At 69.9% G+C, this 56201-nt stretch carries 53 protein-coding genes (2 of these 53 cut by a window edge); 31 read left to right on the top strand and 22 right to left on the bottom strand.

Annotated features, from left to right (window positions below; translation table 11 throughout):
• Nucleotides 1–1022 carry the 3' portion of an MFS transporter gene (locus ACW174_RS07160; protein ID WP_492016959.1) on the top strand. Its footprint begins 637 nt before the window's first position, so the window shows 1022 of its 1659 coding nt (coding positions 638–1659); its start codon lies off the left edge, out of view; it ends in the stop codon at nt 1020–1022.
• A 39-nt stretch (nt 1023–1061) separates the two neighbouring features.
• Nucleotides 1062–2513: an NAD-dependent succinate-semialdehyde dehydrogenase gene (locus tag ACW174_RS07155; protein WP_492016958.1), complete on the top strand. Its 1452-nt coding sequence runs from the start codon at nt 1062–1064 to the stop codon at nt 2511–2513.
• 163 nt (nt 2514–2676) lie between these two features.
• Here ACW174_RS07155 and ACW174_RS07150 read toward each other — a convergent pair whose 3' ends face one another.
• Both ACW174_RS07150 and ACW174_RS07145 read right to left on the bottom strand, forming a co-directional pair.
• A complete protein-coding gene (locus tag ACW174_RS07150; RefSeq protein WP_492016957.1) occupies nt 2677–3084 on the bottom strand; it encodes a hypothetical protein in 408 nt (135 codons plus the stop codon).
• A gap of 168 nt (nt 3085–3252) precedes the next feature.
• Nucleotides 3253–3729, bottom strand: a complete 477-nt coding sequence (locus tag ACW174_RS07145; RefSeq protein ID WP_492016956.1) for an Lrp/AsnC family transcriptional regulator — start codon at nt 3727–3729, stop codon at nt 3253–3255.
• A 146-nt stretch (nt 3730–3875) separates the two neighbouring features.
• Here ACW174_RS07145 and ald point away from each other — a divergent pair, with 146 nt between their 5' ends.
• Complete coding sequence (gene ald / locus ACW174_RS07140; RefSeq protein WP_492016955.1) at nt 3876–4991, top strand: alanine dehydrogenase; 1116 nt, start codon at nt 3876–3878, stop codon at nt 4989–4991.
• Between the two features lie 161 nt (nt 4992–5152).
• Nucleotides 5153–6172, top strand: a complete 1020-nt coding sequence (locus ACW174_RS07135; RefSeq protein ID WP_492016954.1) for an alpha/beta hydrolase — start codon at nt 5153–5155, stop codon at nt 6170–6172.
• A gap of 12 nt (nt 6173–6184) precedes the next feature.
• On the opposite strand, the gene ACW174_RS07130 is transcribed toward ACW174_RS07135, so the two are convergent.
• The gene (locus tag ACW174_RS07130; RefSeq protein ID WP_492016953.1) at nt 6185–6934 is read right to left on the bottom strand and encodes a hypothetical protein; all 750 of its coding nucleotides are present in this window, start codon (nt 6932–6934) and stop codon (nt 6185–6187) included.
• A 357-nt stretch (nt 6935–7291) separates the two neighbouring features.
• Between ACW174_RS07130 and obgE the strand changes: the two genes are divergently transcribed.
• The 10 genes from obgE (at nt 7292) to ACW174_RS07080 (ending at nt 16067) form a co-directional block, all read left to right on the top strand.
• Nucleotides 7292–8353: a GTPase ObgE gene (obgE, locus tag ACW174_RS07125; RefSeq protein WP_492016952.1), complete on the top strand. Its 1062-nt coding sequence runs from the start codon at nt 7292–7294 to the stop codon at nt 8351–8353.
• Between the two features lie 61 nt (nt 8354–8414).
• Nucleotides 8415–9410, top strand: coding sequence for a DUF6624 domain-containing protein (locus tag ACW174_RS07120; RefSeq protein WP_492016951.1), 996 nt, complete (start codon nt 8415–8417; stop codon nt 9408–9410).
• A gap of 50 nt (nt 9411–9460) precedes the next feature.
• Nucleotides 9461–9646 carry a hypothetical protein gene (locus ACW174_RS07115; protein ID WP_492016950.1) on the top strand — a complete coding sequence of 62 codons (186 nt, stop codon included), beginning with the start codon at nt 9461–9463 and terminating at the stop codon, nt 9644–9646.
• Between the two features lie 149 nt (nt 9647–9795).
• The gene (locus ACW174_RS07110) at nt 9796–10383 is read left to right on the top strand and encodes a nicotinate-nucleotide adenylyltransferase (protein WP_492017249.1); all 588 of its coding nucleotides are present in this window, start codon (nt 9796–9798) and stop codon (nt 10381–10383) included.
• A gap of 117 nt (nt 10384–10500) precedes the next feature.
• Entirely contained in the window at nt 10501–10905 is a 405-nt protein-coding gene (gene rsfS, locus ACW174_RS07105) for a ribosome silencing factor (protein WP_492016949.1), read from the top strand.
• A gap of 15 nt (nt 10906–10920) precedes the next feature.
• Nucleotides 10921–11385, top strand: a complete 465-nt coding sequence (gene rlmH / locus ACW174_RS07100) for a 23S rRNA (pseudouridine(1915)-N(3))-methyltransferase RlmH (protein WP_492016948.1) — start codon at nt 10921–10923, stop codon at nt 11383–11385.
• Nucleotides 11386–12459 carry a murein hydrolase activator EnvC family protein gene (locus ACW174_RS07095; RefSeq protein WP_492016947.1) on the top strand — a complete coding sequence of 358 codons (1074 nt, stop codon included), beginning with the start codon at nt 11386–11388 and terminating at the stop codon, nt 12457–12459.
• A 361-nt stretch (nt 12460–12820) separates the two neighbouring features.
• A complete protein-coding gene (locus tag ACW174_RS07090) occupies nt 12821–14191 on the top strand; it encodes a S41 family peptidase (protein ID WP_492016946.1) in 1371 nt (456 codons plus the stop codon).
• Between the two features lie 111 nt (nt 14192–14302).
• The gene (locus ACW174_RS07085) at nt 14303–15490 is read left to right on the top strand and encodes a divergent polysaccharide deacetylase family protein (RefSeq protein ID WP_492016945.1); all 1188 of its coding nucleotides are present in this window, start codon (nt 14303–14305) and stop codon (nt 15488–15490) included.
• A gap of 103 nt (nt 15491–15593) precedes the next feature.
• Nucleotides 15594–16067 carry an RNA pyrophosphohydrolase gene (locus ACW174_RS07080; protein WP_492016944.1) on the top strand — a complete coding sequence of 158 codons (474 nt, stop codon included), beginning with the start codon at nt 15594–15596 and terminating at the stop codon, nt 16065–16067.
• A 177-nt stretch (nt 16068–16244) separates the two neighbouring features.
• Here the strand turns inward: ACW174_RS07080 and ACW174_RS07075 are convergent, their stop codons facing one another.
• The 6 genes from ACW174_RS07075 to ACW174_RS07050 form a co-directional block, all read right to left on the bottom strand.
• Nucleotides 16245–16574 (bottom strand): DMT family transporter, encoded by a 330-nt coding sequence (locus ACW174_RS07075; RefSeq protein WP_492016943.1) that lies wholly within the window; start codon nt 16572–16574, stop codon nt 16245–16247.
• Between the two features lie 358 nt (nt 16575–16932).
• Nucleotides 16933–17202: an ATP synthase F1 subunit epsilon gene (locus tag ACW174_RS07070; RefSeq protein WP_492016942.1), complete on the bottom strand. Its 270-nt coding sequence runs from the start codon at nt 17200–17202 to the stop codon at nt 16933–16935.
• A 2-nt stretch (nt 17203–17204) separates the two neighbouring features.
• The gene (gene atpD, locus ACW174_RS07065) at nt 17205–18758 is read right to left on the bottom strand and encodes a F0F1 ATP synthase subunit beta (protein WP_492016941.1); all 1554 of its coding nucleotides are present in this window, start codon (nt 18756–18758) and stop codon (nt 17205–17207) included.
• Between the two features lie 43 nt (nt 18759–18801).
• Nucleotides 18802–19680, bottom strand: a complete 879-nt coding sequence (locus tag ACW174_RS07060) for a F0F1 ATP synthase subunit gamma (RefSeq protein WP_492016940.1) — start codon at nt 19678–19680, stop codon at nt 18802–18804.
• Between the two features lie 34 nt (nt 19681–19714).
• Nucleotides 19715–21247: a F0F1 ATP synthase subunit alpha gene (gene atpA, locus ACW174_RS07055; RefSeq protein WP_492016939.1), complete on the bottom strand. Its 1533-nt coding sequence runs from the start codon at nt 21245–21247 to the stop codon at nt 19715–19717.
• 72 nt (nt 21248–21319) lie between these two features.
• Nucleotides 21320–21874 (bottom strand): F0F1 ATP synthase subunit delta, encoded by a 555-nt coding sequence (locus ACW174_RS07050; protein ID WP_492016937.1) that lies wholly within the window; start codon nt 21872–21874, stop codon nt 21320–21322.
• Between the two features lie 259 nt (nt 21875–22133).
• On the opposite strand from ACW174_RS07050, the gene ACW174_RS07045 reads away from it, so the two are divergent.
• Nucleotides 22134–22979, top strand: a complete 846-nt coding sequence (locus tag ACW174_RS07045; RefSeq protein WP_492016936.1) for a TerC family protein — start codon at nt 22134–22136, stop codon at nt 22977–22979.
• Between the two features lie 2 nt (nt 22980–22981).
• Nucleotides 22982–23788, top strand: coding sequence for a glutaminyl-peptide cyclotransferase (locus tag ACW174_RS07040; RefSeq protein WP_492016935.1), 807 nt, complete (start codon nt 22982–22984; stop codon nt 23786–23788).
• Nucleotides 23789–23953: 165 nt separating this feature from the next.
• Here ACW174_RS07040 and ACW174_RS07035 read toward each other — a convergent pair whose 3' ends face one another.
• Nucleotides 23954–26116 (bottom strand): primosomal protein N', encoded by a 2163-nt coding sequence (locus ACW174_RS07035; RefSeq protein ID WP_492016934.1) that lies wholly within the window; start codon nt 26114–26116, stop codon nt 23954–23956.
• 30 nt (nt 26117–26146) lie between these two features.
• On the opposite strand from ACW174_RS07035, the gene fsa reads away from it, so the two are divergent.
• The 4 genes from fsa to ACW174_RS07015 all read left to right on the top strand — a co-directional run bounded on the left by fsa (nt 26147) and on the right by ACW174_RS07015 (nt 29551).
• Nucleotides 26147–26800 carry a fructose-6-phosphate aldolase gene (fsa, locus tag ACW174_RS07030; RefSeq protein ID WP_492016933.1) on the top strand — a complete coding sequence of 218 codons (654 nt, stop codon included), beginning with the start codon at nt 26147–26149 and terminating at the stop codon, nt 26798–26800.
• 55 nt (nt 26801–26855) lie between these two features.
• Nucleotides 26856–27557 carry a DUF484 family protein gene (locus ACW174_RS07025; protein ID WP_492016932.1) on the top strand — a complete coding sequence of 234 codons (702 nt, stop codon included), beginning with the start codon at nt 26856–26858 and terminating at the stop codon, nt 27555–27557.
• On the top strand, nt 27539–28468 hold the full coding sequence (locus ACW174_RS07020; RefSeq protein ID WP_492016931.1) for a tyrosine recombinase XerC: 930 nt from the start codon (nt 27539–27541) through the stop codon (nt 28466–28468). The genes ACW174_RS07025 and ACW174_RS07020 overlap by 19 nt, the downstream gene beginning before the upstream one ends.
• Nucleotides 28469–28540: 72 nt before the next feature.
• Nucleotides 28541–29551 (top strand): retropepsin-like aspartic protease, encoded by a 1011-nt coding sequence (locus ACW174_RS07015; RefSeq protein WP_492016930.1) that lies wholly within the window; start codon nt 28541–28543, stop codon nt 29549–29551.
• Between the two features lies 1 nt (nt 29552).
• On the opposite strand, the gene lpdA is transcribed toward ACW174_RS07015, so the two are convergent.
• The 4 genes from lpdA to ACW174_RS06995 form a co-directional block, all read right to left on the bottom strand.
• Nucleotides 29553–30974: a dihydrolipoyl dehydrogenase gene (gene lpdA, locus ACW174_RS07010; protein WP_492016929.1), complete on the bottom strand. Its 1422-nt coding sequence runs from the start codon at nt 30972–30974 to the stop codon at nt 29553–29555.
• 103 nt (nt 30975–31077) lie between these two features.
• The gene (locus tag ACW174_RS07005) at nt 31078–31548 is read right to left on the bottom strand and encodes a hypothetical protein (protein WP_492016928.1); all 471 of its coding nucleotides are present in this window, start codon (nt 31546–31548) and stop codon (nt 31078–31080) included.
• A gap of 67 nt (nt 31549–31615) precedes the next feature.
• Nucleotides 31616–33478, bottom strand: a complete 1863-nt coding sequence (locus tag ACW174_RS07000) for a PAS domain-containing sensor histidine kinase (RefSeq protein WP_492016927.1) — start codon at nt 33476–33478, stop codon at nt 31616–31618.
• 208 nt (nt 33479–33686) lie between these two features.
• Nucleotides 33687–35936: a TonB-dependent receptor plug domain-containing protein gene (locus tag ACW174_RS06995; RefSeq protein ID WP_492016926.1), complete on the bottom strand. Its 2250-nt coding sequence runs from the start codon at nt 35934–35936 to the stop codon at nt 33687–33689.
• Between the two features lie 253 nt (nt 35937–36189).
• On the opposite strand from ACW174_RS06995, the gene ACW174_RS06990 reads away from it, so the two are divergent.
• On the top strand, nt 36190–37287 hold the full coding sequence (locus ACW174_RS06990) for a phytase (protein ID WP_492016925.1): 1098 nt from the start codon (nt 36190–36192) through the stop codon (nt 37285–37287).
• 22 nt (nt 37288–37309) lie between these two features.
• Here ACW174_RS06990 and ACW174_RS06985 read toward each other — a convergent pair whose 3' ends face one another.
• Nucleotides 37310–38008: a MarC family protein gene (locus tag ACW174_RS06985; RefSeq protein ID WP_492016924.1), complete on the bottom strand. Its 699-nt coding sequence runs from the start codon at nt 38006–38008 to the stop codon at nt 37310–37312.
• An 88-nt stretch (nt 38009–38096) separates the two neighbouring features.
• Between ACW174_RS06985 and pyrF the strand changes: the two genes are divergently transcribed.
• Nucleotides 38097–38822, top strand: a complete 726-nt coding sequence (pyrF, locus tag ACW174_RS06980; protein WP_492016923.1) for an orotidine-5'-phosphate decarboxylase — start codon at nt 38097–38099, stop codon at nt 38820–38822.
• 3 nt (nt 38823–38825) lie between these two features.
• On the opposite strand, the gene ACW174_RS06975 is transcribed toward pyrF, so the two are convergent.
• From ACW174_RS06975 to ACW174_RS06965, 3 genes are all read right to left on the bottom strand, one after another.
• Nucleotides 38826–39674 (bottom strand): hypothetical protein, encoded by an 849-nt coding sequence (locus ACW174_RS06975; RefSeq protein WP_492016922.1) that lies wholly within the window; start codon nt 39672–39674, stop codon nt 38826–38828.
• Between the two features lie 123 nt (nt 39675–39797).
• The gene (locus ACW174_RS06970; protein ID WP_492016921.1) at nt 39798–40220 is read right to left on the bottom strand and encodes a hypothetical protein; all 423 of its coding nucleotides are present in this window, start codon (nt 40218–40220) and stop codon (nt 39798–39800) included.
• 54 nt (nt 40221–40274) lie between these two features.
• Complete coding sequence (locus tag ACW174_RS06965) at nt 40275–40511, bottom strand: DUF1674 domain-containing protein (protein ID WP_492016920.1); 237 nt, start codon at nt 40509–40511, stop codon at nt 40275–40277.
• Nucleotides 40512–40598: 87 nt separating this feature from the next.
• Here ACW174_RS06965 and htpX point away from each other — a divergent pair, with 87 nt between their 5' ends.
• Nucleotides 40599–41576 carry a zinc metalloprotease HtpX gene (gene htpX, locus ACW174_RS06960; RefSeq protein ID WP_492016919.1) on the top strand — a complete coding sequence of 326 codons (978 nt, stop codon included), beginning with the start codon at nt 40599–40601 and terminating at the stop codon, nt 41574–41576.
• Here htpX and recQ read toward each other — a convergent pair.
• Complete coding sequence (gene recQ, locus ACW174_RS06955) at nt 41573–43429, bottom strand: DNA helicase RecQ (protein WP_492016918.1); 1857 nt, start codon at nt 43427–43429, stop codon at nt 41573–41575. The genes htpX and recQ overlap by 4 nt on opposite strands.
• A gap of 64 nt (nt 43430–43493) precedes the next feature.
• On the opposite strand from recQ, the gene ACW174_RS06950 reads away from it, so the two are divergent.
• The 8 genes from ACW174_RS06950 (at nt 43494) to ACW174_RS06915 (ending at nt 50620) form a co-directional block, all read left to right on the top strand.
• Nucleotides 43494–44393, top strand: coding sequence for a class I SAM-dependent methyltransferase (locus ACW174_RS06950; protein ID WP_492016917.1), 900 nt, complete (start codon nt 43494–43496; stop codon nt 44391–44393).
• Nucleotides 44393–45130, top strand: a complete 738-nt coding sequence (locus ACW174_RS06945; RefSeq protein ID WP_492016916.1) for a pseudouridine synthase — start codon at nt 44393–44395, stop codon at nt 45128–45130. The genes ACW174_RS06950 and ACW174_RS06945 overlap by 1 nt, the downstream gene beginning before the upstream one ends.
• Nucleotides 45131–45188: 58 nt before the next feature.
• Nucleotides 45189–45827 (top strand): phosphoribosylanthranilate isomerase, encoded by a 639-nt coding sequence (locus ACW174_RS06940; RefSeq protein ID WP_492016915.1) that lies wholly within the window; start codon nt 45189–45191, stop codon nt 45825–45827.
• A 90-nt stretch (nt 45828–45917) separates the two neighbouring features.
• The gene (trpB, locus tag ACW174_RS06935; protein ID WP_492016914.1) at nt 45918–47132 is read left to right on the top strand and encodes a tryptophan synthase subunit beta; all 1215 of its coding nucleotides are present in this window, start codon (nt 45918–45920) and stop codon (nt 47130–47132) included.
• Nucleotides 47133–47139: 7 nt separating this feature from the next.
• The gene (locus ACW174_RS06930; protein WP_492016913.1) at nt 47140–47601 is read left to right on the top strand and encodes a hypothetical protein; all 462 of its coding nucleotides are present in this window, start codon (nt 47140–47142) and stop codon (nt 47599–47601) included.
• A complete protein-coding gene (trpA, locus tag ACW174_RS06925; protein ID WP_492016912.1) occupies nt 47598–48428 on the top strand; it encodes a tryptophan synthase subunit alpha in 831 nt (276 codons plus the stop codon). Before ACW174_RS06930 ends, trpA begins: the two co-directional genes overlap by 4 nt.
• Nucleotides 48429–48437: 9 nt before the next feature.
• Nucleotides 48438–49334, top strand: a complete 897-nt coding sequence (locus ACW174_RS06920) for an acetyl-CoA carboxylase carboxyltransferase subunit beta (RefSeq protein ID WP_492016911.1) — start codon at nt 48438–48440, stop codon at nt 49332–49334.
• 11 nt (nt 49335–49345) lie between these two features.
• The gene (locus tag ACW174_RS06915) at nt 49346–50620 is read left to right on the top strand and encodes a bifunctional folylpolyglutamate synthase/dihydrofolate synthase (RefSeq protein WP_492016910.1); all 1275 of its coding nucleotides are present in this window, start codon (nt 49346–49348) and stop codon (nt 50618–50620) included.
• Between the two features lie 13 nt (nt 50621–50633).
• Here the strand turns inward: ACW174_RS06915 and trxA are convergent, their stop codons facing one another.
• The 3 genes from trxA to addB all read right to left on the bottom strand — a co-directional run.
• Nucleotides 50634–50969, bottom strand: coding sequence for a thioredoxin (gene trxA, locus ACW174_RS06910; RefSeq protein ID WP_492016909.1), 336 nt, complete (start codon nt 50967–50969; stop codon nt 50634–50636).
• Between the two features lie 109 nt (nt 50970–51078).
• Nucleotides 51079–54543, bottom strand: coding sequence for a double-strand break repair helicase AddA (addA, locus tag ACW174_RS06905; protein WP_492016908.1), 3465 nt, complete (start codon nt 54541–54543; stop codon nt 51079–51081).
• A protein-coding gene (addB, locus tag ACW174_RS06900) for a double-strand break repair protein AddB (protein WP_492016907.1) crosses the window boundary here: on the bottom strand, nt 54540–56201 show its 3' portion. It continues 1383 nt past the right edge of the window; only the last 1662 of its 3045 coding nucleotides appear in the window; the start codon falls outside the window, past its right edge; the stop codon is at nt 54540–54542. Before addB ends, addA begins: the two co-directional genes overlap by 4 nt.

Here is a 56201-nt window from a genome sequence, read left to right as displayed (position 1 = left end):
AGAGCCCGGCCTATCAGCGGATGGAGGAGGAGGCCGGCGAGAACCGCGCGCCCTTCCGGGAGTCTTTCCTCGAATGGAAGAACGCCCGCTTCGTCCTGATCGCCCTGTTCGGCATCATGATCGCCCAGGGCGCGGTCTGGTACTGCGGGTATTTCTACACCCGGTTCTTCATGGAGAAGGTGCTTAAGGTCGATACCAATACGGTGGATCAGCTGGTGCTGCTGGTCACCGTCGCCTCGGCCTTCCTCTACATCTTCTTCGGCTGGCTGTCGGACCGGATCGGGCGCAAGCCGGTGATGCTGTTCGGGATGATCCTGGCGCTGGTCGCCTTCTTCCCGGGCTTCCATGCCCTGACGCGAGCCGCAAACCCGGCGCTGGCCGAGGCGCAGGCCACCAGTCCGGTGACGGTCGTGGCCGATCCGGCCGACTGTCACCTGCTGTTCGATCCCATCGGCAGGGCGGTCTTCACCAGCTCGTGCGACATCGCCCGGATCGCCCTGTCCAACGCGGGGGTCCCCTATGAGACGGTGGATGCGGCGGCGGGCGCGGCGACCGTGATCCGCGTCGGCGGGGCCGAGGTGGCGTCCGCCAACGGCGCCGGTCTCGACGCCACCGCCCTGAAGGCCACCCGCACCGAGGTCGAGACCCGCGCCCGCGCGGCCCTGACCGCCGCCGGCTATCCGGCGAAGGCGGACCCCGCCCGGATCAACATGCCGCTGACCTGGGCCATCCTGATGATCTTCATGGTCGCGGCCTGCGCCCTGTACGGCCCGCAGGCGGCGGCGCTGGTCGAGCTGTTCCCGACGCGGGTGCGCTATACGGCGATGAGCCTGCCGTACAATATCGGCACGGGCTGGGTCGGGGGCCTGCTGCCCGCCGCCAGCTTTGCTCTGGTGGCGGCGTCCGGGAATATCTATTTCGGCCTCTGGTATTCGGTCGCCTTCACGGTCGTGGCCGTCATCGTCAGCCTGATCTGGCTGCCGGAGACCAAGGGTCGCGACCTGGACACGATCGGCGACTGACGCGTTCCTGACGTTCCTCCCCCGAACCGGACGAAGACCATGACCCCATCTCCCCGCGACGCCGGTCTGGCGCTGCTTCGTGAACACGCCTTTATCGCGGGCGAGGCCGTGACCGGGTCCGCCCGGATCGCGGTCGATGATCCCGCCACCGGCGAGGTCATCGGCCACATCCCCGATCTGGGCGTCGCCGAGACCGAACGGGCGATCGCGGCGGCGGTCGAGGCCTTCCCCGACTGGTCGCGGTCTGATCCCCACAAGCGCGCCGCCTTCCTGCGCGAATGGGCGCGACTGATCGACGAGAACACCGAGGGCCTGGGCGCCCTGATGGCGCTGGAAAACGGCAAGCCGTTTGAAGAGGCCAAGGGCGAGGTCGTCTATGCCAATGGTTTTATCAAATGGTTCGCGGGACAGGCGGAGCGGCTGATCGGCGAGACGCAGGACAGCCCGCTGGGCCACGTCATCCTGACCTTCCGCGAGGCGGTGGGGCCCTGCGCCCTGATCACCCCGTGGAACTTCCCGGCGGCCATGCTGACGCGCAAGCTGGGACCGGCCTTCGCGGCGGGCTGCACCGCCGTGGTCAAGCCGGCCAGCCAGACGCCGTTCACCGCCCTGGCCTTGGCCGAACTGGCCTATGCGGCGGGCCTGCCCAAGGGCGCGCTGAGCGTGATCACCGGGGATGCGGCGACCATCGGCGGCGCGCTGACCGCGTCGCCCGAGATCCGCAAGCTGAGCTTCACCGGCTCGACCCCGGTGGGGCGAAAGCTGGCCGAGCAGTGCGCCCCGACCCTGAAGCGGGTGTCGATGGAGCTGGGCGGGGCCGCCCCGCTGATCGTCTTCGCCGACGCGGATCTGGACCTGGCCGTGGCCGAGACGATCAAGGGCAAGTTCCGCAACTCGGGCCAGACCTGCGTCTGCCCGAACCGGGTCTATGTCGAGGCGTCGGTGGCCGAGGACTATGCGAACCGGCTGGCCGCCGAGGTGGCGAAGGTCCCGGTGGGACCGGCCTTCGAACCCGGCGTCAAGGTCGGGCCGCTGATCGAAGACAAGGCCATCACCAAGGTCGAGGACCATCTGAAGAAGGTGCAGGCCGCGGGCGGCCGGGTGCTGACCGGCGGGGCACGGCATGCGCTGGGCGGGCGGTTCTTCCAGCCGACCGTGACCCTGGGCGGCGACGACAAACTATTCCGCGAGGAGGAGACCTTCGGCCCGCTGATCCCGGTCTTCCCGTTCGAGAGCGAGGCCGAGGTTCTGGGCAAGGCCAATGACAGCGAGTTCGGCCTGGCGTCCTATGTCTTCACCCGCGATCTGGACCGGGCGTTCCGGATCGGGCGGGGGATCGAGGCGGGGATGTGCGGGGTCAATACCGGCCTGATCTCGACCGCCGTGGCGGCCTTCGGGGGGGTCAAATCCTCGGGCTACGGCAAGGAGGGGTCGGTCCACGGGATCGACGAGTATGTGGACATCAAGGCCGTGACCCTGGCGCTGAAATAGGGGTCCGGCGGGGGCCTGTCGGCGGCCGCCTGTTACTACTGCTGCTACCAGCCCAAAAAATTTTCGGAGCGGAAATAAAGACTCCAACTCCCGTTCCGGGCCGGCATCGGCGGCGCGTCCGGGGGCAACCGTGGAGGTGGGGAAGGCGGGGCGGGATGCAAGGTCAGACCTTGGTCAGCCCTGCCTTGAACGCCGTGACCTCGGGGTCGGTCCAGAAGCGGCCTTCCCACCAGAACCGGGTCAGCGGTTCGTGGTTCAGCCGGACCCAATCCATCACCCGGGGCGCCACCCTGGCGAGGTCCCGATCCGGAAGGGAATTGCCGAGAACACGAGGGTCGGAAGCGATGGCGACCGAGAAGCTGTCCTGCCCCGGCCCGGTCTTCAGATAATATTTCACGCGAGGCCCGTGCGACCCCATCTGCGTCGAGATGAAGATGATGCCGGGCACGCCGGTCTGATCTTCAGACAGGTTCGCCATCTCGAACGTATCCTCGTCATCGAGCGCGCCGACTTCCTCATCAAGGGTCGGCTCACGATCAATCCAGACGGCGATGTTCTCTTGCATGGTCACGGCGTGGATAAAGCTCCCGGACGGGCAGCAAAGTCAAATATTCCGGGTTGTGTAAATCGTGCCGGCCGCGCCTGAACCCAACCAAGGGCGGGCGTGGCATCCATTTTTTCTATCTCAGGTTATATGGACACATGAGGGGTATAAGGCCGACAGTCCCGCTCCCGCCGATTACACCGGCAGCGCCCCCCGCTTGACCACCGTGCGCATCGCCACGCTGGACGACACCCGGGTGACGCCGGGAATGCGGGTCAGTTCGCGGGAGTGGACGCGTTCGAGGTCGTCGACGTCGCGCACGACGAGGCGCAGCAGATAGTCCGAGCCGCCGGTCATCAGATAGCATTCCACCACCTCGGGCACGGTGGCGATGGCGGTCTCGAAGGCGGTCAGGGAGGCCTCGGCCTGGGAGGACAGGGTCACCGTCACGAAGACGCTGATCGGCAGGCCGACGGCGCGTTCGTTGACGATGGCGGCGTAGCGGCTGATCACCCCCTCGCTCTCCAGCGCGCGCAGGCGGCGCAGGCAGGCGCTTTCGGACAGGTTCACCGTGCGGGCCAGATCGGCGTTGGTCATGCGCCCGTCGCCCTGCAGGGCGCGAAGCATCTTCCGGTCGGTCTCGTCAAGGGTGACGGCGGAAACGGTCTTCATTGACGGCCTCGTTCGCAGATTCTGCGACTGTACGGCGTTCAGTCAGCGAAAAGAACAGGAACCTGCGCGCGGACCGCCGCTAGATTGCGCGCGAAGCGCGGCCGCCACAGAGTGGCCCGTACCCGGTTCAGGCAAGGAAACTCCCCATGCGCGTCGGCGTCCCCAAGGAAATCAAGAAGAACGAGCACCGCATCGGCCTGACGCCGACCGCCGTGCGTGAATATGTGGCCCACGGCCATGAGGTCTCGATCGAGACGGGCGCCGGTCTGGGCGCGGGCTTCACCGACGCCGACTACGTCAAGGCGGGCGCCAAGATCGTGGCCGACGCGAAGACCATCTTCGCCGGCAACGACATGATCGTGAAGGTGAAGGAGCCGCAGAAGGTCGAGTGGGAGATGCTCCGCGAAGACCAGATCCTGTTCACCTACCTGCACCTGGCCCCCGATCCCGAGCAGACCAAGGGCCTGATCGCGTCGAAATGCGCCGCCGTGGCCTATGAGACCGTGACGAACGCGCAAGGCGGCCTGCCGCTGCTGGCGCCGATGTCGGAAGTCGCCGGCCGGATCGCGGTCTTCTCGGCCGCCGAGACCCTGCTGAAGCACAACGGCGGCATGGGCCTGCTGTTCTGCGGCGTTCCGGGCGTGGCCCCGGCGCGGGTGCTGGTTCTGGGCGGCGGCGTCGTCGGCCTGAACGCGGCCCGCATGGCCATGGGTCTGGGCGCGGAAGTGGTCGTGCTGGAACGCTCGATCCCGCGCATGGCCTATATCGATGAGGTGACGCAGGGCCGGGTCATCACCCGCTACTCCGCCATCGGCGCGATCGAGGAAGAACTGGTCAAGGCCGACGTCATCATCGGCGCGGTTCTGGTCCCCGGCGCCGAGGCGCCCAAGCTGATCAAGAAAGAGCATCTGAAGTCGATGAAGCCCGGCTCGGTGCTGGTCGACGTCGCCATCGATCAGGGTGGCTGTTTCGAGACCAGCCACGCCACGACCCACGAAGACCCCACCTATGTGATCGACGGCGTGGTCCACTATTGCGTCGCCAACATGCCGGGCGCCGCCCCGCGCACCTCGTCGGAAGCCCTGAACAACGCCACCCTGCCCTTCGGCCTGGCGCTGGCGGATCACGGTCTGGACGCGCTGAAGACCAACCCGCACCTGGCGCGCGGCCTGAACGTGCTGAAGGGCGAGCTGACCTATCCGGCCGTGGCCGAGGCGCTGGATATGCCGTGGAGCGATCCGTACGGCGTTTGGGCCAAGTAAGGGCGCAAGCCGGACTGACATGAGCGGGCGGGATCGGCGACGGTCCCGCCCGTTTTCGTTCGGCGCCCCGATCATGAAATTATCTCGGGGCAGGCCGGAGTTCTCATCCTTTGTGAGACGTCCGCCGCCATGGCTAGCTGCCCGGCACTGGGGAGGCGCCGATGTCCGGACCGAGAGTGATGCTGATCGTCGCCCTGACGCTGGCGGGCGCTGTCGGTGTGATCGCCTGCACGGAAAGAGCCGCGCCCGAGTCGGTTCAGGCGGTCCCGGCCCACGGCGCCGAGCCTGAAATCGGGACCCGTGTCGGCGTCTGGCGGCAGCCCGACGGCCTGATCCAGTCACCCATCTGGCCCGGCGTCGCGCCGGACCAGGCGGGCATCGTCCAGCCCCCGGAAAGCATCCTGACGAAACCGACCCCCGAGGCCATCGACGGCGACACCTCGCAGGCGGCGTTCGACGTCTCGGTCCCGACCATGACGGTCTTCCCGCCCAAGGGCCGCAACACCGGCGCCGCCATCGTCGTGTTTCCCGGCGGCGGCTTCAAGATCGTCGCCCTGACCATCGAGGGTACGGAAATCTGCGACTGGATCACCTCGAAGGGGATCACCTGCATCCTGTCGAAGTACCGGGTGCCGGGCACCAACCACCATTGGGACAATGACTGCCGCTGCGCCATCACGCCGGAGGTCCCGCGCGCCCTGCAGGACGCCCAGCGCACCATCCGCCTCGTCCGGGCCCGGGCCGCCGAACTTGAGATCGATCCCGACAGGATCGGGGTGATGGGCTTTTCGGCCGGCGGCTATCTGGTCGCCCAGACCAGCACGATCTTCGAGCCGACCTACAGGCCCGTGGACGCCAGCGACCGGGTCAGCAGCCGTCCCGACTTCGCCATCGCCTTCTTCCCCGGCCACATCTGCCGCCGGGGCGGAACGATGGACCCCGGCCTGCACGTCACCGGACGGACGCCGCCGACCTTCCTGCTGCAGGCCTGGGACGATCCGGTGGACGACATCTGCAACAGCACCCTGTACGCCCGCGCTCTGGACGCCGCCCGGGTTCCGTCCGAGGTGCATCTGTTCGCGAAAGGCGGTCACGCCTTCGGCCTGAGGCGCAACGAAAGCCCGGACACGGTGTGGCCCGGACTGGTCGAGACCTGGCTGAGGGGGATCGGCATCCTGTGAGCCCCGATGGCGTCAGACCAGCAGCGACACCAGTCCGCCGCCCATGTCGCCGGTCGCCTGACCGATCTGGCGGTCCATCTCCGCGACCGACCTGTCGAGGTCCTGCGCCTCCTGCGGCGACAGGGCGTCGTCGTCGCCAGCCCTGGCCTTCTCCGTCGCGGCGCGGACGAGGGCCTTCAGTTCGGCGGCCATCTTGCGCACATCGGCCATGAACTCGCGGTCGGCGCGTTGCTCGCCGCTGCGGCGGCTGAGGTCGGCGGCCTGGGCCTGCTGTTCGTCGAGGACAGACTGATAGGGGTTGGCGGACTTGCCGGAGTCCTCGGTTGTCCCGGCGGCCTTGTCGGCAGTCGGGTCGGTCGGCGCCGGTTCCGCCGTCGCGACGGCCGCATCGCCCGTCTCCGTCGTCGCGGCGTCCGCACCGGAGGGCGCAGGGACGGCGACGCCGGCCGCCCCGCCGCCCCCGGTTCCGCCCGCGGCCGCATAGGCCTTCACCGCCGCGCCCAGTTCGCGCGCCAGCTGGGCCGCCAGACGGGCCGTGCCCTCGGGGTCCATACTGGCCATCGACCGCAGCATCTGCAGCCGGGCCTTCAGCTGTTCGATCTTCTGGCGGGCCTCGGCCTTGCGCTCTTCCGACGCCTGGCTGGTGCGGCCCTTCAGGGTCTCCACGGCCGCCTTGGAGTCCCGCAGCCGCGCCTCGGCCGCCGCCGACGCCCGCTGCTCGCGCGCGCCGTCCGCCGCCTTGAGCGGGGACAGCAGGTTCAACAGGCTCTCGGACGAGATTTTCACAGGACCGGAGGGTGGGCTGAGCCGCTGAATCCGGCAAGGGCGGCGAGTCTGCGCTTATGTCCGCAAGCAATCTGGCGACAAGTGATGAGTGGATAGTGGTCAGTGTATGGCCGCGTCACCGACGGCTCTCGTTCGGGCCAGATCGTGGCGACATCGAACCACTGACCACTACCCACTCATCACTTGCCCGCGCAGACGTTCAGACGGGTGCGACCCCCGCCCGGGCCATCCGCGACACCCCGGCCTGTAAATCGCCGCTCTCTTCGGGTATAGGCACGGCGCTCCAGCAGCGAGCGACCGCGTCGCGCGCGGTAGCGCCAAAGAAATCCCGCGATGAAGTTCCTCGACCAGGCCAAGATCTATATTCGCAGCGGCAACGGCGGCGGCGGCTCCGTGTCGTTCCGGCGCGAGAAATTCATCCCGAACGGGGGACCGGACGGCGGCGACGGCGGCCATGGCGGCAACGTCTGGATCACGGCCATGGATGGCCTGAACACCCTGATCGACTTCCGCTACCAGCAGCATTTCAAGGCCCAGACCGGCCACCACGGCCAGGGTCGCCAGATGCATGGCGGCAAGGGCGAGGACGTGGTGCTGAAGGTCCCGGTCGGCACCCAGGTGCTGGACGAGGACAAGGAAACCGTCCTGCTGGACATGGATGTGGCGGGCAAGACCGAGATGCTGCTGAAGGGCGGCAACGGCGGCTGGGGCAATACCCGGTTCAAGGGGCCGACCAATCAGGCCCCGACCTACGCCAACCCGGGTCAGGAAGGTCAGGAGCGCTGGGTCTGGCTGCGCCTGAAGCTGATCGCCGACATCGGTCTGGCGGGTCTGCCCAACGCGGGCAAGTCGACCTTCCTGTCGGCGGCGAGCGCGGCCAAGCCCAAGATCGCCGACTATCCCTTCACCACCCTGGCCCCCAATCTGGGCATGGTCGACCTGAGCCCGACCGAGCGGTTCGTGATCGCGGACATCCCCGGCCTGATCGAGGGCGCCTCGGAAGGCGCGGGTCTGGGCACCCGCTTCCTGGGCCACGTGGAACGCTCGGCCTCGCTGATCCACCTGATCGACGGGACGCAGGACGATGTGGTCGAGGCCTATCGCATCATCCGCGGCGAGCTGGACGCCTATGGCGAAGGGCTGGCGGACAAGACCGAACTGCTGGCGCTGAACAAGATCGACGCCCTGTCGCCGGAAGAGCGCGAGGAGAAGGCCGCCGCCCTGCAGGCCGCCGCGGGCAAGCCGCCCTATCTGGTGTCGGGCGTGTCCGGCGAGGGCGTGACCGAACTGCTGCGCGCCGCCTGGATCGAGGTCCGCAAGACGCGCGGCGAGCTGACCCGTGTCGATGACAATGACGAGGGCGTGGTCGAGACGCCCGGCGGCTGGGCGCCCTAGGCCCCGCCCTGATTATGCCTTGAAGCGCGGCTGTTCTTCCCGGTGAACGGGAGGGCTTCCAATGTTTCGCTTCGCCATGCTGACGGCCGTGACGGCCGCCGCCCTGATGACGGCCGGGTTCCAGAGCGCGCCGCCGCCGCAGCTGACGCCGACTCTCGCCGCCTTGGCCGAGGACGCCGGGGCGGCGCGGGCCTTCGACTATATGGCGCTGAAGGCCGAGGGCGTGGACGTCAAGGCGATGTCCGACGCCGTCTATCGACGGACGGTGGTGGCGGACAGTGATCCGCGCTGCCTGACCGAGGCGGAGGCCGAGGTGCAGATGGGGCTGGCGGCCGCAGCCGAGGCGGCGGACCGGGCGGCCTTTGACGACGACCGCGCGGCGGCGGCCGACGCCTGGGCCAAATGGACCCTGTTCGCCGAAGGGCTGGAGCACGGTCAGGTGGCGACCGAGGAACCGTTCAAATGGGTGTCGGACCGCTATGCCCAGCTGGAAAGTGAAACCAGCCCGAGGGCGCGCGAACTGCTGCGCCGCACCGCGCGGGACCAGTTGTATCGCCATAGCTGGTCGGCCGGCGATCAGGTGTGGGGCGAGCTGAGCCCCGGCGCCAAGGGACGGGTGCTGACGGCCGTGACCCGGGCCACCTGCCTGACCGACGGCGACAACACCGCTTGGCTGAAGGCCGATGTGGCGGCCAACGGCTGGTTCACGATCTCGGCGACCGGGGCGCGGGCGTCCAGCTCGGCCTGGCTGATGGCCCAGCACGCGGATCGCGACCGGGACTTCCAGCGCCATGTGCTGACCCTGATGGAGCCGCTGGTGGCGCAGGGCGAGGTGTCGCGCGCCAACTACGCCTATCTGTGGGACCGGATCGCGGTCAGCGAGAAGCGGCCCCAGCGCTACGGCACCCAGGGCCGCTGCACCGCGCCCGGCAAGTGGGAGCCGGACGAGATCGAGGACCGCAGCCGGATCGAGGCGCTGCGCGAAGAGGCCGAGATCGGCAGTCTGGCGGAGTACGAGGCGCACATGCAGCCGCACTGCGCCGGCTACACCGGCTGACGGAACGGACCCTGACGCCACCGCTTTCCTTCCGACACAGGGAGAGCGACATGGCCGATCCGAAACAGACCGAGGGCCGCAAGGCCAATGGCGCCATGCCCGGCGGCAAGCCGGACCAGACGACCTCGAGCGCCGATGTGAAACGCACCGGCGAGGCCTCGACGACGAAAGCCGGGCCGGACGGGCCGGACGCCGCCGAGGTCGGAGACACCTTCAAACGCTCACCGCACGGATGAAGCGCGACAGCCGGGTTCCGGCGTGTTAGGGCGCGGGTGAGCATAAGTCGCGCGAGCCCGCCTTGTCCTTCTTCCACGCCGGTCCCGCGCCGCAGAAACCCGGCCCTCGCCGGGGCGCGCTGCGTGACGGTCTGGACCTCAGCCCCGGCATGTCGGTCGGGCTGTTCGGCGGCTCGTTCAATCCCGCCCATGACGGACACGCCCATGTGGCCGAGACCGCCCTGCGGCGGCTGGGGCTGGATCGCGTGGTCTGGCTGGTGTCGCCGCAGAACCCGCTGAAGGACAGTCGCGAGAGCGCGCCGCTGGCCGAGCGGATGGCGTCGGCCGCCGAGGCCGCGAGGCTGGCGGCGAGCGGTCCGTCCATGATCATCTCCGACGTCGAGACCCGGATGGGCACGCAGTGGACGGTCGACACCCTGAGGGCGCTGGTGGCCCGGCATCCGGGAGTGAATTTCGTCTGGCTGATGGGGTCGGACAATCTGGCCAGCTTCCACCGGTGGCGCGGCTGGACCGACATCATGCGGCTGATGCCGATGGCGGTGATCGCCCGGCCCGGCTCCCTGCTGGACAGCCGCACGGCCCCCGCCGCCAGCCGTTTCGCCGACGCCCGGGTGGCGGCGGAGAAGGCCCGGCTCTTGGCGTCCATGCCCGCTCCGGCCTGGACCTATCTGACCGCGCCGCTCAATCCGAGATCGTCCACGGCCCTGCGCGCGGCGGCGAAGAGCCGGGGCGGGTGACGGCGGGCGGGGTCTGTGCTAGACTGCCGCTTTAGTAACCACCCCCGGAGCCCTCCGCTGACCCCCTCTACCGCGTATGACGCGCACGACGACGCCGTCTCCAACACGGCGCACGAGATGGACGAGATCGAACCCATCCACTCGGAAGACGGTCAACAGGCTCCCCTTCCCGTCGGGCTGACCGACCTCGAGAACGCCATCCTCGGCAAGCTTGACGACGACAAGGCGCAGGACATCGTCCTGATCGACCTGCGGGGGAAAAGCCCCATGTCGGACGCCATGATCATCGCCTCGGGCCGCTCGCACCGCCACGTCGGCGCGCTGGCGGATCACCTGCAGCGGCTGATGAAGGAAAAGGGTCTGGGCAAGGTCAAGGTTTCGGGCCTGCCGCACTGCGACTGGGTGCTGCTGGACGGCGGCGACGTCATCGTCCACCTGTTCCGCCCGGAAGTGCGCACCTTCTACAACATCGAGAAGATCTGGTCGGTCGACAGCGGCCACCGCGTCGACAGTCGCGCCTGATCCACTGATCCGACCATGAAGCTGGGCGTCATCGCGATCGGCAAGCCGGGGCGCGGGCCCGAAGCCGTGCTCGCGGAAGACTACGCCCAGCGCGCGACCCTGGCGGGACGGGCGCTGGGGCTGGGTCCGCTGGAGCTGATCGATCTGGAGCCCCGCAAGCCGGGCAAGGCGCCGGAGGCCGAGCTGATCCTCAAGGCCTGCGAGGGCGCGCACCTGATCGCGTGCGACGAGCGGGGCAAGACCTTCTCCAGCCGCGCCTTCGCCGACCATATCGCCCTGCTGCGCGACCGCGGCGAGCGGCGGCTGGTGTTCGCCATCGGCGGGGCGGACGGGCTGGATGCGAGCGTGCGCGACGCGGCGGCCTCGACCCTCGCCTTCGGGCCGCAGACCTGGCCCCACGCCCTGGCGCGGGCGATGCTGGCGGAACAGCTGTATCGCGCCGTGACCATCCTGGCCGGATCGCCCTACCACAGGGATTAGATGCGTCCCCTCCTGCCCCTCCTGCTGGTCGGCCTGATCGCCCTGCCCGTCGCGGCCGCCGCGCCGCAGGAGCCGGGCGAGGTCGCGCGCCTGCAGGCGGAGTTCCGCGACGAGCAGGCGCGGGCGCGACGGCTGCGCACCGAGGCGGACGAGGCCGCGGCCGAGATCGCCGGACTGGAACGCCAGCTGAACCGCCTGACCGCCGCCGTGAGCGCCGACGACCGGCTGATCACCGCCCAGCGGACGCGGCTGCGCGAACTGGGTCAGCGCGAGGCCGCGCTGGCGGCGAAGCTGTCGGCGGCGCGCGGACGGCAGTCCCGGCTGCTGTCGGCCCTGCAGATGATGAGCCGCAAGCCGCCGCCCCCCCTGCTGGTCCCGTCGGACAAGGCGGTGGACGCGGTGCGGGCCTCGATCCTGATGCGCGCCATCGCCCCGGACCTGCAACGCCGGGCGAAGGCGCTGGCCGATGAGCAGTCGGAGCTGACGCGGGTGCGGCGGCTGGCGGCGCTGAACAGCGAGCAGCTGTTCACCAGCGAGAGCGCGCGGGGCGACCGGCGCGGCGAGATGGAGGCCCTGTCGGCCCGCAAGGCGGCGCTGCAGTCCGTGCTGCGTTCGGAAGCGGCCCAGGCCGAGCGCGCCAGCCGCGCCCTGGAGGCCCGGCTGCGGGCGCTGGGGGCCGCGACCCCGGCGGCGGAGGCCGATGCGCCGACGACCGTGGCCCGCCTGCCTGCCGGGCGCAGCCGCCTGACCGCGCCGGTCGAGGGGGCGCCCTCGGCCCGGTACGGACGCGGGGCGAACGGCTGGCGCTGGCGGGCGGACCGGCAGGCGGCGCGGGCGCCGGCGGCCGGGCGGGTCGCCTTCGCCGGGCCTCTGTCGGGCTGGGGTCAGGTGGTGATCGTCGATCTGGGCCCCGGCTGGCGCGCGGTCATCGCCGGGCTGGACGAGGTCTCGGTCGAAAGCGGCGCCCGGGTCGCCGACGGCCAGACCCTGGGCCGGACCGGCGAGGACGGCGAGGTCTGGTTTGAGCTCCGTCGCGACGAACGCGCGATCGATCCGGCGCCGTGGCTGAATTGAGGGGGCGGGGCTGTATTGGCGGGGGTGGCAGGCCGGCGCCGCTGGTGCGGGGGAAGTGGCGAGTGGCGAGTGGCTAGTGGCTGGCCACCAGCCTGCGACCGCGCGATCAGCGCCGCCCTTCCGCAACCGCCGGGCCCCGCGCACGCTAAGCACTGGCCACTCACTACTTTCCGGGCCCGGTGTATGGGGCCTGGCCGCCACTTCTTCGAGCCCACAGCCCTTTCCCCGCGAATCCGCTTCCCAACCGGCGATGACGCTGATTTTATCCAGCGCTCGCGAGCGCGGCCACGATTTGGTCGCGCGCCCGCTCCTGACTACCGCCCCCACGACCGCCTCCCCGGTCCGCCGAGAATGAAGACGAATGCGTAAGCTGCTGATGACCGCCGCCGCCGCCGCCACCGTGGTCGGCCTGGGGGCCGCGACCGCCGCCGGTCAGACACCGCGCAACGAAGCCTTCCGCATGACCCAGCTGTTCGGCGACGTGCTGGGCATCGTCGAGTCCAACTATGTGGTGCCGGTCGACGACAAGAAGCTGATCGAGGCGGCCCTGCAGGGGATGATGACCGCGCTGGACCCGCACTCCAACTACCTGCCCAAGACGGCGTACGGCGAGCTGCGCGAGCGCACCGAGGGCCAGTATTCGGGCGTCGGCCTGACCATCTCGTCGGAAGGCGGGCTGGTGAAGATCATTTCGCCGATGGACGGCGGCCCGGCGGCCCGCGCGGGCGTCAACGCCGGCGACGTCATCTCGGCCATCGACGGCCAGAACGCCGCGGGCCTGACGGTCAGCCAGGTGTCGGAGAAGCTGCGCGGCGCGGTGGGCACCTCGATCAAGGTGACCTTCCTGCGCGACGGCGAGGAGCCGCGCGAGGTCACCCTGACCCGTGAAGTGATCCACATCGACTCGGTCACCGGCCGCGTCGAGGGCGAGTTCGGCTATCTCCGGATCTCGACCTTCAACATCAACACCGGTCGCGAACTGACCGACACCATCGCCCGCCTGAAGCGCGAGAACCCGGCGCTGAAGGGCTTTGTGCTGGACCTGCGCAACAATGGCGGGGGCGTGCTGGACGCGGCCATCGCGGTGTCGGACGCCTTCCTGGAGCGGGGCGAAATCGTCAGCCAGCGCGGGCGCGGGCCGGAACAGATCATGCGCTACGCCGCCGAACCGGGCGACCTGACCAACGGCCTGCCGCTGGTCGTTCTGGTCAACTACGGCTCGGCCTCCGCGTCGGAGATCGTGGCGGGGGCCCTGAAGGACCACCAGCGCGCGACGATCGTCGGCCTGACCAGCTTCGGCAAGGGGTCGGTGCAGACCGTCATCCCGATGCGCAATCCCGACGACGGCGCGGTCTCGATCACCACGGCGCGCTACTACACCCCCTCCGGCGCCTCGATCCAGAAACTGGGCATCGAGCCGGACCTGGAAGTCGCCCGCTCGTTCGCCGAGGCCCGCATCGTGTCGCGGTCCAGCTTCATCTATTCCGAGGCCGCCTACTCCACCGCGCTGGACGCCTCCATCGGTGCCGAGCGCAAGGGCGCCCATGTGCCGCACGAGGCGCCGGGCGAGGCCTATGACAAGGACAAGGACTATCAGCTGGAGCGCGCCTTCGACGTGCTGCGGGCCGGTGGCGACCTGACCCGTCTGGCGGCCGCGCCCGAAGGCATCGTCACCTCGGCGCCCGGCACGGTGCTGGCGGACACCGAAACGACGGAAACCCCGGACGAATAAGGGTCCGCATGGCTAACGCGCCGTTAGGATTTCTTAACCGGCGCCCGGCAATGTGAGCCTCGAAGGGGTCCGTGTTCGCGGCTCCCGCCCACCCGAGCGCGTCCGCTGTCCATGTTCGCCAAACGTCAATCCGCCCTGGCCGCCACTGCCGGAGCCCCGCCGGTGAAGGCGCCCCTGCGCGAGCGTCTCGCGCCGGTCGGACGGGTGCTGAAGAAGCCGCCGGTCGCGGTGGCGGGCGCGGGCCTGCTGCTGCTCGGCGCCGCCGCCCTGTTCATCACCGTGCTGGGCGACCCGCGCGCCGGGGCCCCCTCGGCCAGCGCGACCCTGCATCGGCAGCCCGCGGCCGGTCCCCAGGCCCCGTCGGGCATGGACGCCTTCTCCCTGAGCGGCGCCTATCAGGACCTGACCGGCGACGGCGCGCTGGACCCCGCGATGGGCGAGGCGATGATCACCCTGCCGGACGGCGCCACGGTGTCGGGCAACGGCGCGCCCGTGACGGCCCCGCGCATCGCCGCCCAGCCCCTGACCGCCGCCCCGATCGCCGGCCTGCACCAGCCGGGCCCGGACGGCGTCCTGCCGCGCATCGCCAGCGACGGCCGCGTCCCGGCCCAGGCCTATGCCCGTCCCTTCCGGGCGAACGGCAAGCCGCGCGTGTCGGTCGTCGTCGGCGGACTGGGCCTGAACGCCGTGACCACCCGCGCCGCCATCGAACGCCTGCCCCCGGAGGTGACGCTGAGCTTCGTCCCCTATGCCGAGGGTCTGCAGGGCTGGATCGATCTGGCCCGCGCCCAGGGGCATGAGGTCATGATCGAGATGCCGATGGAGCCGACCGGCTACCCGGCCAATGATCCGGGTCCCTACACCCTGCTGGCCGCCGCCGACGCCGCCGACATCACCGCCAAGATGAACTGGCTGCTGGGCCGGGCCACCGGCTATTTCGCGGTGACCAACTATCTGGGCGACCGCTTCCAGAGCTCCGAAGAGGGCATGAACGCCTTCATGGGCGTGCTGCGCGCGCGCGGCGTGGCCTTCATCGACGACGGCTCCATGAGCCGCAAACCCGGCGCCTGGGCCCGCGCCAGCGCCAACCGCGTGATCGACGAGGAACAGTCCCCCGCCGCCATCATCGGCCAGTTGAACGCGCTGGAAGCCCTCGCCAAGGCGCGCGGCTCGGCCCTGGGGTCCGGCTTCAGCTATCCCGTCACCGTCGAGGCCGTGGCCCGCTGGACCGCCGGACTGGACGCGCGCGGCCTGCAGCTGGCGCCGGCGTCGGCGATGACGCAGCGGCCGGGGCGCTGACGCGCAGGGATTAGGGACTGGGGATTAGGGATTGGACGTGAGATCGCCACGCTTCAGCCGAACCCTCTTCCGAATCCCCAATCCCTAGTCCCTAATCCCTGCCATGACCGACCTCTCCCAATACCGCCCGAATGTCGGCGTCGTGCTGTTCCATCCGGACGGGCGGGTCTGGTACGGGCGGCGCGCGGGGACGCCGGGGCCGCAGAACTGGCAGTTCCCGCAGGGCGGGGTGGACGACGGCGAGGACTATGAGACCGCCGCCCGCCGCGAACTGGCCGAGGAGACCGGCGTCACTTCCGCCGACCTGATCGGCGAGATCCAGCAGTGGGTCGCCTATGACTTCCCCGAGGGCTACGGCGGGTCGAAACAGGCGCGCGGCTGGAAGGGGCAGAAGCAGAAATGGTTCGCCTTCCGCTTCACCGGCGAGGAGTCCGAGATCGACCTCGAACAACACGACGAGATCGAGTTCGACGCCTGGCGCTGGGGAAGCCTGGACGAAGCCCCGGACCTGATCGTGCCGTTCAAGCGCGAGGCCTATGAGCGGGTGGTCTCGACGTTCAGTGCGCTGCTGATCTGAAGGATCGGGCTCGCTTGGCGGGCAGCGGGGGCGACCAGTGGTTAGTGGCTAGTGGCCAGTGGTTCGCAGCGTCACCGCTCGTTGTGGTCCTGCACCGCCGACGGCGGCATCGAACCACTAACCACTGACCACTAACCACTTTCAGCGCTCCGGCCCCTCCGGCCGAGCGCCTCGACCTCAGTGCGCCCCGCCGCCGGGGGCGAGGCGGAACAGGACAAGGCCGCTGACGACCAGCACCGCCGCCAGGATGCGCAGCGGATTGATCTGCTCGCCCAGCAGGACGACGCCGACGATGAAGGCGCCGACGGCGCCGATGCCGGTCCACATGACATAGGCCGTGCCCATGGGCAGGGTCTTCATCGAGAAGGACAGCAGGGCGAAGCTGACGCCCATGAAGCCGAGCGTGGCGACGCTGGGCCACAGGCGGGTGAAGCCGTGCGACTGCTTCATGAAATAGGCCCACACGATCTCGAGCAGGCCGGCGACGAAGAGAGATATCCAGGCCATCGGAATACGGCCCTCCTTGCAAAGGGCCGGGCCGTCCCGGACTTGGTCCCGGCCCGAGGGCGGGGAGCGAGGACGTGGCCTCGTCTTCCAGGGCTATCTAGGACGGCGGGCGCGGGGGTCAAGGGGGGCGGTGCGCGCTGCGGCGGGGCCGGTGGGTGTGAAGTGGTTAGTGGCTAGTGATTAGTGGTTCGCCCCGGAACGGGCGGTTGTCGTCCTGACGCGATGTCGGCGGCATCGAACCACTAATCACTAGTCACTAGCCACTCATCGCCACGCTGCCCGCCGCCCCGAGCACCGGCCAAGGAAAAGCCCCGGCCAGCGGGGCTGACCGGGGCTTTTCGGAACACAGACGCCGGTTTCAGGCGGCGGCGACTTCCGTGGCCTGTTCGGCCAGGATGGTCAGGCCGGCCGGGGTCACGTCGGCGAAACCGCCGTGCACCGCGAACTGGCGGCGCGACGACCCGTCGATGACCGTGACCACGCCTTCGCGCAGGGCGGTCATGAAGGGCGCGTGGTCGGCGAGGACGCCGAAGTCGCCCTCGACGCCCGGCGCGTCAACCTGGTCCACGAGGCCCGCGAAGACCTCGCGTTCCGGCGAAACGAGAGAGAAACTCAGCTTGCCGGCCATGATCAGGCTTCCGACGCCATCTTCTCGGCCTTGGCGACGGCCTCCTCGATCGAACCGACCATGTAGAAGGCGGCTTCCGGCAGGTGATCGTATTCACCGGCGACGATGCCCTTGAACGAGCGGATCGTGTCGGCCAGTTCGACGAACTTGCCCGGCGCGTTGGTGAACTGCTCGGCCACGAAGAAGGGCTGCGACAGGAAGCGGCTGATCTTGCGGGCGCGCGAGACGACCAGTTTGTCGTCTTCCGACAGCTCGTCCATGCCGAGGATGGCGATGATGTCCTTCAGCGCCTTGTACTGCTGCAGGACTTCCTGGACCGAACGGGCGACGCGGTAGTGCTCTTCGCCGATGATCAGGGGGTCCATGATCCGCGAGGTCGAGTCCAGCGGATCGACGGCCGGGAAGATGGCCTGGGCGGCGATGTCGCGCGACAGAACGGTGCGGGCGTCAAGGTGGGCGAACGAGGCGGCGGGGGCCGGGTCGGTCAGGTCGTCGGCGGGAACGTAGATGGCCTGGATCGAGGTGATCGAGCCCTTCTTGGTCGAGGTGATGCGTTCCTGCAGGTTGCCCATCTCGGTCGCCAGGGTCGGCTGATAGCCCACCGCCGACGGGATACGGCCCAGCAGGGCGGACATTTCCGAACCGGCTTGCGTGAAGCGGAAGATGTTGTCGACGAACAGCAGGACGTCCTTGCCCTCTTCGTCGCGGAAATACTCGGCCTGGGCCAGGCCGGTCAGGGCGACGCGGGCGCGGGCGCCGGGAGGCTCGTTCATCTGGCCGTAGACCAGGGCGCATTTGGAGCCCTCGGTCGAACCGCCGTTCTTGGCGGGGTCCACGTTCACGTTGGACTCGATCATCTCGTGATACAGGTCGTTGCCTTCACGGGTGCGTTCACCCACGCCGGCCAGAACCGAGTAACCGCCGTAGGCCTTGGCGATGTTGTTGATCAGTTCCTGCATGGTGACGGTCTTGCCGACGCCGGCGCCGCCGAACAGGCCGGTCTTGCCGCCCTTGGTGTAGGGGCACATCAGGTCGATGACCTTGATGCCCGTGACCAGGATTTCCGACGAGGTCGACTGCTCTTCGAACGACGGCGCCTCGCGGTGGATCGGGCGGTACATGGTGGTCTTGATCGGACCCTGCTCGTCGATCGGCGCGCCGACGACGTTCATGATGCGGCCGAGGGTGCCGGGGCCGACCGGGGCCATGATCGAGCTGCCGGTGTCGGTCACCGGCTGACCGCGGGTCAGGCCCTCGGTGGTGTCCATGGCGATGGTGCGGACCACGTTCTGGCCGAGGTGCTGGGCGACTTCCAGAACCAGGGTGAAGGGCTCGCCCGTCTTCTGGTCGGTGTTGCGCGTTTCCAGGGCCGAGAGGATGGCCGGCAGGTGGCCGTCGAACTCAACGTCGACGACGGCGCCGATGACCTGGGCGATACGGCCCGTGGCGACAGCGGCCGAAGCCTGCGGTGCGGCGGTCATCGTCGCGGCGGCCGGAGCCTTGGGGGCGGCGGGCTTCTTGGCGGCGGGTTTCTTCGGGGCGGCGGTGTCGGTCATCGGTTCGTTCCGTTCGGAAGGTCTTGTCTGTTCAGGTGTCGGATCAGAGCGCTTCAGCGCCGGCGATGATCTCGATCAGTTCGGTGGTGATCTGGGCCTGGCGCTTGCGGTTGTACTGCAGGGTCAGGCTGTTGATCAGGTCACCGGCGTTGCGGGTGGCGTTGTCCATGGCGCCCATCTGGGCCCCGAAGAAGCTGGCCTGGTTCTCGTACAGGGCGGCCAGCACCTGGGTCGTGATGTTGCGCGGCAGCAGCGTCTCGAGGATTTCCTCTTCCGACGGCTCATAGTCGTAGACGGCGCCGTTCAGGTCGATCGGGGCGGCGTCGCCGTCCACCACGGCCGGGATCAGCTGGCGCGGGGTCGGCACCTGGGCGATGACCGACTGGAAGCGGCTGTAGAACAGGGTCACGACGTCGGCGTTGCCGGCCTCGAACTCTTCCGCGATCAGGGCGGCGATCGGCTCGGCGGCGGCCATGCCGATGACCTTGTGCTCGCTGAGCTCGAAGGTGCGGATCAGCCGGTCGCCGTACAGGCGGGTCAGGCCGTCGCGAACCTTGCGGCCCACGGCGATGATGCGGACATCCTTGCCGTTGGCGATCAGGCTGTTGATCCGTTCCCGGGCGGCGCGGATGACGTTCGAGTTGAACCCGCCCGCCAGACCCTTGTCGCCGGTGGCGACCACGACCAGGTGCTTCTGGTCACGGCCCGTGCCAGCCAGCAGCTTGGGCGCGCTGTCGCCGGACACGCCGGCGGCCAGGTTGGCGATGACCGCGGCCATCTTCTTCGCATAGGGGCGAGCGCTTTCCGCCTGATCCTGGGCGCGCTTCAGCTTGGCCGCGGCGACCATGTTCAGGGCTTTCGTGATCTTCTGCGTGGACTTCACGCTGTCGATCCGATTGCGCATTTCCTTGAGGCTGGCCATCGGGCGCTACTCTTTCAGCTTCCGGGGGTCAGACTTAGGCGAAGGTCTTGGTGAAGGCTTCCAGAACGCCCTTCAGCTCGGTTTCGAGCTCGGCGGTCAGGTCCTTCTTCGTGCGGATGCCGTCCAGCAGGGCCGGGTTCGACGACTTGATGCGGGCCAGCAGTTCCGACTCGTAACGACCGATGTCGGCGACAGCGACGCCGTCCAGGTAGCCGCGGGTGCCGGCGTAGACCGACACGACCTGCTCTTCCATGGTCAGCGGGCTGTACTGCGGCTGCTTCAGCAGCTCGGTCAGGCGGGCGCCGCGGGCCAGCAGCTTCTGGGTCGAGGCGTCGAGGTCCGAGCCGAACTTGGCGAAGGCGGCCATTTCCCGATACTGGGCCAGCTCGCCCTTGATCGAGCCGGCGACCTTCTTCATCGCCTTGGTCTGGGCCGAGGAGCCCACGCGCGACACCGAGATGCCGACGTTCACGGCCGGGCGGATGCCCTGGTAGAACAGGTCGGATTCGAGGAAGATCTGGCCGTCGGTGATCGAGATCACGTTGGTCGGGATGTAGGCCGAGACGTCGTTGGCCTGGGTTTCGATGATCGGCAGGGCGGTCATCGAGCCCGAACCGTAATCGCTGTTCAGCTTGGCCGAACGCTCCAGCAGGCGGCTGTGCAGGTAGAAGACGTCGCCCGGATAGGCTTCACGGCCCGGCGGACGGCGCAGCAGCAGCGACATCTGGCGGTAGGCGACGGCCTGTTTGGACAGATCGTCATAGACGATCAGGGCGTGCATGCCGTTGTCACGGAAGAACTCGCCCATGGCGGTGCCGGCGAACGGGGCCAGGAACTGCAGCGGGGCCGGCTCCGACGCGGTCGAGGCGACCACGATGGTGTATTCCAGGGCGCCCGACTCCTCGAGCGTCTTGACGATCTGCGCGACGGTCGAGCGCTTCTGACCGATGGCGACGTAGATGCAGTACAGCTTGGCGGACTCGTCGTCCGTGGCGTTGACCGACTTCTGGTTCAGAATGGTGTCGATGGCGACGGCGGTCTTGCCGACCTGACGGTCACCGATGATCAGCTCGCGCTGGCCGCGGCCGACGGGGATCAGGGTGTCGATGGCCTTCAGGCCGGTCTGCATCGGCTCGTGAACCGATTTGCGCGGGATGATGCCCGGCGCCTTGACGTCCACGCGGCGGCGCTCGCTCGACACGATCGGGCCCTTGCCGTCGATCGGCTCGCCCAGCGGGTTGACGACGCGGCCCAGCAGGCCCCGGCCGACCGGAACGTCCACGATCTCGCCCAGGCGGCGGACTTCGTCGCCTTCCGCGATGGCGGCGTCCGAACCGAAGATCACCGCGCCGACGTTGTCGCTTTCCAGGTTCAGGGCCATGCCCTTCACGCCGGCCTTGGGGAACTCCAGCATTTCACCGGCCTGGACGTTGTCCAGACCGTGGATGCGGGCCACGCCGTCACCGATCGACAGCACCTGACCGACGTCGGAAACGTCGGCTTCGACGCCGAAGTTGGCGATCTGCGACTTGAGGATGGCCGAAATCTCGGCGGCGCGGATGTCCATTTGGATCTCTCTGTCTCGTCTTCTTCGGGGCGGACCGTCAGGCCCACTGCAGTCTGCGTTGGCTGAAGGCGCTTAAGCGCGCTTCAGGGCGAATTTCATCTGGTCGAGCTTGGTCTTCAGCGAGGCGTCGAACAGCTTCGAGCCCACCTTGACCTTGAGGCCGCCCAGGATCGCCGGGTCGACACGGGTCGTCAGTTCGGGATCCTTGCCCAGCGAGGTGCGGAGCGTGGTCTGGATCGTCTTCAATTGTGCGGCGGTCAGGGGCTGGGCGGACACCACCTCGGCGGCGACCACGCCCATCTTCGTCGCGTACAGCGCCTCATAGGCCATGATGACGCCGGTCAGGTCGCGGGCGCGACCGTTCTGGGCCAGCAGGCCGAGGAAATTCTTCGTCACGCGATTGAACTTCGCCTTGTCGGCGATAGCGACCAGACCCTTGACCTGATCGTCCGCGCCGAGGACCGGCGAGTTCGCCAGTCGGCGCAGGTCGGCGCTCTCGGCCCAGGCCGCGCTCAGCGACTTCAGGTCCGCGCGCACGGCGTCCAGCGCGCCATTTTCGTCTGCCAGGTCGAACAGCGCTTGTGCGTAGCGCTTGCCGACTTCCGTCGTTCTGAAATCGTCAGCCACTTATAAGGTCCGCGCGGGTTAGCGTTCGGGTTGCGACCGGCCGCGGATCCGCGCCGACCAAGGGCTTGAAATGCTTTGAGAAAGCACTTTGGGGACGCGTTCAATAACGCGCCCTCCGGCTCAGCCGGGCGCCTGATAGCACCTGTGCCCCTCCGCCGCAACCGACAGCGGCCGCCACATTGGGCCGCATTGCCGCACCCGCAACCGCAACGCTACACACGAGTTTCAGCGCTACGCTTGCAGGAATCTCATACCGACGATGTTCGACTTCACCCCGTTGTTCACCGACCCGACCGCATGGGCGGCCCTCATTACCCTTGTGGTCATGGAAGTCGTCCTCGGCATCGACAACCTGATCTTCATCTCGATCCTGTCGAACAAGTTGCCGCCCGAACATCGTCAGCGCACGCGCCGCATCGGCATCGGGCTGGCGCTCATCATGCGTCTGGGCCTGCTGGCGACCATCGGCTGGATCGTCGGCCTGACCGCGCCGGTCTTCGACCTGGGCATCACCGGTCCGCTGAACAGCCACGGGGAGCCCAGCTTCGACACCGCCTTCAGCTGGCGTGACCTGATCCTGATCGCGGGCGGCCTGTTCCTGCTGTGGAAGGCCACCAAGGAAATCCACCACGCCACCGACCCGACCCCGTCCAACGACATGCTCGAGAAGGACAAGAAGGACGTCGTCATCAACAACGTCGGCTCGGCCATCTTCCAGATCATCCTGCTGGATCTGGTCTTCTCGATCGACTCGATCCTGACCGCCGTGGGCATGACCGACCACATCGTCATCATGATGATCGCCGTGGTGGTCGCCGTTCTGGTCATGCTGCTGGCCGCGGACCCGCTGGCCGAGTTCATCGACAAGAACCCGACCGTGGTGATGCTGGCGCTGGGCTTCCTGCTGATGATCGGCGCGGTGCTGATCGCCGACGGCTTTGGCGTCCACGTTCCCAAGGGCTATATCTACGCGGCGATGGCCTTCTCGGCCCTGGTCGAAGGCCTGAACATGCTGTCCCGCCGGTCGTCCCAGCGGAAGGCGGCGGCGGAACAGGCCCGACAGGCCGAACTGAACAAGGCCGAGACGGCCGAACCCGGAGTATGATCATGCGGCGGCTGCTCTTTTTCTTCGCGGCCGCCCTGCTCTCTCCCGCGCCCGTCCTGGCGCAGACCCCGCCTGCGCCCGCCGCGCAGGCGGCTCCGGCGGCGACCGCCACCCCGGTCTACGGGTTTGAGGTGGTGCGAGCCTATCCGCACGATCGCAACGCCTTCACCCAGGGCCTGATCTGGCGCGACGGCGTCCTGTTCGAAAGCACCGGCCGCTCACCCTCGACCCTCCGCAAGGTGCGGCTGGAGGACGGCGCGGTGCTGCAGACCCGGGTGCTGGACCCCGCCATCTTCGGCGAGGGGCTGACCGAGCTGAACGGCCGGCTGCTGAGCCTGACCTGGACCGACGGCAAGGGCTATATCTGGAATCCCGCCGACCTGAGCCCGCTGGGCGAGTTCGCCTATGACGGCGAGGGCTGGGGCCTGACCACCGACGGGACGCGGCTGATCCTGGCGGACGGCGCGCCCCACCTGCGCTTCCTCGACGGCCAGACGCTGACCCAGACGGGCGAGGTGGCCGTGACCCTGAACGGGCGTCGCGTCGGCCAGCTGAACGAGCTGGAATGGATCGACGGCGAGGTCTGGGCCAACATCTGGCAGACCGACTTCATCGTCCGGATCGATCCGGAGACCGGCGTCGTCAGGGGCGTGATCGACCTGACCAACCTGCTGCCCGACCGCACCGGCATGGACCCGCGCGACGACGTCCTGAACGGCATCGCCTGGGACGCCGAAGGGCAAAGGCTGTTCGTGACCGGCAAGAACTGGCCCAGCCTGTTCGAGATCCGGATCACCGGGCCGCGCTAGGCTCGCTTCGCGCGCCAAGCGCATTTTTGTTGTGCCGCGGAGCGTCGGCCCCTTTGGGGACCTCCCGACCCGACGCGGCCTGGCGCTTCGCGCACCGCCAACCCGGTCGCTTGTTAGCCGGACCGCGCTCAAGCAGCGAGCGACCGCGTCGCGAGCGATAGCGCACTACAAGAAACTATAAGGGTCCACGTCCACGTTCAGGCGCACAGAGGCCGGCACCTTCACGCGGCTGAGCCAGACGCGCAGGAAGCCCTGCAGGTCGACGTCGCGGTCGGCGCGGACCAGCAGGCGCTTGCGGCGCCGGCCGCGGACGAGGGCCAGGGGCGCGTCGGCGGGGCCGTAGACCTCCAGCCGTTCGGCGTTGGGGATGGACTCGGCCAGGTCGCGGGCGACCTTCTCGACCGCCTGGGGGTTCTCTCCGGACAGGATGATCGCGGCCAGACGGCCATAGGGCGGCAGGGACGCGGCCTCGCGCTCGGCCAGCTCGGCCTCGACGAAGGCGTCACGGTCGCCCGCCGCGAGGGCCATCAGCACCGGATGCTCGGGCGTCCAGGTCTGCAGGATGGCCCGCCCCGGCTTGTCGGCGCGACCCGCCCGGCCCGTGGCCTGGGTCAGCAGCTGGAAGGTGCGCTCCGCCGCGCGCAGATCGCCGCCGCGCAGGCCCAGATCGGCGTCCACCACACCCACCAGCGTCAGGTGCGGGAAGTTGTGGCCCTTGGCCGCCGCCTGGGTCGCCACCAGAATGTCGATCTCGCCCTCCGCCATCGACTGGATCAGGGCGCGGGCGGACCGGCCGTCCGGCACGGTGTCGGAGCTGAACACGGCGGTGCGGGCCTGGGGGAAGAGGGCGCGGACCTCCTCCTCCACCCGCTCGACGCCCGGGCCGACGGGAACCAGCGAATCTTCCGCCCCACACGACGGGCAGGTCTTGGGCTTGAGCATCGAGAAGCCGGTCAGGTGACAGACCAGCCGCCCGGTGTAGCGGTGCTCGACCAGCCAGCTGTCGGTGTCCGGCGCGGTCAGGCGGTGGCCGCAGACCCGGCACAGGACGACCGGAGCGTAGCCGCGCCGGTTGAGGAAGAGCAGGGTCTGCTCCTTGCGGGCCAGGGTCTCGCCGATGGCTTCGCGCAGGGGCTGGGACAGCCAGGTCTGGGGGTCGGGCGGGGCGGCGCGCAGGTCCAGCAGGCTGATGTCCGGCAGCACGGCGGCGCCGTGTCGCGCGCCCAGCTTCAGCCAGCGATAGCGGCCCTGATGGGCGTTCCACAGCGTCTCCAGCGACGGCGTGGCCGAGGCCAGCACCACCGTCGCGCTCTCGATCCGGGCGCGGGCCACGGCGAGGTCGCGGCCGTGATAGACCAGCCCCTCCTCCTGTTTGAACGAGCCGTCATGCTCCTCGTCCACCACGATCAGGCGCAGGTTCACATAGGGCAGGAACAGGGCCGAGCGGGCGCCGACGACGATGTTGCAGCGGCCCGCCTGAACGGCCTCCCAGACCTGACGACGGCGCGGCGGGGCGACGCCGGAATGCCACTCGGCGGGCGCGGCGCCGAAGCGGGTGGTGATGCGCTCGATCACCGCCTGGGTCAGGGCGATTTCGGGCAGCAGGATCAGGATCTGGGCCGTCGGATCCGCCTTCAGGGCGTGCGCGGCGGCCTCCAGATAGGCCTCGGTCTTGCCCGAGCCGGTGACCCCGTCCAGCAGCATGGGGGTGAAGGCGCGGGTGGCGACGGCCTCGGCCACCTCGGTCGCGGCGGCGGCCTGATCGGGATTCAGGGTGGCGGGGGCGTGATCGGGGTCGGGCGCGTCGAAGGCGGCGACGGCCTCGATCTCGATCGTCTCCAGCACCCCCTCGTCCAGCAGGCCCTTGACCACGCCGGAGGAGACCTGGGCGGCGCGGGCCAGGTCGGGGCCGGGCATGGACCTTTGGCCCAGGGCCTCCAGCACGGCGGTCCGGGCGGCCGTCGGTCGGGCGGGGAGGCGGTCGCCGACCCGGCGAACGCGACGCTCGGGCCGGGGACGCGGCGCGCGCAGGCCCTTGAGGGCGGCCGACGCCATCTCGCCCGGCGCGCTCAGCGTCCAGCGGGCGGCCCATTCGACGAAATCCATGGTGCGTTCGGGCAGGCGGGGGTCGTCCAGCACATGGTCGATGACCTTCAGCCGCCGGTTCGTGCCCGTGGTCTCGCGCGCCTCCGACACGATGCCCCGGATCAGGCGCGGCCCCAGCGGCACGGCCACCTGATCGCCGCGCACCACGTCGAACCCGTCGGGCACTTCATAATCAAAGGCTTCCGGCACCGGCAGCGGAATCAGGACGGATGCGACTTTCATGTCCTCCCCCCGTCCGCTATTAGCGCGCCCATGAAACTCTTCCTCGACACCGCCGACGTCGCCGTCATCAAGGACCTGCTGCCCACCGGAATGGTGGACGGCGTGACCACCAATCCCACGCTGATCGCAAAGTCCGGGCGCAACATCGCCGAGGTCATCGCTGAAATCTGCGCGCTGGTCGAGGGCCCCATTTCCGCCGAGGCTGTCGCCACCGACTATGAGACCATGGTCAAGGAAGGCGACAAGCTGGCCGCCATCGCCCCCAATGTGGTGGTGAAGCTGCCGCTGACCTGGGACGGGCTGCGCGCCGCGCGGAATTTCTCGGACAAGGGCATCCGGACCAACGTCACCCTGTGCTTCTCCGCCGCCCAGGCCATGCTGGCCGCCAAGGCCGGCGCGACCTTCATCTCGCCCTTCGTCGGCCGTCTGGAAGACCACGGCGCGAACGGGATCGGCCTGCTGGAAGAGATCCGCACCCTGTACGACATCCACGGCTTCGAGACGGAAATCCTGGCCGCGTCGCTGCGCAATCCGATGCATGTGTCGGACGCGGCCCTGGCCGGCGCCGACGCCGCGACCCTGCCGGCGGACACTTTCAAGGCCTTGGTCAAACACCCGTTAACCGACAAGGGGCTTGATGCCTTCCTGGCGGACTGGGGCAAGACCGGCCAGTCGATCCTGTAGGGTCGACACCGCCCCGGCGCCGGTTGTCCAGAGACTGCGCCTCGGGGAGAGGTTTGTGAGCGTATCGCCTGATCTGTTTTCGAAGCCGGACGAGCTTCACTGGCCGGACGTGCGCGCCTGGTTGCAGGCCCATGCCCAGACCCTGCTGGACGACCGCTCCTTGCTGGAAGAGATCGGGCTGAAGCCGCACGGGCGCAATGTGGTCGAGTTCGGCCGCGCCGCCCTGACCCGGCTGGAAGAGGCCGCCGAACGCGAGGCGGACGCCCGCAAGCGGATCGAGGCCATCGCCCGCGCCAATTTCGCCGCCCAGACCCAGACCCATGTCGCGGCCCTGGACCTGATGGAGGCGCGCAGTCCCTCCGATCTGGCCCGCCGTCTGGATGCGGTGGCGCAGGGGCGGTTCGGACTGGCCGGCGCGGCCATCGCGCTGGAAAAGCCCGGCGGCGTGCCGTTCGGCTGGAAGGGACTGGACACCGGCGGCGTCGACGGCCTTCTGGGCGAGCATGGCCTGACCTGGCTGGGCCCGAATTTCGATGGACTGAACCTGTTCGGCGCCGCCGATGACGAGGTGAAGTCGGTCGCCCTGATCCGCATGGCGCCGCAGTTCCCCGGCGACGAGACGCCGGGCCGTCCGGCCCTGTGCGCCTTCGGCTCGCCCGAGGAAGACGGTTTCGCCCCCAATATGGGCTGTGAACTGGTGGCCTTCATCGCGCGGGTGGTCGAACGGACGGCCGAGCGATGGCCCATTCTAAACTGACCGCCGCCGAAACCCTGTCGGCCTGGCTGGAGCATCTGGCGCATGAGCGGCGGCTGTCGCCGCGGACGCTGGAGGCCTATGGCCACATCGGGCGGCTGTATCTGGCCTTCATGGAGCGTCATCGCGGCGAGACGCTGGGGCTGGCCGATCTGGGGACGATCACTGCGGCGGAGGTGCGGGCGCATCTGGCCGAGCGCCGCAGTGGCGATCATCCGCTGAACGCCCGCTCCATCAGCCAGACCCTGTCGGCCATCCGCGCCTTTCACAGCTTCCTCGACCGGCGCCTGAACACGCCCGCGCCGCAGCTGGCCCTGGTGCGCGGCCCGAAGGTGAAGGCGTCCCTGCCCCGTCCCGTGACCGAGGATCAGGCCAGGGGCTTGCTGGAGGAGACGCAGGCCGATCCGGACATCGCGCCGTGGGAGGCCGCGCGCGACCGGGCGGTGCTGACCCTGCTTTACGGCTGCGGCCTGCGGATTTCCGAGGGTCTGTCCCTGATCCGGTCGGACGCGCCCCTGCCCGAGACCCTGCGCATCACCGGCAAGGGCGGCAAGACGCGGCTGGCGCCGGTCCTGCCCGCCGTGCGGGACGCCGTGGACGCCTATCTGGCCCTGCTGCCGCACCCGTTGGCGCCGTCGGACGCCCTGTTCCGGGCCAGGCGCGGCGGACCGCTGGGCCCGCGTCAGGTGCAGGCGGCGATGCAGCGTCTGCGCGGGCGGCTGGGCCTGCCCGCCAGCGCCACGCCCCACGCCCTGCGCCACAGCTTCGCGACCCATCTTCTGGGCGCCGGGGCCGACCTGCGGTCGATCCAGCAGCTGCTGGGCCACGCCAGCTTGTCGACGACCCAGAAATACACCGCCGTCGACGCCGCCCATCTGCTGCAGGCCTACGCCGCGGCCCATCCCCGCGCCTGAGCGAACACGGACTCGCCAGCGCGCGCGATCGGCGCCTAGAGTGCCGCAAAATAGAACAACAGGGGACGGAGCGTGGCCGCGCGGGATCGATCAGGGCCGGATCGTCGGGGCCTGCTGGGCGGGATGGCGGCGCTCGGCCTGGTTGGCATGAGCGGTCTTCCCGCGCGGGCGGCGACACAGGACCCGGCGTCGGGGGACGCCGAGCCGATCGCCCTGCTGACCAATCTGTTCACCCGCATCGGCGCGGCCGTGATGATCAACGGTCAGGGGCCCTTCACCTTCGTCATCGACACCGGGGCCGGGGTGACCTCGGTCGCCGAGACCGTCGCCGCGGCGCTGGCCCTGCCGGCGCGGGAGCCGCTGATCGTGCACGGCATCACCGCCGCGGCCCGGACGGAAAGCGTGGGAGTGGACCGGCTGCAGCTGCGTGGCCTGAGTTTTCACGGCCTGCGATGCCCGGTGCTGCCGCGCCAGCAGCTGGGCGCGGACGGTCTTCTGGGCCTCGATGTTCTGGGACGCTTCCGGCTGGGCTTCGACATCATCCGGCGCAGCGCGACCCTGAGCCGGAGAGGCACCCGGATCCTGATGGGCGGCGCCAGCCAGATCGGGTCCCGCCTGCAGGGCGATCGCATTCGCTCCGTCCGGGGCCGGTTCGGCCAGCTGATCCTGGGCCAGACCCTGGTCGACGGCGTTTCCGCCGCGGCCTTTGTCGACAGCGGCGCCCAGTATTCGATCGGCAATGACGCCTTGAGGCGCGCCGTGCAGGCCCGGTCGGACAGCGGCTCCCGCTTCGCCCGGCAGCTGCAGCTTTACGGCGTGACCGGCCAGAGCCTGCCGGCCCGGCTGGCCCGCGTGGACGATCTGCGGCTGGGACGATCAAGGCTGGGCGCCACCAGCCTGCTGTTCGCCGACCTGCACTGTTTCCACACCCTGGAGCTGGCGGATCGGCCGGCCCTGCTGATCGGCGCGGACCTGCTGAGCCGGTTCAGGGACGTCACCATCGACTTCCCCAACAACGCCATCGCCTTCGAGGGCCTGCGCCGCCAGACGACGCGGACCCTCGAGGACGAACTCGGGGTCTAGATCAGGCCTGCATGGTCCAGTTGTCGACGCCCATGGCGGCCTGTTTGACCGCTTCGGAACGGGTCGGGTGGGCGTGGCAGGTGCGGGCGATGTCTTCGGACGAGGCGCCGAACGCCATGGCGATACAGGCTTCGGAGATCAGTTCACCGGCCGACGGGCCGAAGATGTGGACGCCCAGGACCTTGTCGGTCTTCGCATCGGCCAGCACCTTCACGAAGCCCTCGGTCTCGTGGTTGATCTTGGCGCGGCTGTTGGCGGTGAAGGGGAATTTGCCCTTGCGGAAGTCGACGCCGGCGGCCTTGAGCTGTTCCTCGGTCTTGCCGACCCAGGCGACTTCGGGGCCGGTGTAGATGACGCTGGGGACCAGGTCGTAGTCGACGTGGCCGGCCTTTCCGGCGATGAACTCGATCACCGCGACGGCTTCTTCTTCCGCCTTGTGCGCCAGCATCGGGCCGGTGGTCACGTCGCCGATGACCCAGACCCCGGCCTTTCCGGTCTTCAGATGGTCGTTGATCAGGAAGCCGCGCTTGTCGGTTTCGATGCCGACCGTCTCCAGCCCCAGACCGGCGGTGTAGGGACGGCGGCCGATGGCGACCAGAACCACGTCGCCCTTCAGGGTTTCGGCGGCGCCGCCGGCGGCGGGCTCCACCGTCAGCTCGACGCCGTCCTTGCCGGTCTTCGCGGCGGTGACCTTGGTCCCCATCCGGAAGGTCATGCCCTGTTTGGTCAGGCCGCGCTGGAAGGCGGTGGCGACCTCGGCGTCCATGCCCGCGCCCACCTTGTCCAGAAACTCGACCACCGTGACCTCGGCGCCCAGACGACGCCAGACCGAGCCGAGCTCAAGCCCGATGACGCCCGCCCCGATGACGATCATCTTCTTCGGGATGGCCGGCAGCGACAGGGCGCCGGTGGAATCGACGATCTTGCCCTCGACGAAATCGACGCCCGGCAGGGGGGTGGGCTCCGAGCCCGTGGCGATGACGATGTCTTTCGCCGTCAGGGTGGTGACCGCGCCGTCGGCGGCGGTGACTTCAACCGCGCCCGGGCCGGTGATCCTGCCCTTGCCCTTGATCCAGACGGCCTTGTTCTTCTTGAACAGGAATTCGATGCCCTTGGTCAGGGCGGTCACGCTGTCGGCCTTCTGCTTCATCATCTGCGGCAGGTTGACCTTGGGCGTCCCGACCTCGATGCCGAGGGTCCCGAACTCCTTGTTCGCGATCTCGAACAGCTCCGACGCATGCAGCAGGGCCTTGGACGGCATGCAGCCGACGTTCAGGCAGGTGCCGCCCAGGGTGTCGCCCTTTTCGATGCAGGCGACCGTCAGACCCAGCTGGCCCGCGCGGATCGCGGCGTTATAGCCGCCCGGCCCGCCGCCGATGATGACGACATCATACGCGGTGCTGGGGGAAGCGGCTTCGGCCATGGGGTCTCTCTGATGCTGTCTGGGCGCGGGAAGGCGCGCGGAACCTAGCGGCAAGACCGCAAGGGTCAACCGCTGGAGACTATATGGGCGCTATGGCGCCGCTCTAGAAGGACAGTTGGCCCGCGATGCGACGTTTCCGATGGCGCCGCGCCGCGATGACCACCAGCACGCCGAGCAGCAGCAGGCCGCCCAGCACCAGCCAGACCGGATCGACGGGAAAGTCGCTGACCGGCGCGGCCGAGCGCGCGGCGATATCCGCGCCGCCGCCGTTGCGGTCCATGGCCAGACGCAGGACGGCGTCGGCGATGAAACCCAGGAAATAGGCGATGGAAGCCTTGGCGTTGCCCGCGCCCAGCATCAGGGCGGCGACCAGGTACAGGGCGACGGCCCCGACCCACAGCGCCCAGGCGGGGATGACGCCGAACAGGTCGCCGCCGGTCGCGGCCTCGGCCTCCGCCCGCATCGCGCCGACGTCAGGTGCGCCGCCGTCCAGCAGGGGAGACAACAACGGCCAGGCCAGCCAGCCGACGTAGGCGAGAATGACGAGGGCGACGAGGGGGCGCAGCAGCTTCATGACCGGTCTCCGAAGGCGACGTTAACCACCCTACACCGGGATCGGCGAACGTCGATAGCGGGACCGGTCAGGCGGTCTGGCGTTCCGGCTCCGCGACCGGCTGCGGCAGGGTGATGGACACCTCGGCCCCGCCGTCCGGCACGTCATCGATGGACAGGACCCCGCCCGACTGACGCGCGAAGGCATAGGCCTGCGACAGGCCCAGACCGGCGGCGCCTTCACGGGTGGTGAAGAAGGGTTCGACCGCGCGGGCGGCCAGTTCGCGATCCATGCCCGGGCCGGTGTCGCGGACGCTGAGCCGCAGACCGCCCTCCATCAACACCTCCAGACGAACGGCGACCGAGCCTTTCGAGCCCACCGCCTCGACCGCGTTCTGCGTCAGGGCGCGCACGGCGCCCTCGAAGGCGACCGGGTCCAGACGGGCGGGCGCCTCGGTCGCGGGGCCCTCGATCATCAAATCGATGTCCGGCCCGGCCATGGCGCGCAGGCGGGTCTCCATGCCGCGCAGCAGCACGGCCGCGTCCAGCGTCTGGAAGATGGGCGCATCATCGCCTTGCGAGAAGGCGGTCAGGCGGCGCGTCAGCTGCTCACCCCGCTGGCCGGCGGTCAGGGCGGCCTGACCCAGACGGCGGACCCGTGCGGGGTCGTCGGCCTGACGCAGCATCATGTCCAGCGCGCCGGTCATGACCCCCAGCAGGGCGTTGAAGTCGTGGGCCAGTCCGCCGGTCAGGCGACCGACGCTTTCCATCCGGCGTCCGCCCTGCAGTTCCAGTTCGGCGTCTTCCAGCGCCTTGCGGGCCACGGCGCGGGCGGCCTCGGCCTCCTCGCGCGCGGCGGCGGCGTCGGCCAGCGCGGCCTCGGCCTGACGGCGGGCGGCTTCGGCTTCTTCGCGCAGGGCGAGGGTCTCCTCGGAAATCACCGGCGTTTCCGGCGCGGGCGCGGCTTCAGGCGCCGGCGTCGGCGCGAACACGATGGTCTCGACGGGCGCTTCCGGCGCCACCGCGACCTCTTCCACCACCGGATCGGCGCGTTCGCCGGCCAGCAGCAGGGCGTCGACGCCGCCCTCGGCATTGGTCAGGGGCAGCATGGACCAGCGGATGCCTTCCGGCGCCCCGTTTCGGGACGTGAAGCTGTCCGCTTCTCCCGCCGGAGCGGACAGGGCGGCGCGCAGGGCCTGACGCCCCTCGGCGCGCTCATCCTCGGCCAGGAACAGGTCGGCGAAGTCGCCTTCGGCGGCCTCCCGGCCCAGGACCAGCAGGGCGGTGCGATTGGCCTCGCGAACCAGACCGTTGGCGGACACCACGACCAGGGCGCTGGAGGCGGCGTCGAAGACGCGGCGGGTCAGGTCGCTGTCGACCACGGCGACCGGCTCGGGCGCGATCACCTCGGGCGCCTGCAGGCCGTCGGTCTCGACGATGGCGGCGGTCGAGCCGGTGATCTGGCCCAGTTCATTCTCGATCGGCATGGCCGTGACCGAGACCAGCATCTTCTTGCGGGTGGCCGGGTTGGACATCAGGTGGTGGAAGCCCTTGACCGTCTGACCCCGCAGGGCGCGCGCGCTGGGCAGCAGGTCCGGCGGCACCGGGCGACCGTCCGGGAAGGTGATGCCCCAGGTGGCGGAGTGGAAGCGCAGGCCGATCAGTTCTGCGTCACGACGGCCCAGCAGCTGGTGCGCGGCGCGGTTGGCGAAGACGAACTTGCCCTGCTTGTCGGTCTCGACGAGGGCGACGGGGATGGCGTTCAAGGTCTCGAACAGACGCTTCTGCGAGTCCTCCGCGACACGCTGGATCAGATCGAGCTGGCCCGAGGCGTCGACGTGCTGCCCGCGCTTCTTCACCGCGAACCACAGGGCGACCAGCCCGATCAGCCAACCCACCGCGGCGAGAGCGCCCAGCACCCACATCCAATTGATCTGGCCTTCGAGAAACATTCGACCTGACTGTCCCGTTCTGGCGCCCCTGCGCCCGTTCGGGAGACACCTTGCAAACGGCGAACCGCAACAGCCGCCTTTCGCCCCCGAGGCGACCTAAACACGGATTCTTCCGCGGTCCAGTGCGACGGATCAACCTGTCGGCGCGGCGCACGAAAAAGGGCCGGACGTCGCCGCCCGGCCCCTTCGTTTCGACTCTGGACAGGCGTCAGAAGGCGACGCGCATGACCAGCTGATAGACCGGGCCGGCGCTTTCGGTTTCCAGCTCATACTCGTCGTAGTCGCGGCTGATCTGGTCGTCCTGATCGCCGAACTTGTCGAACACCTCGTCCTTGGAGCTGTCCAGCAGGTTGGAGCCGGTCAGGCGGATGACGGTGTTGGCGAACAGGCGCTTCTCGAGGAAGACCTCGAGGTCGGCGCCGTAGGAGGTCGTGACCTCTTCGGCATAGACCCGGCCGAAGGCGTCGCCCTGTTTGCGATAGGTGGCGCCGAAGGCCGCGCCCCAGGTCGGGATGTCGTGGGTGAAGCCGAAGTTCAACACATAGTCCGACTGGTCGTTGAAGCGGCGATCGCCGAGGTCGTCCTCGACCTGGCTGTCCAGCCAGGACGCGTTCAGGAAGACGCCGGTGTTTTCCATGCCGATGAAGTCCAGCGGCGTGGAGAGGTCGAACTCGACGCCATAGACCTGACCGTCGCCGACGTTGTCGATGGATTCGATGAAGGCTTCGATGACGGTGGGCGTGTCGGGGTTGTCGCCGCTTCCGGCTTCGTCGGTATTGATGTCCTCGATCAGGTCCGTGATGTCCCGGTAGAAGACGTTGATCCCGACGACGCCGCGACGGCCCAGACGACGCTCGAAGCCCGCATCGATACCCCAGGCCAGTTCGGGCTTGAGGTAGGGATTGCCGCGGAAATCGTTGTCGCCGCGCTCTTCCTCGAGCGTGACCGGAGCCAGATCATCGAAGTCGGGACGGCGAACGGTGCGCGCGACCGACAGGGTCAGGCGATCCGTGTCCGACAGGCGGTAGCGCAAGCTGGCCGAGGGCAGCAGCTCGGCATAGTCGTTGTCGATGCCGGCGATCGTGGTGTCGGTGGTCTCGTAACGCAGGCCGGCCTCCCACTTCAGCGCGCCGCTTTCGCCGGAGAACATGACGAACGGGTCGATCCGGGTTTCCTCGATCACGTAGGAGCCGGTGTTGAAGACGAACGGCGGTTGCGTCGGGCGCGGGGTCGGCGCGTTCGGGATGGTGAAGCGGACGCGGTCCGCCGTGCGGGTGGTCGAGTCGCGATCCTTCTGAACCGCCTGGACGCCGAACTCGAGCTCGACGCCGGCGCCGATGTCCCGCGTGTGTTCGATCGCCGCCGACACTTCCTCATCCTGCAGGTCGCGGTATTCGAGGTCCGCCGTGAAGCGATCCTCTTCCGGGAAGGGGTTGGTGTCGCGCAGGTATTCCGCCTCGTTCTCGAACTCCGTTTGTTCGTCGTTGAAGCTGGCGTAGCCCAGCTTGAAGCGGGTCTCGCCGCCGAACATGTCGCGCGCATAGCGGGCGCGCAGGCTCAGGTTGTCGGTCTGGATATCGACGTCGTTGTCATTGATCGTCAGCAGGTTGGCGGCGGTCTCGACACCGCCCCTGTATTCGATCGAGTCCTCATCCTGCAGGCGGTCGGTGCGCACGAAGACGCCGGACAGGTCCAGCGTGCCGCCGCCGACCTCGACCTCATAGGCCGCGTTGAACGAGTAGTCCGTGCCGCTGCGCACGTCGGTCTGGACCTCGGTATTGTCCAATGTGCCGTTCGGCTGGTCGAAGCGCTGGCTGTACTTGTTCTTGGGATTGCGGCGATCCTGCAGGCTGGCGCCGACCAGCAGACGGCCGGGCCCGACCTGCCCGCCCCAGACCGCGCCGAACGTGCCGCCGATCTCATCGTCCGGGAACAGGATGGCGCCGGCGCGGAGGTATCCGCCGTCCAGCGAGACGGCGTCGCGCAGCACGATGTTGATGGCGCCCGAGACGGCGTCGCCCGAGCGGTTGGCCGAGGACGACCGGACGACCTCGACCCGCTCGATCAGTTCGGCGGGGATGCGATCGACGAAGAAGGACCGATCGACGCCGGCGCCGGGCACCTGTTCGCCGTTGATGAGGATCTGGGTGTAGCCCGGATCGAGGCCGCGCAGGCGCACGCCGTCGGACTCCAGAATGTCGGACAGGAAGGTCACCGACGGCACGCGCTTGAGGGCGTCGCCGACGGTCAGCGGCTCGAAGCGCTGGAAATACTCGAGATCGTACGACAGGGTCGGGACCACGTCCTCGGTGCGGTTGCGCATGACCGGCTCGCCGGTGACGATGACTTCGTCCAGGGCGGTGGTCGGAACCGGTTGCGCGTCCTGGGCCATGGCCGGAGCCGCGATTGCGAAGGCGAGCGGGGCGACGGCGGCGCCGAGCAGAAGTCCGAGTTTCATTTGGTGCATCCCGATGCGTCCGGTCGGCCCCCCGGCCGCCGGCTCTGGATGCGCCAGCTAGGCCGTGCCGAAGACGTGGGCGCGACGGATTCGCGAACGGCGCTTGGCGAATTTGGAACGCCCCTGTGACGGTTGATCCCCAGGCGGACGGTTCGTCACGAAGGCGACGCCAGACCGTCATGGAGCGTTGCTTGACCGGTTGCGGGGGCGCGTGGTCTGGCGCGCATCGTCAAATGCCATGGAGCGCGCGCCGATGAACGTCCGGACCCTGATCGTAAGCGTCGCCGCCTCGGCCCTGCTGGCCGCCTGCGCCACGGGTGAAGTCGACTTCCAGGGCGAGGGCGAAGGCGTCGTCGGCGAAGGCGCGCCGGTTCACGCCGTGCTGGAAACGCCGCCGGTCGGCCTGCCCGGTCAGGACGCCGCCGACGACCCCGCCGTCTGGGCCTCGCCCACCCCGGTGACCATCAAGGGCGCAATGGTCGACGGCTTCGTCGCCGGCACCGACAAGAAGGCAGGCCTTTACATCTACGGCCTCGACGGTGCGATCCTGCAGTTCCTCCCCGAGGGTCTGCTCAACAACGTCGACGTGACCGAGGGCCTGAGCGTCGGCGGTCGGCCGCAGGTGATCTTCGGCGCCAGCGACCGCACGCCCGGCAAGACCGGCATCGCGCTCTATCTGTTCGACCCGGCCGCGACCGGCGACAACGGCGTCCGTCACTGGGGCAATGTGGCCACCGACGTGGTCGAGCCCTACGGCTTCTGCTTCGCCCGCCGCGGGGCGGAAGTGCACGCCATCCTGGTCGGCCACGAGGGCGAGCTGCGCCAGTTCGTCCTGACCGTGGGCGCCGACGGCCAGCCCTCCGCCCGCCTCGTCCGCACCGCCGCCATCGGCACGATCTCGGAAGGCTGCGCCGCCGATGAGGCGACCGACGCCCTCTACATCGCCGAGGAGAACGTCGGCGTCTGGCGCTACGGCCTCGATCCCGCCTCCGGCGCCGCCCGGACCCTGGTCCAGCCGATCGCGCCGGGCGTGCTGGTCGCAGACGCGGAAGGCCTGACGGTCATCGCCGACGGCGCGGCCCGCTATCTGATCGGCTCCAGCCAGGGCGACTCGACCTTCCCCGTCTGGCGCATCGACGGCGCCGCGCCCGAGTACAAGGGCCGCTTCGTGGTGGCGCAGGGCGCCATCGACGGCGTGACCGGCACGGACGGTCTGGACGCCCTGGGCGGCCGGGTCGGCGCGCGCTTCCCCGAGGGCGTGGTGGTGGTTCAGGACGACGTGAACGACGTCGGCAACCAGAATTTCAAATACATCGACTGGCGCAACATCCGCGCCGCCCTGGGGCTCTGAACCCCGGAGCCGCCCGGTCCTCCTAGTGACCGCCCGCCGGATAGGGGATGGTGACGCCGGTGCTGATCATGCCCGGCAGCGCCTCGCCCAGCCCCATCAGGATGAACTGGATGGCCAGGGCGCACAGGATCAGGCCCAGCACCCGCACCACGATGGCCAGGCCGACATCGCCCAGAACGCGGCTGATCGGGCCGGTCAGGGCGAAGCTGATAAAGGAGACGATGCAGGCGGCGGCGATGGCGGCCAGCGCCGCGGCGGCGCCCGCCGGCCCGATCTTCTGGGCCTCGCCCGCCTGGATGATGATGGCCGAGATCGCGCCCGGGCCGATCATCAGCGGAATGGCGAAGGGCACGACCAGCTTCTGGAACCGGCGCTTGGCGTAGCCGCGCACGTCCTTGAGGTCATTGGCCGCGTCCTTGTCGGCGAAGGTGGCGAGGAAGTCCTCGCGCGCCATGTCCAGACCCAGCAACAGCAGCAGGATGCCGCCCGCGATCCGGAAGGCCGCCAGCGAAATGCCGAAGAACTGCAGCAGGCCCAGGCCGGTGTAGAAGAAGAAGGCCAGGAACAGGGCCGCGAACAGGCAGATCAGCGCCGAGACCGACACCCGCTGACGAAGGCTCGCTCCCGCCGTCGCCGCCGCGAAGATCGGCAGGTTTCCCACCGGATCCAGCAGAGCGAACAGCGTCACGAACAGGTTGACCCCCAGTTCGACCGCGTCCATGACCTGACCTCGCCCCCCAATTCACTCGACCGCCATAAGGGCTGACGCACGTCCGCGCGTCCACCCCCGGCGGGCAAGGAGACGCCGAATGACGCCCGTTCTCACCGATCCGCGCCTGATCGTCGGCCTGGACCTGCCCTCGCTGGACGCCGCCCGGGCCATGGTGAAGCGGCTGGACGGGACGGTGAGCGCCTACAAGATCGGTCTGACGCTTCTCGCCCGGCCCGGCGGCGTGGCCTTTGCCCACGAGCTGCGCGCGGCGGGAAAGACGGTCTTCCAGGACTGGAAGCTGCACGACATCGGCGCCCAGGTCGAAGGCGCGGCCCGCGCCGTGGCCGAGGGCGGCTGCGACCTGCTGACGGTCCATGCCGAACCGCAGGTGATGAAGGGCGCGGTCAAGGGCCGCGACGCCGCCGGATCGGACACCAGATTGCTGGCCGTCACGGTGATGACCAGCCTGTCGGACGCGGACCTGACCGAGATGGGTTACGGCTTCACCGCCGCCGAGCTGGTCGAGCGGCGGGTGCGACAGGCGCTGGACTGCGGTGTGGACGGCGTGGTGTCCAGCCCGCTGGAAGCCGCGCGGGTGCGCGAAATCGCCCTTGAGGCGGGCCGGCCCGACTTCCTGATCGTCACCCCCGGCGTTCGTCCGGACGGCGCCGACAAGGGTGATCAGCAGCGCGTGGCCACGCCGCGCGCGGCGCTGGAAGCGGGCGCGACCCATCTGGTGGTCGCCCGCCCGATCGTCGGGGCCGAGAACCCCCTGCTGGCGGCCTCGGCCATCGTCGAGGAGATCGACCGCGTCCGGCCCTGAGGCCTAGCCCCGCTCGCCGGGTTCCTGACGGTATTCCTGACGCGGCAGGGGCCGACGCGGCGGCGCGGCGCGATGCGGACGGGCCGCAGGGCGCGCGGGCGGCGGTGAAACGTGGCGCGGGGCCTCGTATCGCGGGGGCTCGGGCAGATAGGCCGGCGGATAGGGCGCGGCCTCGCGGTCGCAGTCGCAGGCCCGGCGATCATCATGGCGTTCGTCGTAACGGCGGCCGTCCTCATGGACGTAGCCCTCTTCCCAGGCGCTGTGCTCGCTGTAGCTTTCGCGGACCTCGTAGCGGCTCTCGGCATAGGCGTCGTAACGATCGTGGCGCTCGCTGTAGCCGTAGCGCCCGCCCCGGTCGTAGCCCGCATCGTCGTAGCGATAGCCGCAGCGCGACGGGCGCAGGTCGTCGCGACCGAAGCCGGTGACCACATAGCCGAAGGGCGCCGACGGGCAGGGTGGAGCCGCCAGAACGCGGTCGTCATAGATCGCCGGGCCGCCCGAATAATATCCGCCCGCGTCACCGCCGTAGCCGCCGCCGACATAGACGGTCCCGCCGCCATAGCCGCCGCGTCCGCCGCCGACGTCATAGGTTCGGGCGTTCAGAGAACCGCGGGCCGACGCGTCGGCGGAGGCATAGGCCCGGGCCGAGGCGTTGACGTTCACATTGATGTTGGAGTTCCAGCCGCCCCCGCCATGCGGCGGCTGGGGCGTATGCCCGCCTCCGCCGCCGTGGCAGCAGGTCGAGGGGGGCCGGGGCTGATGACCGCCGCCCCCGCGCGGTCCACCGGCAAGGGCGGGCGTGGCGATGAGGATCAGCAGGGCGGCGCCGGCCGCGGCGGTACGCTTACGCATATCGGACTCCGTTTCAGGAGCCGTTATGGCGCGCGTGGTCGAGGCGGGCCCGGCCTTGCACCGGCGGGGGGAGCGCGGGGCGGCGCATTCCCCTGAGAGGATGGAAATTAACCCTGACGGGCGTCAGCGATCGTAGAAATAGACCTCGGGACCCTCGTCGTAACGACCCCGGTCGCCGTTGACGTAGCCCTGCCGTCCGGGGCGGGCCCGGTCGTTGTTATAGCCCCACTCGTCGCGATAGCCCTGATCCGGGCGGCGGTCATACCGGTCGCGGTCGTAGGCATGGGTCCGGTCGCGTCCGTACCCGTAACGGGGCGCGCGACCCGGCACATGGACATAGACCCGTTCGCCGTAGCCGTCCGCCCAGCGGCCGGTCTCCGTGTAGGACCGGGTCTCGACCTCGGACAGGGGCGTGCCGCCGACGGGGCGCCCCCAACTGTCGAGATAGACGGGCTGGCCCCAGGACGGCGCCCAGGTCTGGGCCGTCGCGGCGCCCGCGAACGCAAGCACGGCGAGGCCGGAAGCGGCGGCGAGAAAGCGGATCATGGGCGGCGTCTCCTGAACGTCAGGGTTAACGCTGTTCGCCAGGATCGGTTCGCGTCAGAAATCGACCGCGAGGCCCTTCTTCTCCCAATCGCCGTAGCGGGTGGGCTCGGGACCGCGCGGGCCGCCGTGTTCGGTCTCCAGTTCGGCCGTTTCGGTCGCGGCGCGACGATCCGCCGCCTCCAGCAGGGCGCGGCGCGCGGCCTCGCTCAACGGCCGCTCGGGCGTGGCGTGGGGGACATCCGCGTTGAAAGCGGGGGCCGGTTCGGTCTCGGGGGTGGGATGATCGGTCACAGCGTCCTCGCCTTGAGCCATCGCGTTGCAATTCGCAAATTGGAAGCTTCAGTCCCCGGCGCCAGTGCGCCCCCTGTTTGAGTCCCGATGAACCACCTGAAGACCTTCGCCCTGCTGGCCGCGCTGACCGCCCTGTTCATGGGCGTCGGCTACATGATCGGCCGCGTGCCGGGCATGTTGATCGCGCTGGCCGTCGCGGGCGGGATGAACCTCTTCAGCTACTGGAACGCCGACAAGATCGTGCTGAAGATGTACCGGGCCCAGCCGGTCGACGAGAGCCACCCCAATGCGGTGGTCCGCACCTATGTCGCCGACATTCTGCAGATGGCCCGCGACGCCGACATGCCCCGGCCGATGATCGCCATCATCCCGAACGACCAGCCCAATGCCTTCGCCACCGGCCGCAATCCGCAGAACGCCGCCGTCTGCGCCACCACCGGCCTGCTGGACATGCTGACCCGCGAGGAAATCCGGGGCGTGATGGCGCACGAACTGGCCCATGTGAAGAACCGCGACACCCTGACCATGACCGTCACGGCGACCATCGCGGGCGCCATCGCGGCCCTGGCCAATTTCGCCCTCTTCTTCGGCGGCGGCGATGACCGCGAGCGCCCCGGCGGCATCATCGGAACCCTGGCCCTGATGATCCTGGCCCCGATGGCCGCGGGTCTGGTGCAGATGGCCATCAGCCGCTCGCGCGAATACGAGGCCGACCGGGTCGGCGCCGAGATCGCGCGCGATCCGAACGCGCTCGCCTCCGCCCTGCAGAAGATCGAGGCCTATGCCCGGCGCATCCACAACCCGACCGCCGAGCGCAATCCGGCCTCGGGCCAGCTGTTCATCATCAACCCGCTGGCGGGCAAGGGGGCGGACAATCTGTTCTCCACCCACCCGGCGACCGGCAACCGCGTCCGCGCCCTGATGGATCTGGCGGTGAAGATGGGGCGCACGCCCGCGCCCCGGCCGGTTCCGGTCGAACCGGTGTTCGCACGCCCGGCGTCGCGCCCGGTGACGACGTCCGTTCCGGTTACGGGTGACCCGCCCCGGCGAGGGCCCTGGGGCTAGGCCGGGGCGGCCAAAGCCGCCAGCACGCCCTTGCCGTAGCGGTCCAGCTTGGACTGGCCCACGCCGGAGATGTGCTCCAGGGCGTGCAGGTCGCCGGGCTCAGCGATGGCGATCTCCAGCAGGGTCTTGTCCTGGAAGATGACATAGGGCGGCACGCGCTGTTCGGCGGCGCGCTCGCGACGCCAGTTGCGCAGCAGTTCGAACCGGGCGCGGACGTCGGCGTCCATGGTCTCCAGCGCGGCGTTCCGACCCGTGCGAACGCGCTCCCGCGGGGCGGAGGCCCGGGCCGGCGTCAGCCGCACCTCGATGACCCGCTCACCGCGATAGACCGCGCGCACGGCCTCGGGATCGCCCAGCCGGACCAGCGGCTTGCCGTCGTTGGGATCCTCGACCAGCAGCCCCTCGAACATCAGGTGGTCGATCACGTCGCGCAGGGTGTGGGACGCGATGTCGGCGCCGATGCCCCAGGTGGACAGGGCCGTTTCCCACGCCTGCACATCCTTGGTCTTGCCGAGCAGGTGGTCGACGATGCGGGTCTTGCCGAAGCGTTCGCCCAGCCGCTGCACCGCCGCCAGCGCCTTCTGGGCCGGGACGGTGGCGTCGAACAGGGCGGGCGGGTCGCCGCAGATGTCGCAGACGCCGCACCGGTCCGCGCCGGTCTCGCCGAAATAGCGGCGCACGGTCTGGGGACGGCAGGTGGCGCCGTCCAGCATGGCGAACAGCTGGCGCGCCTTGCGCACCTGCACCGCCTTGACCTCGTCCGGCATGGGCCGGCCGTCGAGCCGCTTCAGGGTCCAGGCGATGTCGGACGGGCCGTACAGGGTGATGCCCTCGGCGGGCTCGCCGTCGCGACCGCCCCGGCCGATCTCCTGCCAGTAGGCCTCCAGCGAGCCGGGGGGATCGGCGTGGATGACGAAGCGTACGTCCGCCTTGTCGACCCCCATGCCGAAGGCGATGGTCGCCACCATCACCGCGCCGTCCTCGGCCAGGAAGCGTTCCAGCCGCTTGTCGCGCTCCTTGGTATCCATGCCCGCGTGATAGGCGATGGCGTTGGTCCCGGCGTCGCGCAGGGCCTGGGCGACGCGGTCGCAGCCGTCGCGGCTGCCGCAGTAGACGACGCCCGACTTGCCCCGCCGCTGGCGAACCAGATCGATCACCGCCGCGTCGGTCTTGGCGCGGGAGGCGTTCTCCTTGCGGACGGCCGAGAGCTGAAGGTTGGGCCGGGCGAAGCTGTCGACCAGGACCTTGGCGCCCTCCAGCCGCAGCGAGCGGACGATGTCTTCCCGCGTGCGGGCGTCCGCGGTCGCGGTGACGGCGATGCGCGGCACGTTCGGGAACAGCTCGGCCAGCCGCCCCAGCGTGCGATAGTCCGGCCGGAAATCATGTCCCCACTGTGAGACACAGTGCGCCTCGTCGATCGCGATCAGGCTGAGGGGCAGTTCGTGCAGGCGGTCGATGAGATGCGGCTGGGCCAAGCCTTCCGGCGAAACATAGAGCAGATCCAGTTCGCCGGCCCTGGCCGCCCGCCAGATGGCCGCCCGGTCGTCCATGGAGACGCCGGAGTCCAGCCTCGCGGCCGCGACGCCCTGCTGCTTCAGCGCCTCGACCTGATCGGTCATCAGGGCGATCAGGGGCGACACGACCAGACCCAGGCCCGGCCGCAGCATGGCGGGGATCTGGTAGCAGACCGACTTGCCGCCGCCGGTCGGCAGCACGGCCAGAACGTCCCGGCCGGCGAGGATTTCCTCGACCACCCCGGCCTGCAGGCCCCGGAAGTCGGCGTGGCCCCAGACGCGCTCCAGCGTGGCGCGGGCGTCGGCCAGGGTGGGAGCGGAAACTGAGTCGGGGAGCATGGCGGGGTTGTGCCGGATTTGTTCCGGGGTGTCACCGGCCAGCGTGGTCCGCTAGAGGAGCAGCATGACCACGCTTCTCTACGGCCGCCCCCCGGCGGTGTTCGATCCGCCCGGCGCCGCGACACAGACCTCGCCCCTGATCCCCGGCGCAACGGCGCTGGAGTCCCTGCCCGAGGGCGCGGCGGACTCGATCATGATCTATGCCCCGCCCGGCGTGCTGGAGCGGCGCTACACCCTGGCGCTGGCGCTGAAGGCGCTGAAGCCCGGCGGACGACTGGACGTCATGGCCCCCAAGGACAAGGGCGGCTCGCGGCTGAAGAAGGAGCTTGAGGCGTTCGGCGCCGAGGTCGGCGAGAGCGCCAAGGCCCACCACCGCCGCTGCGTGGTGGTCAGGGGCGAGGGCCTGACCGGTCTGGACGCCGCCATCGAGGCCGGGGCCCCGCGCCTCGTGCCGGGTCTCGACGCCTGGTCGCAGCCGGGCGTCTTCGCCTGGGACCGGATCGACGCCGGTTCGGCCCTGCTGGCCCAGACCCTGCCGCCGCTGAAGGGCGCGGGCGCCGATCTGGGCTGCGGCTACGGCGCCCTGGCGACCGTGGCGCTGCGGTCAGCAAAGGTCACAGCCCTGGGACTTTACGATCTCGACCGCCGCGCGGTCGAGGCGGCGCGCAAGAACGTCGAGGACCCGCGGGTCACGATCGAATGGGCCGACGTCCGCACCCTGCCGACCGAAGGCGACCTCGACTTCATCGTCACCAACCCGCCGTTCCACGACGGCGGCGCCGAGGACAAGCGGCTGGGCCAGAGCTTCATCCGACAGGCCGCCGGGATGCTGAAGAAGGGCGGCGTGCTGTGGCTCGTCGCCAACCGCCACCTGCCCTATGAGGCCGACATCAACGAGGCCTTCAAGCGTGTGCGGATGGCCGCGGACGCCGGCGGCTACAAGGTGTTCGAGGCGGTGAAGTAGTGGCGAAGACTCCGACCGCTCGCGTCGACAAGCTGCTGGGTTCGCTGGGCTACGGCTCGCGCACCGAGATGGCGCGCATGGGCCGGGCGGGCGGCATCGTGCTGGACGGCGTGGACCTCACCGATGTGTCGAAGCGCATCCCGGTGACCCCGGACCTGCCGACCCGGATGGAGATCGACGGCGAACCGCTGGACCCGCCGCAGGGCATCGTCATCCTGTTGCACAAGCCGCTGGGCATGACCTGTTCGCACAAGGAGGACGGCGCCCTGGTCTATGACGTCCTGCCCGACCGCTGGCGGCGGCGCGATCCGGCCATCTCGACCATCGGGCGGCTGGACAAGGAGACGTCCGGCCTGCTGCTGATGACCGACGACGGCGATCTGCTGCACCGGGTCATTTCACCGAAGAAGAACGTCGCCAAGATCTACCACGCGACGCTGGCGCGCCCGCTGGACGGCACGGAGGTCGCGCGCTTCGCCTCGGGGGAGCTGCTGCTGGAGAATGACGACCGGCCCCTGAAGCCCGCGGGTCTGGAAATCATCTCGCCGACCGAGGCGCGGGTGTCCGTGACCGAGGGCCGCTATCACATGGTGCGGCGAATGTTCGCCGCCGTCGGCAACCACGTCGAGGCCCTGCACCGCGAGCGGCTGGGCGGACTGGCCCTGCCTGCGGACCTGGCGCCCGGCCAGTGGCGGCTGCTGGCCCCGGACGAGATCGACGCCATCTTCGCGGGCTGACGGCGCCGACTGTCGCATCGGCCTTGACCGGGGCGGGCGGCGGGCGCACCTGCCGCCCATGACCCGGGCCAAGATTTGCGGACTGACGACGCCTGAGACGCTGGACGCGGCCCTGACCGGGGGCGCGGCCTTCGTCGGCGCGGTCGTGTTTCCGAAAAGCCCCCGCCACCTCGACCCCCTGCATGCCGCCACCCTGTTCGCGCGGGCGCGGGGCCGGGCGCAGGTGGTGGCCGTCACGGTGGACGCCGACGACGCCCTGCTGACCGAGATCGCCCTGATCCTGAAGCCCGACCTGATCCAGTTGCACGGATCGGAGACCCCCGAGCGGGCGGCGCGGGTCCGCACCCTGACCGGCGCCGGGATCATCCGCGCCCTGTCGGTGCGCACCGCGGCTGACATCGATGCGGCCGCGCCGTGGGAGACCGTCGCGGATCACCTGATGTTCGACGCCAAGCCGCCCGAGGGCTCGAGCCTGCCCGGCGGGGTGGGCGCGTCCTTCGACTGGACCCTGCTGGCGGACCGGTCGTTCTCCCGACCCTGGTTCCTCGCCGGGGGACTGAACCCCGACAATGTCGCCGGGGCCGTGCGAATTTCCGGTGCGCCCCTCGTCGATGTGTCCTCTGGCGTGGAAAGCGCGCCGGGTGTTAAGGACCCGGCCCGGATCGCGGCGTTCCTGCACGCTGTGGACCGGGGTTGAAACCGTTTCGGACACACGGCATCCGGACCGGCCTCTCCACCGTACCAAGGTCCGCCTGATTTTCGCCGCTCCCTCGCGTGAGTTTGCCTCGTGAACGCCATCCTGCCCAACAGTTACAGCTACCCCGACGCGGAGGGCCGGTTCGGCCCCTATGGCGGACGGTTCGTGGCCGAAACCCTCATGCCGCTGATCCACGAGCTGAATGACGCCTATGAGGCCGCCAAGGCCGATCCGTCGTTCCAGGCCGAGCTGGACGGTTTCCTGACCGACTACGTGGGCCGTCCCAGCCCGCTGTACCTGGCCGAGCGCCTGACCGCGCATCACGGCGGCGCCGACATCTGGTTCAAGCGCGATGAGCTGAACCACACCGGCGCCCACAAGGTGAACAACTGCATGGGCCAGATCCTTCTGGCCATGCGGATGGGCAAGACCCGGATCATCGCCGAGACCGGCGCCGGCCAGCACGGCGTGGCCACCGCCACCGTCTGCGCCCGCTTCGGCCTGAAATGCATCGTCTACATGGGCGCGACCGATGTGGAGCGTCAGTCGCCCAACGTCTTCCGCATGAAGCTGCTGGGCGCCGAGGTGGTGCCGGTGACCTCGGGTCGCGGCACGCTGAAGGACGCGATGAACGAGGCGATGCGCGACTGGGTGACCAACGTCGAGGACACCTATTATCTGATCGGCACCGCCGCAGGGCCCCATCCCTATCCGGCCATGGTGCGCGACTTCCAGTCGGTGATCGGCCGCGAAACCCGCGCCTCCATGCTGGCCCGCAAGGAGAAGCTGCCGGACGCCTGCGTGGCGGCCATCGGCGGCGGCTCGAACGCCATCGGCCTGTTCCACCCCTTCATCGATGACGCCGGCGTGCGCCTGATCGGCGTCGAGGCCGCAGGGCGCGGGCTGGACGGTCCCGACCACGCCGCCTCCATCCAGGGCGGCCGCCCGGGCGTGCTGCACGGCAACCGCACCTATCTGCTGCAGGACGCGGACGGCCAGATCCTGGAAGGTCACTCGATCTCGGCCGGCCTCGACTACCCCGGCATCGGGCCCGAGCACGCGTGGCTGAAAGACATCGGCCGCGCCGAATACCGCGCCGCCACCGACGAGGAAGCGCTGGAGGCGTTCCAGCTCTGCTCGCGCGTCGAAGGCATCATCCCCGCGCTGGAGCCCAGCCACGCCCTCGCCCGCATCGGCGAGATCGCGAAAGAAGTGGGCAAGGGCGGCGATGTGGTGCTGAATATGTGCGGGCGGGGCGACAAGGACATCTTCGCCGTGGCGAAGCATCTGGGCGTGGAACTCTAGGACCAACATGAAGACCTTCATTCTGGCCGCGGTCGCGGCCCTGATCGCCACGCCCGCCCCGGCGCAGACCGCGCCCACGGGGCCGGCTCCCCTGCAGGTGGAGATTCCCGAACTGGAACGCGTCACCGCGGACCCGACCTGTGGCGGCAAGGCCGAGGTCGCCCGGCAGGCCTTCTGCGTCAGCACCACCCAGGCCGGCATCGACGCCGTGGTCAACGCCTACAGCGCCGCCTTCTCGCGTCAGGGCTGGTTGCCCGCGGGCGGCAGCAACAACCTGATCGTCTATGTGAAGCGTAAGGAAGGCGGCGGCTGCGACGGCTTCCAGATGCTGGCCTTCTCGGACGAGACCCGCCTTCCCGCGCCGGCCGCGCCGGCCTTCCTGGCCTTCGCCACCATTCCGGGCGACGTCTGCGCCGAGCATCCGGCCGCCCCGGCCAACCCCGCTGGCCCGCCGGCGCCCGCCCAATGACCACCCGACGCATCGACGCCCGCTTTTCCGCGCTCAAGGCCGAGGGCCGGGCCGGCTTCGTCGCCTATGTCATGGCGGGCGACCCCTCGCGCGATGAGGCGCTCGAAATCCTGCGCGGCCTGCCCGCCGCGGGCGCCGACATCATCGAACTGGGCTTCCCGTTCTCGGACCCGATGGCCGAAGGACCGCCGATCCAGCGCGCCGCCCTGCGCGGCCTCAAGGCGGGCCTGACCCTGAAGGGCACGCTGGACCTGGCCAAGGCCTTCCGCGACGGCGACGCCGATACCCCGCTGATCCTGATGGGTTATCTGAACCCCATCGAGAGCTATGGCCACGAGGCCTTCGCCCGGGACGCGGCGGCCAGCGGCGTGGATGGCGTCATCGTGGTCGACTGCCCGCCCGAGGAAGCCGATCCCCTGACCGACGCCCTGGACGCCCATTCGGTGTCGCTGATCCGTCTGGCCACCCCGACCTCGGACGACGACCGGTTGACCGTCATCGCCCGGCGCACCTCGGGCTTCGTCTATTACGTCTCGGTCGCGGGCGTGACCGGGGTCAAGGAAGCCCAGGCCGGATCGGTCGCCCCGGCGGTGGAGCGGGTGCGCAAGGCCTCGGGCCTGCCGGTCGCCGTCGGCTTCGGGATCAAGACGCCCGAACGGGCCGCCGAGGTGGCGCGGGTGTCCGACGCCGTCGTCGCCGGCTCGGTTCTGGTGGACGAGGTCGCCGCCGCCCTGGAGGCGAACGAACCCGCCGCCCCGCGCGTTCTGGCGAAGGTGCGCAGCCTCGCGGATGCCGTGAAGGGTGCGCGCGTCAGGGAAACGGTCTAAAGCGCCCCGATGGTCGACAAGAACAAACCCCAGCAAGAGAAGCGCGGCGGCTGGCTGTCGCGCTTCGCGCCCGGCGTCCGCAAGATCGTCAGCCGTCGGAGCGACACGCCCGACAATCTGTGGGTCAAGGATCCCGACAGCGGCGAGATGCTGTACCGCTCGGACCTGGAAGGCGCCCTGTGGGTGACGCCGTCGGGTCGCCACATGCGGATCGACGCGCCGACCCGCCTGCGGTTCACCTTCGACGGCGGCCAGTATGAGCCGATCGACACGCCCGACGTGCCCGAGGACCCGCTGAAATTCTCGGACGGCAAGCCCTACAAGGACCGCCTCAGCGCGGCCCGCAAGGCCGCCGGCCGCAAGGACACCATGGCCATCGGCTTTGGCGAGGTCGGCGGGGCCGAGACGGTCGTGATCGTCCAGGACTTCACCTTCATGGGCGGCTCGCTGGGCATGGCCGCGGGCGAGGCCTTCATCGCCGCCGCCCGCGCCGCCGTGGCCCGGGGCGTGCCGCTGGTCTGCTTCACGGCCGCCGGCGGCGCCCGGATGCAGGAAGGCGCCCTCAGCCTCATGCAGATGGCCCGCACGACGCTGGCGATCCAGGAACTCAAGGCGGCCCAGCTGCCCTTCGTCGTGGTCCTGACCGACCCGACCACCGGCGGGGTCACCGCCAGCTACGCCATGCTGGGCGATGTCCATCTGGCCGAGCCGGGCGCCCTGATCGGTTTCGCCGGGCCGCGCGTCATCGAGGCGACCATCCGCGAGAAACTTCCGCCGGGCTTCCAGCGGGCCGAATACCTCCAGGAAAAGGGGATGGTCGACAAGGTCGTCGCCCGTGGCGACCTGCCGGAAACCCTCGGCCGGATCCTGTCGATCCTGATGGGCGGGAAGCGCCGGGCCGCGTAGGACACGCGGCCATGGACCCGATCTCGGAACGCCTTCGCGCCCGCCATCCGCAGCGCATCGACCTGTCGCTGGACCGCATGCGCCTGCTGTGCGCGGCGCTGGGCGATCCGCAGCATCGCCTGCCGCCGGTCATCCATGTGGCGGGCACCAACGGCAAGGGCTCGACCGTCGCCCTGCTGCGCGCCATCGCCGAGGCCGCGGGCTTGAAGGTCCACGTCTACACCTCGCCGCATCTGGTGCGGTTCAACGAGCGCATCCGGCTGGCGGGCGACCTGATCAGCGACGACGCCCTGAACGCCATCCTCGACCGGATCGAGGCGGTGGCGGGCGAGGCGACCGTGTTTGAAAGCACCACCGCCGCCGCCTTCGTGGCGATGAGCGAGACCCCCGCCGACCTGGCCATCATCGAGGTCGGGCTGGGCGGGGTTCTGGACGCGACCAACGTCATCGAGCGGCCGCTGCTCAGCCTCATCACCCCGGTCGATCTGGATCATGCCGAGTTCCTGGGCACGTCCCTGCGGGGCATAGCGGTGGAGAAGGCCGGCATCCTGAAACCCGGCGCGCGCGGCCTGATCGGCCGCCAGTCGGAAGAGGCCATGGCCGCCATCGAGGTGGCGGCGCAGGCCGTCGGCGCCCCCCTGACCGTCATGGGCGTGGATTTCGACGCCTGGTCGGAGCGCGGCGGGCTGGCCTTCCAGGATCAGGAGCGTTTCCTCGACCTGCCCGCCCCCGCCCTGCCGGGCCCGCACCAGTTCGACAACGCCGGCCTGGCTGTGGCCGCCGCGCTGGAGCTGGACCTGCCGGAAGCCGCCATCGCCGCGGGGCTGCAGGCCGCACGCTGGCCCGCCCGGATGCAGCGCCTGACCGAAGGCCCCTATGGCGAGGCGGCGCGGGCCGCGGACGCCGAGCTCTGGCTGGACGGCGGACACAACCCCCATGCGGCGCGCGCACTGGCGGTGACGCTGGCGGCGCGACAGGCCAAGGCGCCCCGACCCACGGCCCTGATCGTCGGCATGCTGGGCAACAAGGACGCCGGAGGCTTCTTCGAGGCCCTGAGGACCTCGGAGGCCACGGTCTTCACCGTGGGCTTCGACGGCGCGGCGGCCGAGCCCGAGGCCTTGGCGGCGGTCGCCCGCGGACATGGCCTGGGCGCGACCGCCGCCGGCTCGGTGGAACAGGCGCTGGCCCAGGCGCTGCGTCTGGGCGCCGGGCGCGTGGTCATCTGCGGCTCGCTGTATCTGGCCGGCGAAGTGCTGGGCGCGTCGCCCGCGACCTGGCCGGCCTGAAAGCGATCACGGATCAGGTGGTGGGGGCGATACCGCTTTCCGCCAGCCATTCGACGATCTTGCCCTTGGGCATGGCGCCGACCTTCATCGAGGCCATCTGGCCGTCCTTGAACAGCATCAGGGTCGGGATGCCCTTCACGCCCAGTTTCGACGGGACCATGGGGCTGTCGTCGATGTTCACCTTGGCGATGATGATCTGGCCGTTCAGTTCGTCAGCGATCTGCTCCAGCGCCGGGCCGATCTGCTTGCACGGGCCGCACCATTCCGCCCAGAAATCGACCAGCACGGGCTGGGACGCTTTCAGGACGTCGGCTTCGAAGCTTTCGTCGGTGACCTTGACGGTGGCCATTGCAGTTCTCCTGAGGCCCCGCGCGGGGCCGTATCGCTTGAAAATCGGTCGGGCACCCTAGGGTGATTCCGACCTGTTGAGGGGGATGTGGGATGCGGGGGCGATCAAATCAACGCATCAGGGCCGCATCCAGCATCGCGGCGGGCACCGGCATCAACTGCGGCCCGTCCGTCCACACCAGGGCGGCCTCCACCGCGTGGCGGGGATAGAGCTGTCTCAGGATGGAGACATAAACGGCCAGCTGCAGCACATAGGCCGGGTCGGCGTCCTCCACGCGCGCGGGGGCCGGACGGTTGGACTTGTAATCCACCACCAGCACGCGCTCGGGCGTGATCACCAGCCGGTCCATGCGGCCGGAGACGGTCGCCCCGTTGACCTGTCCGGTCAGGGCCACCTCGGGCCGGGAGCCCGGGCCGAAGACCGGGGCGAAACGGTCATCGCCGAGCACGTCCAGCGCCGCGCCGATCATCTCGGCACGCTGGTCATCGTCAAGGTCCCGCTCGCGGGACAGCAGCCGTGCGGCGATGTGCGGCCGATCCTCGAGGCCGATGTCGGGCAGACGCTCGAGCAGCCGGTGGATCAGGTCGCCGCGCCGGAACCGGCCCAGCGTCCCGCCGGGGCCGGTCCGCGCCAGAGGCGACGGTGCGGGCGCTCCGTCCAGACCGCTCATGCGGGACGGCGACAGGACCCGGCCGACCGTTTCGTCCTCGGCGCCGCGGCCCAGCCAGCCCGGCGCGACGACCTCGGCCCGGGTGGTCGCCACCGCGCGCGGCCGGGCGACGGGATCGGCGCCGTAGCGACGGATGACGCCATGCGGCCCCTCGACCACGCGCACATCGTCGCCCAAGGCCCGGACCGCCTCATCAAGCGGCCCCCACCAGGCGCGGATATTCTCCAGCTTGCGGTTCGACGCAAAGCGACCGCCGACGATCAGCCGATCCCGCGCCCGGGTCAGGCCGACGTAGAGCAGGCGCAGGGATTCCTCCTCGTTGCGGCGCTTGCGGGCCTCGCGCGCCACGGCCGAGGCGTCGCAGTCCGCCTTGGCCGATCCGCACCACAGGAAGCCCCCGTCCTCGACCTCCAGCAGGGCGTCGCCCTTGGGCTCCTCGAAGATGGTGTCCGGCAGGATGACGATCGGGGCCTCCAGGCCCTTGGACGAGTGGGTGGTCATCACCCGCACCTCGCCGCGCGGCTCGTCCATCTCGCGCTTCACCGTCTGGGTCAGGGTCGACAGGCCGTGGCAGAACCGTTCCAGATCCAGCACGCCGCGCATCTCGGCCGCCTGGGCCTGATCGAGGAAGGCGTCGATGGCGTCGCCCGCCTCGCCCCCCAGCCGGGTCAGGAAGCGCTGGCGCATCGTCAGGCCGCGGACATCGACCCGGTTCAGCAGGCCGGCGTAGAGGTCGAACGGCGTGCGGTCCCGCGCCGCCGCCCGGAAGCCGGCGATCAGGGCGACCGCCTCGCGCGCCTCCAGCTCCGTCTCCGCCCGTGTTCGCAGCGCCCGCCACAGCGAGCCCCGCCGACCGTGGGCGACGGCATACAGTCCCTCTTCCGGGACATCGCACAGGGGGCTGCGCAGAACCCCCGCCAGCGTCAGGTCGTCCTCCGGGAACAGGGCCGCGCGGCCCAGCGCCAGCAGGTCCTGGAAGACCGCGTGTTCCGACAGCTTCAGCCGGTCGGCGCCGGCGACGGGCACGCCGCCCTGCTTCAGCGCGCGCAGGATCTCCTCGAACATCGGGCCGCGCTTCTTGACCAGGATCAGGACGTCGCCCCAGTCGGCGGCGCGCCACTGGCGGGTGGCCTTGTCGTGGACGCCTTCACGCCCGCGGACAAGCGACCTCACCTCGGCCACGATCCGGTCCGCCACACGGCGACGGGCGCCCCGGGTCAGGTCGGCGTCCATCGGCTCGTCCCAGGCGCGGCGCTCCTCGGTCGCGTCCTCCTGCTCCGCCTCCCAGATGTCGATGGTCCCCGGCCCGTCGTCCCGCGCGGCGACATGCTCGATCCGCGCGTCCACCCGATCCCCGATCAGGCCCCGGCCGGGGCTGAGCGCCTGGGCCCGGTCCGCATCGAAGAAGACCTTGTCGACGAAGGCCAGGACCTCGGGCGTCGAGCGCCAGGACTGCAGCAGCTGGACGTTCTCGAACCGCCGCTCCACGCCCTCGATCAGGCGCCGGTAGCTCTGGCTCTCGAACAGCAGCCGCTCGGGCGCCGCGCCCTGGAAGGAGAAGATCGATTGCTTCTCGTCGCCGACCACGAACAGGGTCCGTTCGACCCCGCCCTCGCGCGCCCCCGCGCCCCGGAAGAATTCGTCGGTCAGGGCGCGAACGATGCCCCACTGCTCCGGCGAGGTGTCCTGCGCCTCATCGACCAGGATGTGATCAACGCCGCCGTCCAGCTTGAACAGCACCCAGGCCGCGCCGGTCTCCTGATCGCTCAGCAGTTTCAGCGCCGCGCTGATCAGGTCGGCGAAGTCCAGCGCCCCGCGCGCCGCCTTGGCCGCCTCGTATTCCGCCGCATAGGCGCCGGCCAAGGTGACGGCGTGCAAGGTGTCCCAGCCGACGCGGCAGGCCCGGGCGCGACTGACCGCCTCGAACAGCCGCTCCTGCTCGCCCCCCAGCCATTCGACGGTCGCGGGATGGACGGCCTTGGTCGCCATCCTGGCGCGCGGACCGCCCTCGCCGTCGGCGGTGAAGAACAGCCGTTTCACCGCCTGCACCGGCGCGTCCCCGGAGCGGATCGCCTCGGCCACGGCCTGAAGCTTCAGCCCCATCGGCCGGTCGGTCTTTTCGTTGCCGGCCGCCAGCGCCCCGGCGGCGGCGAACCAGTTGTCGAGGTCCAGCGCGGGCGGGGTGATGGCCGCCAGCTCGACCGCGTCCGGGTCGTCCAGCCGGTCGACCCCGACCGTGGCCGCGATCCGCTGCACCAGGGTGGCCGGTCCGCCGTCGGCCGCGACCCAGGCGGCCATCGCGGAGCGCTTCTCCTCGAAGCGGACGAACATCGCCTCGAAGGCCTGGAAGTCGAGGCGGCCCGCCATGGTCTCATAGGCCTCGGACAGGCCCGGATCGCCCGCCAGAGACCGTTCGGCCACCCGGTCGCGCGCGCGGGAGCGGATGGCCTCCGCCTCGATATCATCCACCACGCGGAACAGGGGCGACACCCCGGCCTCGATCGGGAATCGGCGCAGCAACTGTTCGCAGAAGGCGTGGATGGTCTGGATCTTCAGCCCACCCGGCGTCTCCAGCGCATGGGCGAACAGGGTCCGGGCGCGCGACAATTCGGTCTCGACGTAGGAGGCCGGATCGCGCTGCTCGAGCTTGCCCAGTTGCTCGCGCAACTCGCCGTCGGCGTCGACCGCCCACTTGCCCAGCCGTTCGTACAGGCGGCGCTGCATCTCCGCGGCGGCCGCCTTGGTGAAGGTCAGGCACAGCACCGCATCCGGGCGCGACCCGCCCAGCAGCAGCCGCGCCACCCGCGACACCAGGGTCGTGGTCTTGCCCGAGCCGGCATTGGCCATGACGAAGGCGTTGACCGAAGGGTCTGCCGCCAGGGTCTGGGGATCAGGGATGGTCATGCCTCGCCCTCCCCTTCGCCCGCGGTGGACCACTCGGCCACCCGCGCCAGCTGGTCATAGTCGGACACCGCGCGCGACGCGAAGGCCGGGGCCGTCCGGGACGCATAAGCCCGTACGGGCCGGGCGTAGTCCCTGACCCGCTCGATCAGTCCCGCCAGCGCGACATCGGTCGTCGCCGCCGCGCCGATCTCGCCGCCTCGCTCTTCCAGACGGGCGGGCGGGTTTCGTCCCGTTACAGAGACATAAAGCAATTCAGCCGGTTCGCCCTGCCCCTCTGCGCCGAAGGCTCCCGCGCGCGCCATGGCGGCGGTCAGGGGCAGCTGGGACGAGAAGCCGGTTTCGACCTGTTTGGGGCTGGGCGCCGAGCCGGTCTTGAAGTCGATCACCGACAGCCGGCCGTCGCGCACCTCGATGCGGTCGGCCTTGGCGGTCAGGGTGAAGGTGCGGCCGTCGATCTCGATGGGCCATTCGGCCTTGCGCTCCTGCAGGATGCGCGGATGTCCGGCCCGGCGCTCCGCCTCCCAGCCCGTCACCCAGACGCCGGCGTTCCGGCCCAGAACGGCTTCCCGCGCCAGGGCGCTCTCGGGCAGGCCGGCCTTCAGCAGTTCGTCCTGATACAGGGCGGCGAACCGGTCCGGCCCACCGGCGGCGCCCGTCTCCGACCATTGGGCTCCGAAGGCGTCCAGCGCCGCGTGGATGGCGGTGCCGCGAATACGGGCGTCCACCCGCTCGTCGGGCCGGGCCATCTGGAACAGTTTCAGGATGAAGCGGGCATAGGTGGCGTAGGGATCGCGCACCCATTCCTCGACCCGGGTCACCGACATCCGCGTCGGCCGGACCTCGACCGGCGGCGTCGGCGCCGGCCGGCCGGCGGGCTTCAGGGTGGCCGGGGGCGACGGATCGGCCGCGTCGAGCGCCCGCGCCCACCCCTCGACCTCGGGCAGGCCCGGAAGGGTCAGGCCCGCCCCCCGCACCAGGGTCTCCAGCCGCCACAGCCAGCGGGAGCGCACGGACGGCTGCCCGCCGCGCCGCTCGGCATGCAGCAGGATCACCTCGGGCGCGCAGGCGGCCTGGGCGAAGTCATGGGCCGACAGACCGACCCGCCGCTCGGGCGAGGGCAGGCCCAATGTCGCACGCATGGGACGTGACAGGAACGGGTCGGCCGAGCCGCCGCGCGGCCATACCCCCTCTTCCAGACCCGCCAGAATGATCCGATCGGCCCGCACCAGCCGCGCCTCGATCGCGCCGAGGATGCGCAGGCGGGGGTGAACATCGCCGCCGGTGCGCACCACCTCCTGATCCATCAGCCGGCTCAGCAGGTCGGCGAAGACCTTGCCGTCCATCGGCGCCGAGGCCGCGCCGTCCTCGATCAGGGCGGCCAGCAGACGCGCCGCCGCCTCGCCCTCGGCCCCGCGCCAGGCCTGATCGGGCCCGCCCGCCAGCGCCTCGAGGGTGACCGTCAGCAGTCGGGCCGACACCTCCACCCCACGCGGCGTCTCCGCCCCCGCGATCAGCGGCGTCAGCATCCCCTCGAGCCGCGCCAGCAGGTCGCGGCCCAGCGGAATCCGCTCCAGATCGCGCGGGCTCGGCGGCCGCTCCGGCTCCCCTTTTTCCGAGACGTCCAGCCGACGACGGACAGCGGCGAAATCGGTCGGATG

Source organism: Brevundimonas sp. AVps31 (genome assembly GCF_058681355.1).
This window is presented reverse-complemented; position numbering and strand designations above follow the sequence as displayed.

Bases quoted from the DNA above. Each gene is read 5' to 3' on its own strand.
- htpX (WP_492016919.1), top strand. From the start codon at position 40,599: ATGAACCACCTGAAGACCTTCGCCCTGCTGGCCGCGCTGACCGCCCTG.
- rlmH (WP_492016948.1), top strand. From the start codon at position 10,921: ATGAAGCTGGGCGTCATCGCGATCGGCAAGCCGGGGCGCGGGCCCGAA.
- ACW174_RS06975 (WP_492016922.1), bottom strand. From the start codon at position 39,674: ATGCGTAAGCGTACCGCCGCGGCCGGCGCCGCCCTGCTGATCCTCATC.
- ACW174_RS06930 (WP_492016913.1), top strand. From the start codon at position 47,140: ATGAAGACCTTCATTCTGGCCGCGGTCGCGGCCCTGATCGCCACGCCC.
- ACW174_RS07070 (WP_492016942.1), bottom strand. From the start codon at position 17,202: ATGGCCGGCAAGCTGAGTTTCTCTCTCGTTTCGCCGGAACGCGAGGTC.
- rsfS (WP_492016949.1), top strand. From the start codon at position 10,501: ATGGACGAGATCGAACCCATCCACTCGGAAGACGGTCAACAGGCTCCC.
- recQ (WP_492016918.1), bottom strand. From the start codon at position 43,429: ATGCTCCCCGACTCAGTTTCCGCTCCCACCCTGGCCGACGCCCGCGCC.
- ACW174_RS07005 (WP_492016928.1), bottom strand. From the start codon at position 31,548: ATGAAGCTGCTGCGCCCCCTCGTCGCCCTCGTCATTCTCGCCTACGTC.
- ACW174_RS07095 (WP_492016947.1), top strand. From the start codon at position 11,386: ATGCGTCCCCTCCTGCCCCTCCTGCTGGTCGGCCTGATCGCCCTGCCC.
- ACW174_RS07000 (WP_492016927.1), bottom strand. From the start codon at position 33,478: ATGTTTCTCGAAGGCCAGATCAATTGGATGTGGGTGCTGGGCGCTCTC.
- addA (WP_492016908.1), bottom strand. From the start codon at position 54,543: ATGACCATCCCTGATCCCCAGACCCTGGCGGCAGACCCTTCGGTCAAC.
- ACW174_RS07120 (WP_492016951.1), top strand. From the start codon at position 8,415: ATGTTTCGCTTCGCCATGCTGACGGCCGTGACGGCCGCCGCCCTGATG.
- ACW174_RS06950 (WP_492016917.1), top strand. From the start codon at position 43,494: ATGACCACGCTTCTCTACGGCCGCCCCCCGGCGGTGTTCGATCCGCCC.
- ACW174_RS06940 (WP_492016915.1), top strand. From the start codon at position 45,189: ATGACCCGGGCCAAGATTTGCGGACTGACGACGCCTGAGACGCTGGAC.
- ACW174_RS06995 (WP_492016926.1), bottom strand. From the start codon at position 35,936: ATGAAACTCGGACTTCTGCTCGGCGCCGCCGTCGCCCCGCTCGCCTTC.
- ACW174_RS07135 (WP_492016954.1), top strand. From the start codon at position 5,153: ATGTCCGGACCGAGAGTGATGCTGATCGTCGCCCTGACGCTGGCGGGC.
- trpA (WP_492016912.1), top strand. From the start codon at position 47,598: ATGACCACCCGACGCATCGACGCCCGCTTTTCCGCGCTCAAGGCCGAG.
- ACW174_RS06990 (WP_492016925.1), top strand. From the start codon at position 36,190: ATGAACGTCCGGACCCTGATCGTAAGCGTCGCCGCCTCGGCCCTGCTG.
- trxA (WP_492016909.1), bottom strand. From the start codon at position 50,969: ATGGCCACCGTCAAGGTCACCGACGAAAGCTTCGAAGCCGACGTCCTG.
- ald (WP_492016955.1), top strand. From the start codon at position 3,876: ATGCGCGTCGGCGTCCCCAAGGAAATCAAGAAGAACGAGCACCGCATC.
- ACW174_RS07110 (WP_492017249.1), top strand. From the start codon at position 9,796: ATGTCGGTCGGGCTGTTCGGCGGCTCGTTCAATCCCGCCCATGACGGA.
- ACW174_RS07085 (WP_492016945.1), top strand. From the start codon at position 14,303: ATGTTCGCCAAACGTCAATCCGCCCTGGCCGCCACTGCCGGAGCCCCG.
- atpA (WP_492016939.1), bottom strand. From the start codon at position 21,247: ATGGACATCCGCGCCGCCGAGATTTCGGCCATCCTCAAGTCGCAGATC.
- ACW174_RS07090 (WP_492016946.1), top strand. From the start codon at position 12,821: ATGCGTAAGCTGCTGATGACCGCCGCCGCCGCCGCCACCGTGGTCGGC.
- fsa (WP_492016933.1), top strand. From the start codon at position 26,147: ATGAAACTCTTCCTCGACACCGCCGACGTCGCCGTCATCAAGGACCTG.
- ACW174_RS07060 (WP_492016940.1), bottom strand. From the start codon at position 19,680: ATGGCCAGCCTCAAGGAAATGCGCAATCGGATCGACAGCGTGAAGTCC.
- pyrF (WP_492016923.1), top strand. From the start codon at position 38,097: ATGACGCCCGTTCTCACCGATCCGCGCCTGATCGTCGGCCTGGACCTG.
- atpD (WP_492016941.1), bottom strand. From the start codon at position 18,758: ATGACCGACACCGCCGCCCCGAAGAAACCCGCCGCCAAGAAGCCCGCC.
- ACW174_RS07075 (WP_492016943.1), bottom strand. From the start codon at position 16,574: ATGGCCTGGATATCTCTCTTCGTCGCCGGCCTGCTCGAGATCGTGTGG.
- ACW174_RS07040 (WP_492016935.1), top strand. From the start codon at position 22,982: ATGCGGCGGCTGCTCTTTTTCTTCGCGGCCGCCCTGCTCTCTCCCGCG.
- ACW174_RS07020 (WP_492016931.1), top strand. From the start codon at position 27,539: ATGGCCCATTCTAAACTGACCGCCGCCGAAACCCTGTCGGCCTGGCTG.
- ACW174_RS06970 (WP_492016921.1), bottom strand. From the start codon at position 40,220: ATGATCCGCTTTCTCGCCGCCGCTTCCGGCCTCGCCGTGCTTGCGTTC.
- ACW174_RS07035 (WP_492016934.1), bottom strand. From the start codon at position 26,116: ATGAAAGTCGCATCCGTCCTGATTCCGCTGCCGGTGCCGGAAGCCTTT.
- ACW174_RS07115 (WP_492016950.1), top strand. From the start codon at position 9,461: ATGGCCGATCCGAAACAGACCGAGGGCCGCAAGGCCAATGGCGCCATG.
- ACW174_RS07145 (WP_492016956.1), bottom strand. From the start codon at position 3,729: ATGAAGACCGTTTCCGCCGTCACCCTTGACGAGACCGACCGGAAGATG.
- ACW174_RS06915 (WP_492016910.1), top strand. From the start codon at position 49,346: ATGGACCCGATCTCGGAACGCCTTCGCGCCCGCCATCCGCAGCGCATC.
- lpdA (WP_492016929.1), bottom strand. From the start codon at position 30,974: ATGGCCGAAGCCGCTTCCCCCAGCACCGCGTATGATGTCGTCATCATC.
- ACW174_RS06985 (WP_492016924.1), bottom strand. From the start codon at position 38,008: ATGGACGCGGTCGAACTGGGGGTCAACCTGTTCGTGACGCTGTTCGCT.
- ACW174_RS07045 (WP_492016936.1), top strand. From the start codon at position 22,134: ATGTTCGACTTCACCCCGTTGTTCACCGACCCGACCGCATGGGCGGCC.
- ACW174_RS07080 (WP_492016944.1), top strand. From the start codon at position 15,594: ATGACCGACCTCTCCCAATACCGCCCGAATGTCGGCGTCGTGCTGTTC.
- ACW174_RS06920 (WP_492016911.1), top strand. From the start codon at position 48,438: ATGGTCGACAAGAACAAACCCCAGCAAGAGAAGCGCGGCGGCTGGCTG.
- obgE (WP_492016952.1), top strand. From the start codon at position 7,292: ATGAAGTTCCTCGACCAGGCCAAGATCTATATTCGCAGCGGCAACGGC.
- ACW174_RS07155 (WP_492016958.1), top strand. From the start codon at position 1,062: ATGACCCCATCTCCCCGCGACGCCGGTCTGGCGCTGCTTCGTGAACAC.